The organism is Streptomyces sp. VRA16 Mangrove soil (assembly GCF_017377775.1).
Taxonomy (GTDB): Bacteria; Actinomycetota; Actinomycetes; order Streptomycetales; family Streptomycetaceae; genus Streptomyces.
Map to the genome: position 1 here is coordinate 1 of NZ_JAFVLN010000030.1, position 56,489 is coordinate 56,489.

Here is a 56,489-nt window from a genome sequence, read left to right on the forward strand (position 1 = left end):
GGGCGGGCGGGAGAAAAGGTGTGCGGGGCAGGCGTTCCAGGATCGCGGCGCGCAGCGCGCCGTCCAGCTCGCTCTTGCCGAGCGGCCCGGGGACGAGGTCGAGGATGCCGGTCCCCACGGGCCGCCAGGACTCCAGCAGTTCGGCGTAGGCGTCGGCGGCGCGCTGCACCAGGTGGTCGGTGAGCGGTCCTGGCGCGACGTGCCGGCGCGCGGTGTCCAGCGGGAACGAGGCGATGAGCAGCGCGGGCACGCCCAGGGCCTCGTCGCTCGGGGTGGGCGCGTGCAGCACGGGCGCGCTGCGCGGCCGCTGCGGGGCGCCTTCGGCGTCCACCGGGACGGCCCAGGTGACGGACCAGTGCGGGCGCAGGCGTTCCTCGACGGGCCGGTCGGCGAGGAGGTCGGCGGCCAGGGTGCCGTCGCGAGCGACGGTGCGCCAGCGCAGCTCGGCGGGCTCACGGGCGTCGTCCGCGATGACGGTGTACGGGTCGTCGTCCGACGGGCCGCGGCGGCGCAGGGTGCGGGTGCCGGCGTCGGTGGTGACGGTGACCTCGGCGAGGCCGGGCAGGGCGAGCAGCAGGGTGTCGTCGACCTCGTCGAGCAGCCGGGCCGCGAGCGCCTCGGCTGCGGCGTCCCGCAGCGGCAGGATGACCACGGTGTCGTACGTGTCGGGGGCCTGGCCCTCAGCTGCGAACGGGAGCCTCAGCAGCGGCACGTGGCCGTCGCGGCGGCGCAGTTCGTCGCCGAGGGCGGGGCTGTGCCGGGCCACGTCGGCGGCGGCGTCCCTGGCCTCGGCGAGCGACCAGCGCACGCCTCCGGTGCGCCCGACGACGGCGGGCTCGTCCGAGACGGCCAGCACGGCGGCGAACCCGACACCGAAACGGCCCACGGTGCCGCTGTGGTCACCGTCCCGCTTGGCGGACGCGCGCAGCGTGGAGAGCGACTCGACGCCGGTCGCGTCCAGCGGGGCGCCGGTGTTCGCGGCGGCCAGCACGCCGTCCTTCAGGGTGAGGGCGAGACGGCCCTCGGCCCCGGCGCGGGCGGCGGCGTCCGCGGCGTTCTGGGCGAGTTCGACGACCAGGCGGTCGCGGTAGCCGCCGAGGGCGAGGTCCTCCTCGGCGTTGGCGTCCTCCCGGAACCGGGCGGCGCTGCTCACCCAGGCGTCCAGCACACCCCGCCGCAGTCTGGCGGTGCCGAACGGGTCCATGCCCTCCGGTGCCGGCTTGCTGACGCTCACCCGTGTCTCCCTCTGCGGCGCTGAAATGTCCGGGCGCACGGTATCGCGGCTCGCGGGGGTGGCTCGTGGGGTGCGATGCCGGGTGCGGGTGGTGGGGGCTGATCGACACGGCCCCGCGCCCCTGAGATGCCGCACCGGAGGTGCGCATCTCAGGGGCGCGGGGAACTGCGCGACCAGCCACACACCACCCGCACCCGCCCGGCAAGGGCACCCGGCAGACGAAAGGGCGCTACGAGTGGCCGAGGTCCTCGGGGCCCTCCGGGGTGGCGCCGACCGAACCCGCGTCGGGCTCGGGGCGGAGCGGGAGAACGTCCACCACGGTCTCGTCGATCACCGGCGGAGCCGGCCGCGGCGGCTTCGGCATGACGGCCGCCTCGGAGTGCCCCCCGCACCCGTACGAGAGCGAGACGACCCGCCCGTCCGCAGGCGAGAACTCATTCGCGCAGACACCGAACGCCTGCCCGAGCGACCCGCCGATCGGGCAGAGGAACCCGCACGAGACGCACGTCGACGGCGCGGCCTGCGCCATCGGGGTCTTCGCGCCGAAGGACTCCTCCCACCGGTCGGCGGCGACATGGAGCCCGTACCGGGAGAGCACCCGCGCGCGCCGCATGCCGAGCTCCTCGGCGACGGACGTGATCGACCCGCGCGAGGGGGCGACCGGCAGCTCGGCGACGGGCCCCTCGGTGACCTCGGCGTCCTCGGCCTCGACCAGCTCGGCCATCTCCTCGGAGACCGGCGAGTTCGGCGGCGGCACGTCCTCGCCGGAGAAACCGGGCTCCAGGCGCAGATCGTCCGACTCGGTCGGCAGCAGGTCCCCAGGACCCATGTCGCCGGGGCGCAGCCGCTCGCTCCACGGCACCCACTCGGGGGCCAGCAGGGCGTCCGGGCCCGGCAGCAGCACGACCTCGTCGAGCGTGACGTACTTGGCGCGCGAGGCACGGGCGACGGTGACGGCCCAGCGCCAGCCGCGGTAGCCGAACTCCTTGCACTCGAAGAGATGCGTGAGGACGCGATCGCCCTCGACGACCGACTCGACGTGCTCGCCGACCACTCCGGGGGCCGCGGCCTCCTCGGCGGCGGCGCGGGCGATGTCGACCGCCTCGGCGCACAGACGGTCAGGGGTGCGGCTTCGCGTTGTCGCTGCGCTCACAGGTATCGCTTCTCTCCTACGCCGTCTCACGAGTGCGCCATCCGGTGAAGCGGGAGCGCGGACGGAGCGGACCTGAGGGCCGCGTCGACGTCCGCGCCCGACGTTCCGGGCGCACCTACGCCATCCATTCTGCGGGATGGCCGAGAGGCGCGCGGCCGAGAACAACCGCCGCGGGCGCGCTACGCACGCTACCTCGTTCCACGCCCTGCGCCCACACCGACGTACGAGCCGCACCGGTCGCCAAAGCCGACCCGCATGCCCATATCGGCACTAGTACGCCCGTTCACGGGGCACTATGGCTGGGTGGCTGCCGCAAGGTCGTCGTCCGGTGCGTCGGGGGCGACGCGCTACGAGTACAGCGGTTCGGGCCCGGTACGCGGGGCCGTCCGCAAGGTCGGGCGTGCCCTGCGGATGCCGTTCACGGGCACGGCGCGCGGAATCCGGAAGGCGACACACGCGCACGGCGCGGGCGAGTCGGGCCTCGGAAAACTCATCGAACTGCACGCGGTGAACGGCGCGGGCGACGTCATGATCACGGTCGCCCTCGCGTCGACGGTGTTCTTCTCGGTGCCGACGGACGAGGCGCGCGGCCGGGTGGCGCTGTATCTGGCGATCACGATGGCGCCGTTCACGGTCCTCGCCCCCGTCATCGGTCCGCTCCTGGACCGGCTGCCGCACGGGCGGCGGGCCGCGATGGCCGGATCCATGCTGGCGCGGGCGCTGCTCGCGCTGATCCTTTCGGGCGCCGTGGCCAGCGGCAGCCTGGAGCTGTATCCGGCGGCGCTCGGGGTGCTGGTCGCCTCGAAGGCGTACGGGGTCGTGCGCTCCGCGGTCGTGCCACGGCTGCTGCCGCCCCGCTTCTCCCTGGTGAAGGCCAATTCGCGGGTGACCCTCGCCGGGCTGCTCGCCACCGGCGCGGCGGCGCCGGTCGGGGCGGGGCTCCAGACGATCGGGCCGCGCTGGCCGCTGTACGGGGCGTTCGTGCTCTACGTGTCCGGGATGTTCCTGTCGTTCTCGATGCCGCACAAGGTCGACTCGGCGAAGGGCGAGAGCCGGGCGGTGCTCGCCGCCGACGAGGAGCATGTGCACGGCCCCGCCAAGCGCCAGGAGCGGCAGCGCAAGCCGGGGCTGCGGACCGTCGGCCCGGCCGTCACCCACGCGCTCGCGGCGAACGCCTCGCTGAAGTGCCTGTCCGGCTTCCTGATCTTCTTCCTGGCGTTCCTGCTGCGCGAGCATCCGATGACCGGGCAGAGCGCCGCGGTCTCGCTGGGCATCGTCGGCGTGGCGGCGGGGGCGGGGAACGCGCTGGGGACGGCTGTAGGGGCCTGGCTGAAGGCGCGGGCGCCCGAGATCATCATCGTGACCGTGGTGGCCGTGGTGCTCGGCGTGGCGGTCGTCTCGGCGGTGTTCTTCGGGGCGTTCATGACGGCATGCCTCGCGGCGGTCGCCGGGTTCGCGCAGGCGCTGGCGAAGCTGTCGCTGGACGCGACGATCCAGCGGGACGTGCCGGAGGCGGTGCGCACCTCGGCGTTCGCGCGCTCGGAGACGCTGCTCCAGGTGGCCTGGGTGCTGGGCGGCGCGATCGGGATCGCGCTGCCGCTGGTCGGATCGCTGGGCCTCTCCGTCGCGGCCGGGATCGTGGCGGTGGGCTGGCTCACCACGGTCCGCGGCCTCCTGGCCTCGGCCCGCCGCGGCCCGGCCCGGCCCCGGGTGGCCTAAGGCCGGTCCAGGGAGCCCCCCGGCGGAGGCTGGGGGAGGATCAGGCCGCATCCGGGTGGCCCGCGCCTTTCCTTGCCGGTGAGCGGGGTCCGGCGCGTCGAGCTGCGAGGCGCCGGAGGGCGTCACCGCACAGCGTTGGCCACCGACGACAACGCCGCAGGTCGGAGCGCCGGACCCCGCGCCCGCGACACGATCCGCCGGACAGGCCCTGAGCGTCCGCGCCCTCGGGCACGCCGACACACGCCCCACCCAGAGCGGCAGCGGAGCCGCCAGATAGCCTTCCGCCATGACCTCCCAGCGTTTCGCCGCGCGCCACCGCCGCGCCCTGGCCGCCGTCGGCGCCGTCGGCGCCGGACTGCTCGTCCTCTCCGCCTGCGACAAGCCGACCCCGCTGGCCACCGTCACGGTGGGCAGCAGCACGGTGAACTCCGAGGCCAGCTGCTACGACGACGGCAAGGCACTCAAGCCGTCGTCCCTCCAGGGCTGCCTGAAGGACAAGGACGCCAAGTCCATCAAGATCAGCGACCCGGACAGCAAGGTCCGCTTCGGCGTCGACCCCGAGGTCGCCGACCACAAGTGGACGATCCTGATGAACGGTCAGGCGCTCAGCGACGCCAGCGACAAGACGTACCGCGCGATCCCGGCGAGCGTCTTCTTCAACCAGCAGTACGGCGCCACCGGCAAGACCACCACCGTGACGGTCCTGGAAGGCAGCGGCTCCAAGGCGTACGGCCTGTGGACGTTCAAGCTGGAGAAGGACTTCTGACGGACACCACGGCCCGCGTCCTGATCGCCACCGCCGTCCCCGCCGAGCGGGACGCGGTGGCGCGCGGTCTGGGTGACGGGTACCCGGCGATCGACGTCATCGCCGCCGGTGTGGGACCCGCGGCCGCCGCGGCCAGGACCGCCACCGCACTGACCACCGCCACGCTGCAGGGCCGGCCGTACACGCTCGTCGTCTCGGCCGGCATCGCCGGCGGCTTCACCGCCCCGCCCGGCACGGTCCTGATCGCCGACGCGATCACCGCCGCGGACCTGGGCGCCGAGACCCCCGACGGCTTCGTCCCCGTCACCGAACTCGGCTTCGGCACCGTCACCCACCGTCCGCCGGCTTCCCTCGTACGAGACCTCGCCGCGGTCACCGGGGCCACCGTCGGCACCGTGCTCACCGTCTCCACGGTGACCGGCACCGCCGAGCGTGCCGCGCTGCTCGCCCAGGTGCACCCGGGCGCCGTCGCCGAGGCGATGGAGGGCTTCGGCGTCGCCGAGGCCGCCGCCGCGCACAGCGTGCCCGTGGCCGAGATACGGACGGTCTCCAACGCCGTCGGGCCCCGCGACCGCGCCGCCTGGCGCATCGGCGACGCGCTGGCCGCGCTCACCGACGCGTTCGGGAAGTCGGCGCCCGTACTGGAGAGTTGGAAGAAGACATGACCGAGACCGCTGTACGCATCGCCTACTCCCCCTGCCCGAACGACACCTTCGTCTTCGACGCCTGGGCCCACGGCCGCGTCCCCGGCGCCCCCGCGCTCGACGTGACGTTCGCCGACATCGACATCACCAACGGGATCGCGGAGCGCCGCGAGGACACGTACGACGTCCTGAAGGTGAGCTACGCGGTCCTGCCGTACGTCCTCGACGACTACGCCCTGCTGCCCTGCGGCGGCGCGCTGGGCCGGGGCTGCGGCCCCCTCGTCCTCACCCGCGAGCCGGGCGTCGACCTCTCCGACAAGCGCGTGGCCGTACCGAGCGAGACCTCCACCGCGTACCTGCTGTTCCGGCTGTGGGCGGCCGACACCGTCCCGGGCGGCGGGGTCGGCGAGATCGTCGTCATGCCGTTCCACGAGATCATGCCCGCCGTGCGCGACGGGAAGATCGACGCCGGGCTCGTCATCCACGAGGCCCGCTTCACGTACCAGAACTACGGCCTGCACAAGCTCGCCGACATGGGCGAGCACTGGGAGGCCACGACCGGTCTGCCGATCCCGCTCGGCGCGATCATCGCCCGCCGCGACCTGGGCGCCGAGAAGCTGCGCGGCTACGCGGACGCGGTGCGCACCTCGGTGCGGATGGCGTGGGACGAGCCGGAGGCCTCGCGCCCGTACGTGATGGAGCACGCGCAGGAGATGGACCCGGCCGTCGCCGACCAGCACATCGGCCTGTACGTCAACGAGTTCACCGCCGACCTCGGCGACGACGGCTACGCGGCGATCCGCGGGCTGCTCACCCGGGCCGCGGCGGAGGGCCTGGTCCCGGCGCTCGGCCCGGACGCGCTCGCGTTCCCGTGATTGACCCGGATTTCCGGCCCTGAAATGCACCACACGGCGGGTCTCTTCGCGCCGTAGATTCGAAGACGTACCGAGCGGACGTCACAGAAGAGGGTGCGGATCATGAGCAGAATCGCCGTCGCGGGGGCCACCGGAACGGTCGGCAGGAAGATCACCGCCCGGCTCGCGGCGGCCGGTCACACCGTGGTGCCGGTCTCCCGCGCCGCCGGGGTCGACCTGCACACCGGTGCCGGCCTGAAGGAGGCGCTCACCGGGGCGGACGCGGTGATCGACGCGGCGAACGCGTTCCCGTCCGATCCGGCCGCCGATGTCGTCGAGGTCGTCGCCGGGGCCACGCGGCTGCTGCTCGACACGGCGCGCGACCTGGGCGTCGGCCGGTTCCTGCTGGTGTCCATCTGCAACATCGAGGACCCGGTGTTCGACCGGCATCCGTACTACGTCGCCAAGCGGGAGCAGGAGAAGGCGGTGGCGGCGAGCGGGCTGCGCGGGACGGTGGTGAAGACGACGCAGTGGCACGAGTTCGCGACCAATCCGGCGGCCGTCGCCTTCGACGACTCCGAGGTGACCGTCGGGGACTGGCTGATTCAGCCGGTGGCCGCCGACACCGTGGCCGATGTCGTGGCCGAACTCGTCGTCGCCGACGCCGCGCCGGCGGTGGTCGAGCTGTCCGGCCCCGAAACGGTCCGGCTGCCCGAGCTGACCGCCCGGCTGCTCTCGGTACGGGGGGACCGGCGGCCGGTGAAGGCGGTCCCCGCGGCGATCCCGGAGCTGGCCTCGGGAGTCCAGCTGGCTCCCGCATCGGCGCGGATCGTGGGCCCGTCGATCGAGGAGTGGCTCGACACGCAGCGTGTCGGCTGACGGCCGGTGGGGGCCGGTCGCCCCCACGCAGCCGCAGAACTCAGACGTCGAGCTGATCCGCGACCGCGCGCAGCAGGCCCGCGATCTTCTTGCCCGCGGCCTTGTCGGGGTAGCGGCCGCGCTCCAGCATCGGCGTGATGTTCTCCAGAAGCGTCGTCAGGTCCTGGACGATCGACGCCAGTTCGTCCGGCTTGCGGCGCTGGGCCGCGGCCACGGACGGGGTCGGGTCGAGAATCGTGACCGAGAGCGCCTGGTCGCCGCGCTGGCCCGCGACCACCCCGAACTCGACCCGCTGGCCGGGCTTGAGGGAGTCGACGCCGGCGGGAAGTACGGAGGAGTGCACGAAGACGTCGCCGCCGTCGTCGCGGGAGAGGAAGCCGAAGCCCTTCTCGCTGTTGAACCACTTGACCTTGCCGGTAGGCACGTGAAGTCCTCGTCCTCGTACTAGAAAGAAAACGCTCTGGATAGCAGTACAGCGGGTCGATACCTCGATACCGACCCGCTGTCACCAAGACTATGGGGCACGGAGCCGGTGACAAGACGTCACCGAAGGGTTCGTGGATTGTCTCTCTGGGCTGGGAACTACCCTGGCGGGGTGCGTGACAAAACCCAAGCCAATTCCCGGGCGGCCGAGACCGGACCCGGTGACGGGCTCGTGAAAGCGGGCGGCATCGTCTTCGTCGTGGGGGCGATCGCCACCCTCGTCACGATGGCCCCGCTGTTCCTCCACACCGACCCGTTCCCGCCGGTCGCCTACGCGGTGTGCATGCTGATGGGCGTCGGCTTCCTGCTGGCCGCGGCGGGGGTGCTGCGCGGCATCGCGGTGCAGCGGGCGGCGGCCGCCGCGCAGGGGCGTCGGTGAGGGGCGGTGGCCGGGTGACGGGCGGGCGTCAGGCGCGCTCCTGCGCGACGTAGCCCGCCAGCCAGGCCGGGAACGCGGTGAGGTCGGACAGGATCACGTCCGCGCCCGCCGTGCGCAGTTCCGCCGCGTCGCACGGGCCCGTGGTGACCGCCACCGAGAGCGCCCCCGCGGTGCGTGCGCCGCGTACGTCGCCGGTGTGGTCGCCGACGTAGACGCTCGCGCCGTGCTCGCGCAGCGCCTCGCCCTTGCCCTCCGCCCACAGGTTGCCGACGACGGCGTCCGCGGCGATGCCCAGGTGCGCGAGGTGCAGCTTGGCGTTGGGCTCGTACTTCGCGGTGACGACGACCGCCCGGCCGCCCGCCGCGTGCACGGCGGCGATCGTCTCGTGGACGCCCGGCATCGGGAGCGTCCCCTCGATCGCGTATGTGGGATACATCTCACGGTAGAGCTCGCTCATGGCCGGAATCCGCTCGGCCGGGAACCAGTGCGCCATCTCCTGCTCCAGCGGCGGCCCCAGGCGCGTGACGACCAGGTCCGCGTCGATGTGCGCGCCGGTCTGCTCGGCGAGGGCCGCCCAGGTCGCCCGGATTCCGGGGCGGGAGTCGATCAGCGTCATGTCGAGGTCGAAGCCGACGACGGGGCCGGTGACGGAACCGGTGGGCGTGGGGTCGTTGAGGGCAGCCATGAGCGCCATTGTGCCCCGGGCATACGATGACACTTCACAACACATACTTAGCTAAGGCTTACCAAGCCCACGCCGCACTCCTGGGAGACCCTGCTCATGCCCGTCAGACCCGGTGCCGTGAGGGTCTTCGCGATCGTGGCGGCAGCCGTGGCCCTGGTGCTCGCGGTGCTGCTCAGCCTCGCGGTGGGGGCCCGCGCCATCGCCCCGTCCGCCGTTCTCGACGCCCTGCTGCACGGCGGGCACAGCGATGCCGCCGAGGTGGTCAGGGGGCTGCGCGTGCCGCGCACGGTCGTCGGCGTCATGGTCGGCGCGAGCCTCGCGCTGGCCGGAACCGTGCTCCAGGGCATCACCCGCAACCCCATCGCCGACCCCGGCATCCTCGGCATCAGCCAGGGCGCCTCGGTCGGCGTCGTGCTCGCCATCGCGTATCTGGGCATCCACACGCTCACCGGGTACGTCTGGTTCGCCTTCGCCGGGGCCGGGATCGCGGCCGTCGCCGTGTACGCGATCGCGGCGCGGGGGCGGGGTGGCGCGACGCCGGTGAAGCTGGCGCTCGGCGGCGCCGCGATCAACGCGCTGCTCGTCTCGGTGACGACGGCGGTCCTGACGACGAAGGCCTCGGCGCTCGACGAGTTCCGCTTCTGGCAGGTCGGCTCGCTCTCCGGCCGGGACGCGGACCTGGTCGGCCAGGTCTGGCCGTTCCTGCTGGTGGGCGTGGTGCTCGTGCTCTCCGTCGCCCGTGGTCTCGACGCGCTCGCGCTCGGCGAGGACGTGGCGAAGGGGCTCGGGCAGCGGGTGGCGACCGTACGCGTCGTGGGCGGGCTCGGCGCGACGATCCTCACCGGGGTCGGCGTCGCGGCCGCGGGCCCGATCGCGTTCATCGGCCTGGCCGTGCCGCACATCGCCCGCGCCGTGGTCGGCTCCGACCACCGCTGGCTGCTCCCGATGGCCGCGCTCGTCGGCCCCGTGATGCTCCTGGTGTCGGACACCCTGGGCCGCATCGTCTTCCCGCCGAGCGAGGTGCCCGCCGGAGTGATGACCGCACTGATCGGGGTGCCGTTCCTGGTGGCCCTGGTCCGCAGGAAGGCGGTGCCGGCGTGAGCGCGGCGACCAAAATACGTCCCGCCGGATACGCGGTCGTGCGGGCCGGGCGCGCACGGTTCCTGCTGCACCGGCGGGCGACCGTGGTGGCGGCGGTGTGCGCGGTGCTGCTCGCCGCCGGGTGTCTGGCCTATCTCTGCGTCGGGGAGACGTTCACCAGCCCCGTCGAGGTCGTCAAGGTGCTGACCGGGCAGCCGTCGCCGGACGAGCTGGTCGTGGGGACGCTGCGCGAGCCCCGGATGGTCGTGGGGCTGCTCGTGGGCGCCGCGTTCGGGGTCGCGGGCGCACTGATCCAGACCGTCGCCCGCAACCCCCTCGCGAGCCCCGACATCATCGGCATCAGCCAGGGCGCGAGCGCCGTGACGGTGGCGGCCATGACGTTCGGGCTCACCTCGTACGCGTATCTGCCGTACGTGTCCGTGGCGGGCGGCGTGCTCGCCGCCGCCCTCGTCTACGTCTTCGCCTGGCGCGGCGGGCTGCACGCCACCCGTTTCGTGCTGATCGGCATCGGCTTCGCGATCGCCCTGCGGTCCGTCACCACCCTGTTCATGACCAAGGGCGACTATCTCGTCGCCCAGCAGGCGCAGATCTGGATGACCGGCTCGCTCAACGGGCGCGGCTGGCCGGAGGCCCGCGTCCTGGCGCCGGCCCTGCTGATCCTCGTCCCCGCCGTCGCCTGGGCGGCGCGGGCCCAGCGCACCGTCTCCCTCGACGACGACACCGCGACCGCGCTCGGGGTGCGGCTCGGACGGGTGCGGCTCGGGCTCGTGGCGCTGGGCGTGATCCTCGCGTCGCTGGCCACCGGCGCCGCGGGCCCCGTCGACTTCGTGGCGCTGCTCGCGCCCCAGATCGCCCGGCGCGTGACCCGCACCGCCCAGATCCCGCTGGTCACATCGGCGCTGCTGGGCGCGCTGATCGTGGTCGTCGGCGACCTGCTCGCCCGGCGCCTGTTCTCCCCCACCGAACTGCCGGTGGGTGTGCTCACGGCCGCGGTCGGGGCGCCGTATCTGATCTGGCTGATCGTGCGCGGCCGGGGCGCCGCCCGCGCCGGCTCCACCCGTTCCGGAGGTACCGCATGAGCCGGCTCTCGGCCCGCGATCTGACGCTCGCCTACGACGACCGGGAAGTCGTGCACGGCCTCGACCTGGCCGTCCCCGACGGGCAGGTCACGGTCATCGTCGGCCCGAACGCATGCGGCAAGTCGACCACCCTGCGCGCGCTCGGCCGGCTCCTGAAGCCGGCCGGCGGCTCGGTCCTCCTCGACGGCAGGGCGCTCGCCGAACTGCCCACGAAGAAGATCGCCCAGCAGATCGGGCTGCTGCCGCAGACGCCGGTGGCGCCCGAGGCGATCACCGTCGCCGACCTGGTCTCGCGCGGCCGCCAGCCGCATCAGCACTGGTGGCAGCAGTGGTCGGACGCGGACGAGCGGGCCGTCACCGAGGCGATGGAGCGCACCGACGTCGCCGCCCTCGCGGACCGCAGCGTCGACGAGCTGTCCGGCGGGCAGCGGCAGCGGGTCTGGATCGCGATGGCACTGGCGCAGGAGACGGACATCCTGCTCCTGGACGAGCCGACGACGTACCTGGACATCGCGCACCAGGTCGAAGTCCTGGACCTGGTACGCCAGTTGAACCATGACAAGGGGCGTACGGTCGCTGTCGTGCTGCACGACCTGAACCAGGCCGCGCGGTACGCCGATCATCTGGTGGCGATGAAGGCGGGGCGGATCGTGGCCGAGGGCGAGCCCGCGAAGGTCGTGACGGCGGAGCTGGTGCGCGAGGTGTTCGGCCTGGAGTGCGTGGTGGTCTCCGACCCGGTCACGGGGTCGCCGTTGGTGGTGCCCGGAGCGCCGTGGCAGGCCGGGTCGTGAAGCGCCCGCGGGCCGGTGGTCCGTCCTCGCGCAGTTCCCCGCGCCCCTGAGACGCGCGCCTTCGGTGCGGCATCTCATCGGTGAAGGCGCGGCCAGCCACGACGCGAGCCGCACCTGGCGACGCACGAGCAACCGGGCAGACGCCCCACCGTCGCCCGCGCCACCCCCTCCCCCCACGACGAAAGCGAACCGCCCCGCACGACGACCGCCCGACGACCCGAAAGGCACCACAGTGAACGCCTCCCTCAAGCGCCGCGGCACCCTCATCACCGCCCTCGCCCTCGGCGCCGCGCTGACCCTGACGGCCTGCTCGTCCGACGACCCGGAGAAGGACAGCACCGGGTCGACCGCCGGAGGCGGTACGCACACCGTCGAGACCGCCATGGGCGACGTGAAGGTGAAGAACCACCCCCGGCGCGTCGTCGTCCTGGACACCGCCGAACTCGACTCCGCGATCACCCTCGGCGTGAAACCGGTCGGCGCCACCCGCGCCGGCGCCGAGGACGCCTTCCTCTCGTACCTGCCCACGGACCGGACCCGCGGCATCACCGAGGTCGGCGAGATCGCCAACCCCAGCCTGGAGAAGATCGCGGGCCTGAAGCCCGATCTGATCCTCAGCAGCAAGATCCGCGACGGTCAGCGCTATCGGCAGCTCAGCGCCATCGCCCCGACCGTGCTCACCGAGACGACCGGCTACCCCTGGAAACAGAACTTCCTCGTGCACGCCGACGCCCTCGGCAGGACGGCCGAGGCCCACCGGGTGATCAAGAAGTACGCGACGCACGTCGCCGCCGTCACGAAGGCGCTCGGCGGAAAGGCGAAGGCCGCGGACGTCGACGTCAACGTCGTCCGGTTCGTGGAGGGCGCCGACATCCGGATCTACGGCAGGAAGAACTACATCGGCACGCTCCTCGCCGACGTCGGCATCGGCCGGCCCGCGATCACCGACAAGGCCAAGGACGGGTTCTCGTACGACGTGAGCCCCGAGCAGATCGACAAGGCGGACGCGGACGTCATCTTCACGTCCACGTACGGCAACCCGAACAAGGCGAAGGTCACCGAGACCACCACGGGCGGCCTGTGGCGCAAGCTGAAGGCCGTCAAGGACGGCAAGGTCTTCCAGGTGGACGACGAACTGTGGATCCAGGGCATCGGCTACACCGCGGCGAACCAGATCCTCGCCGAGCTCCAGTCCGACCTCACCAGGTGACCGGGCAGGTCGGACCGGTCAGCCAGGTCGGGCAGGTCAGATCCGGGGGCGCTGCGAGCGCCACAGCAGATACAGCGCGGAGGCGATCGCGGCGCACCGCAGCACCCACGGCCAGGTCTCGTCGAACGCGCCGCTCATCCGCCCTTCGGCGATCGGCGCGCCCCACTTCCCCGCACTGCGCCCCCACAGCCAGACGATCCCGCCGGTGACGGCGAGGCCGGGCAGCCAGAAGACCGCGAACTTCTTCTGGAGGACGGTCAGGGTGCGGGAGAGGTAGACGACGGCCCAGCCGATCAGCAGCACCAGTACGTTGCCGAGGACCGCGCCGACGACCAGGGCCACGGCGGAGAGCAGCAGGAGCGGGTTGGTGAGGCCGCCGACGGGCGCGAGCCGGATCCGCCGCGCCCGCGGCCCTTCCTCGTCCGCGGCGTCGTCGGCCCCGGCCTCCTCCACCGCCTCCTCGGGCTCCACCGCGCGCTTGCGCAGGTCCGGGCCCTCGCGCCGGGCCGGTGGCGGCTTGAGTATGTCGGGGATCTCCACGCCGCCGACGAAGCCGGGCACGCTGTCCGTCTCGGCGAGCGACATGCCCGAGCCGCCCGTCCGCCACCAGTCGGCGCCGTCGTCGGAGGCGCCGAGCTCGTCGGTGCCCGCCAGGTGCGGCGGCGCGGGCGCGTCGTCGGGGACCTCGGGCGCGGCGGCACGGCGGGGCCGCGGCACGATGCGGCGCCGCCCGCCGGTGCGCTGCTCGGGCACCGGCCGGGTGAGCGGTTCCGCCGGGTCGGCGACACCGGCACCGGTGGCGCTGCCGACGATCCGCTCGGGCGTGCCGAGCCGGTCGAGGATGCGGCGCACGGCGGCCGGGCTGTCGACCGTCGCCTTGGCGCGGCGCCGGTCGATCTCCCCGCGCAACTCCGTGACCAGCCGCATCCGCGTCGCGGACGGCAGCTGGTGCTGGTGGGCCAGGTCCCCGACCCGGCTCAGATAGTCGAAGACGAGCTGATCACTCTCGATCCCCACGAAGTCCCCTCCGGGGCAGAACAGTTGACGACCCCGACGTTACAGCGCCGCTCAGGGGCGCGGGGCCGTGTCCCTGAGCGGCTCCGCCGCGGGGCGCGAGAAGCCTCCGCCGACGGAAGGCCGACGCCGGAACCGGACGCCGGAACCAAGGGGGCCCGGGGGCTCGGCCTCCGGTTTCGGGGCGGGAAGGGACGGAGGGGCGGCCCCAAGACCTCCAGCCCCACCCCACCGCCCGCTAACGTGGACAAGATGAGCCCCAACGAGCAGACACCGGCGGCCCCCCGCTCCCTCGCGGAAGCCCTGCGCACCCGGGACGACCTCTCCCTGTCCCGCCTCCTGCGCGCCCGCCCCGACCTGCTCGGCCCGGTGCCGAACGACCTCACACAGCTCGCCACCCGGGCCGGCACCCGCGCCTCGGTGATCCGCGCCCTGGACCGCCTGGACCGCTTCACGCAGCAGGTGGCGCAGGCCCTCGCGGTGGCCCCGGACCCGACGACGTACGCGGACCTGGAGGCCCTGCTCCCGGGCCCGGACACGGCCGCCGCGCTGCCGCACGCCGTGGCGACCCTGCGCGAGCAGGCGCTGGCCTGGGGCGGCGACGACCAGCTCCGCCTGGTGCGCACGGCCCGTGAACTGCTCGCCCCGCACCCCCAGCACCCGTCCCCCACCGGCCTGGGGCCGACCGTCGCCGAGGCCACCGCGGGAATGTCGCCGGGCCGCATCCAGGACATCGTGGCGGCGGCGGGCCTGCCGAGCACCCACGACCCGGTGTCGGCGGTGGCGGCGCTGACCGCGCTGTTCACGGACCAGCAGCGGATGTCGGCGCTGCTGGACGAGGCCCCGGCCGAGTCCGTCGAGGTACTGAACCGGCTGCTGTGGGGGCCGCCGTACGGGCAGGTCACCGCCCAGCCCGCCGCCCATCTGCGCTGGCTGCTCGACCGGGCGCTGCTCGTCCCCACGACCCCCGGCACCGTGGTGCTGCCCCGCGAGGCGGCGCTGCATCTGCGCGGCGGCCGCGCCCACCGCGCGCTGCAGCCGCTGGCGCCGGAGGTACGGGAGAAGGCAGTGCACCGTCCACAGGTTGTGGACGCGACGGCGGCGGCGCAGGCGTACACGGCGCTCGCGACGGTCGAGGAGCTGCTGAAGGACTGGGACGAGGGCGGCCCCGCGGTGCTGCGCGCGGGCGGCCTGAGCGTCCGCGACCTCAAGCGCACCGCGACCGCTCTCGACACGACGGAGCAGACCGCCGCGTTCTGGGTCGAACTCGCCTACGCGGCGGGCCTGTTGGCGTCGGACGGCGAGGCCGACGAACGGTACGCGGCGACGCCCGAGTACGACGAGTGGCTGGAGCGCCCCCCGGCGCGGCGCTGGACGCAGTTGGCGACGGCGTGGCTGGCGGCGACGCGCACGTCCGGTCTGGTGGGCGGCCGCGACGGCAAGGACCGGACGCTGTCGGCGCTCGGCCCGCACCTGGACCGTTCGGCGGCTCCCGAGGTACGTCACCGGGTGCTGGCCCTGCTGGCGGCGCTTCCGGAGGGCGCGTCCCCCGACCCGGAGACGGTCACGGCACGTCTCACCTGGGAACGGCCCGCGCCCGCCGCCCTCGACCTGCGCACCCGGCTCGCCGGGTGGACGCTGGCGGAGGCCGAGCTGATCGGCGTCACCGGGCGCGGGGCGCTGTCCGCGCAGGGCCGGGCGCTGCTGCCCCCGTCGGACGGGACGCCCCTCGAAGCCTCCGCGGCGGCGGCCCGCGCCGAGAAGCTGCTCGCCCCGCTCCTGCCCGAACCCCTCGACCACGTCCTGCTCCAGGCGGACCTGACGGCGGTGGCCCCGGGCCCGCTGGAGCGCCCGCTCGCGGAGTTCCTCGCGATCCTCGCGGACGTCGAGTCGAAGGGCGGCGCGACGGTGTACCGCTTCACGCCGGGCTCGGTCCGCCGCGCCCTTGACGCCGGCCGGACCGCCTCCGACCTGCACGACTTCCTGACCCGGCACTCCCGCACCCCGGTCCCCCAGCCCCTCGCCTACCTCATCGACGACGTCGCCCGCCGCCACGGCCACCTGCGCATCGGCGCCGCGTCCGCGTACGTCCGCTGCGACGACGACGCCGTGCTCGGCGAGATCCTCGCCGACAAGCGGGCGGCGGGCCTGCGCCTGCGCCGCCTGGCCCCCACGGTGCTGGCCGCCCAGGCCGACCCCGGCACGCTCCTGGAGGGCCTGCGCGCGATGGGCTTCGCCCCGGCCGCCGAGACCCCCGAGGGCGATGTCCTGATCACCCGCGCCCTCGCCCACCGCACCCCGCCGCGCACCGCCCCCGAGCCGGTCCCCGACGGCCCTCCGCTCCCCGGCGACACCCTGCTCGACGCCGCGATCCGGGCGATCCGCGCGGGCGACGCCGCGGCGACGACCCCGCGCAAGCAGGCCCCGACGGCCCAGAGCGGGGAACTCCCGCGCACCAGCTCCGCCGAGACCCTCGCCACGATGCAGGCCGCGGTCATGACGGGCGACACGCTGTGGATCGGCTACGTCAACGCGGAGGGCTCCGCCAGTCAGCGGGTCATCGCGCCGATCCGGGTCGAGGGTGGGTTCGTGACGGCGTACGACCACACGGCGGACGAGGTCCGCACGTATCCCCTGCACCGGGTCACGGGGGTGGCGGAGCTGGAACCCGACGCGGGCTGATCCCGGGAGCGTCTGCCGGGTGCGCCCCTGAGATGCGCACCTGCGGTGCGGCATCTCCCCGACGGGGAAGGCTGCGCGCAGCGCATGCCTTCAGGGGCGCGGGGAACTGCGCGAGAAGCCCCACCGGAGCCGCACCCGGCAACGAACCCCGCCCCAGCCGGCCGCACCCCCGGATCGCCCCGCGCCACACTCCGGCCCGGCGCGGACGCGCATACGGCACACTGGACGTTTGGCCGTACCGGCCTGACGGAAAGGGAGTCGCGCGTGAACGGTCCACTTATCGTCCAGAGCGACAAGACGCTGCTCCTGGAGGTCGACCACGAGCAGGCGGACGACTGCCGCCGGGCGATCGCCCCGTTCGCCGAGCTGGAGCGGGCCCCCGAGCACATCCACACCTACCGGGTGACACCGCTCGGCCTGTGGAACGCACGGGCGGCCGGCCACGACGCGGAGCAGGTCGTGGACGCGCTCGTGCAGTTCTCCCGCTACCCCGTACCGCACGCCCTGCTCGTCGACATCGCCGAGACGATGGACCGCTACGGACGGCTCACGCTCAGCAAGCACCCGACGCACGGGCTCGTGCTCACCACGACCGACCGGCCGGTCCTGGAGGAGATCCTGCGGTCCAAGCGCATCACGCCGCTGGTCGGGGCCCGGATCGACGCCGACACCGTCGCCGTGCACCCCTCGGAGCGCGGCCAGATCAAGCAGACGCTGCTGAAGCTGGGCTGGCCCGCCGAGGATCTCGCGGGCTACGTCGACGGCGAGGCGCACGCCATCGAGCTGGCCGAGGACGGCTGGTCGCTGCGCCCGTACCAGAAGCAGGCCGTCGAGGGCTTCTGGCACGGCGGCTCCGGTGTCGTCGTCCTGCCCTGTGGTGCCGGAAAGACGCTGGTCGGGGCCGGGGCCATGGCGCAGGCCAAGGCGACCACGCTCATCCTCGTCACGAACACCGTCTCCGCCCGCCAGTGGAAGCACGAGCTCGTGAAGCGGACCTCACTGACCGAGGACGAGATCGGCGAGTACAGCGGGACGAAGAAGGAGATCCGCCCGGTCACCATCGCCACGTACCAGGTGCTGACGACCAAGCGGAAGGGCGTCTACCCGCACCTGGAGCTGTTCGACTCCCGGGACTGGGGGCTCATCGTCTACGACGAGGTGCACCTGCTGCCCGCGCCGGTCTTCAAGTTCACCGCCGACCTTCAGGCGCGGCGCCGGCTCGGGCTGACCGCCACCCTCGTCCGCGAGGACGGCCGCGAGTCGGACGTGTTCTCGCTGATCGGGCCGAAGCGGTTCGACGCGCCGTGGAAGGAGATCGAGGCGCAGGGATACATCGCGCCCGCCGACTGCGTCGAGGTGCGGGTCAATCTGACGGACTCGGAGCGGCTCGCGTACGCCACCGCCGAGCAGGAGGAGAAGTACCGGTTCTGCGCGACCACCGCCACCAAGCGGAAGGTCACCGAGGCGCTGGTGAAGAAGCACGCGGGCGAGCAGACCCTCGTCATCGGGCAGTACATCGACCAGCTCGACGAGCTGGGTGCCCACCTGGACGCTCCCGTCATCAAGGGCGAGACGACGAACGCCGTGCGCGAGAAGCTCTTCGACGCGTTCCGGGAGGGCGAGATCTCGGTCCTCGTCGTGTCGAAGGTCGCGAACTTCTCGATCGACCTGCCGGAGGCGACCGTCGCCATCCAGGTGTCCGGCACGTTCGGGTCGCGGCAGGAGGAGGCGCAGCGGCTCGGCCGGGTGCTGCGTCCGAAGGCCGACGGGCACGAGGCCCGCTTCTACTCGGTCGTCGCGCGCGACACCATCGACCAGGACTTCGCGGCCCATCGCCAGCGCTTCCTGGCCGAGCAGGGCTACGCGTACCGGATCGTCGACGCGGACGAGCTGCTCGCGGGCGGCTGAGGCCGGAAGGGAGGGTGAGGCCCCGGGGGGAGTGGGGAAACACAGGGCCTCACCCGGCTCGGTGGACGTGCGGCCGGTCAGCCGGGCATGGTGATCATGAGCCCCCAGGCGGCCACCACCGGCAGCAGCGCCGCGAGGGCCACCCAGTGGCGCGCCGCGCGCCAGCGCAGGGTGCGCGGGAGCAGACAGGCCGCCAGGAGCAGGCCGAGACCGGCGGCGTAGCCGGGGTACAGGACGGCGTGCATCAGCGACTCGTGCCGCTTGACCGCCTCGTACGCGGCGCACTCCAGCTGCGCGCACCGCTCGACGGTCTGTACGGTCGTCAGCGCGCCGACGACCCAGGTGACCAGGCCCAGACCGGCGAAGGTCAGCACCGCGTGGCCCAGGGTGCGCAGCGCGTCCTCGTCGCGGTGCGGGTCGGGTTCCGTGGTCGCGTCGGAGATCAGCCACTGTCCCCCGTCGCCGTGCCGCATCGTCGCGTCCATGCCCTCAGTGAACCGCCGCCCCGGCCCGCGCCGCACCCGCGGGGGTACTCATCTCGCGCTGCTCCGGCCGAGTACGCGTACTCAGAGCGGCCCCCACGACGAGCAGCCCGAGCACCGGGTACGGCGCCGCCAACACCTGCTGCCACCAGGGCAGTCGGAGATCGAGGTCGCCCTGGTGCGGCAGCAGCCACATCGTGCGGGCCGTGAAGGCCAGCGTCACGAGCATCGTCGTACGGCGCCGGCCCGACGCCCACAGCAGGGCAAGACCCGGCACGCACCACACCCAGTGGTGGGACCAGCTGATCGGGGAGACGAGGAGGGCCGTGAGGGCGGTCAGCGCGATGCCCCGCGCCTGGGTACGGGCGTGAACGGCCGCGTACAGTCCGGCGATCGCGACCAGCGCGCAGGGGACCGCCCACCACAGGCCGGGGCCGGGCGTGTGCAGGACGCGGGCCACGAGGCCCTGGAGCGACTGGTTGTCGACGATCCACACCTTGCCGACGCGCCCGGTCTCGTAGAGCCGGCGGGTCCAGAAGTCCCAGCTGGCGTACGGGAGTTGAAGGGCGCCGATGACCACCGTGCCCGCACAGCCCGCCGTCGCGTACGCGGCCTCACGACGGCGGCCCGTCAGGAACAGGTACGCGATGAACACGGCGGGGGTGAGTTTCACGCCGGCCGCGACGCCGAGCGCCACGCTCCCGCCCCGGGCCGTCCCGGTCAGGCCCCAGAGGATCAGGCAGGCCAGCGCCAGATTGACCTGGCCGAACAGCAGGGTCTGGAAGACCGGTTCGAGCCAGAGGGCCGCCGCGGTGGCCGTGCACAGTCCGGCGCGGGTGCGGCGCAGGCCCGCGAGGCGGCAGGAGAGGTGGACCAGCAGCGCCGTGAGCGCGATGTTGCCGAGCAGGAACGCCGCCTTCACCACCGGCAGCGGCGCCAGCGCCGCCGGCACGAACAGCAGCGCCGCGAACGGCGGGTAGGTGGCGGGGAGTTGCCACTCGGTGACCGTGAACCCGTACAGGTCGCCGCCGCCCGCGAGGACCGCGGCGCCCTCGGCCCGGTAGACGAGGACGTCCGCCATCGGGAGCCCCTGCGCGACGGCGAGGGCGACGAGGGCGGACGCGGACAGAAGCAGCACGACGTACGGCACACAGCGCGAGGGGGCGGTCACAGTCCGTGGACTGTACCGCCCCCTCGGGGCCGCGAGGCGCTCACCACACCCGCTTACGACACCTGCGCCTTGAAGCGGCGAAGCCGCAGGCTGTTGCCGACCACGAAGACCGAGGAGAAGGCCATCGCGGCGCCCGCGATCATCGGGTTGAGCAGGCCCGCGGCGGCGAGCGGCAGCGCCGCCACGTTGTAGGCGAAGGCCCAGAAGAGGTTGGAGCGGATCGTGCCCAGGGTCTTGCGGGACAGGCGGATCGCGTCCACCGCGGCCCGCAGGTCGCCTCGTACGAGCGTCAGGTCGCCGGCCTCGATCGCCGCGTCCGTGCCGGTGCCCATGGCCAGACCGAGGTCGGCCTGGGCGAGGGCGGCCGCGTCGTTGACGCCGTCGCCGACCATGGCCACCGAACGGCCCTCGCCCTGAAGGCGCTTGACGACGTCGACCTTGTCCTGGGGCAGCACCTCGGCGATGACGTCCTCGGGGGCGATGCCCACCTCGGCGGCGACCGAGCGGGCCACGGCCTCGTTGTCACCGGTCAACAGGACCGGGCGCAGGCCCAGTTCACGCAGCCGGCGGATGGCCTCGGGGCTGGTCTCCTTCACCGCGTCGGCGACCTCCAGGACCGCGCGGGCCGCGCCGTCCCAGGCCACCGCTACGGCCGTACGGCCGGCCGCCTCCGCCGCCGCCTTGGCGCGGGCCAGCTCGACGGGCAGATGGATCTCCCACTCCTTGAGCAGCTGCTCGCGGCCGACCAGGACCGCGTGGCCCTCGACGACGCCCTGGACGCCGAGCCCGGCGATGTTCGCGAAGTCCTCGGGGGTGGGGAGCTTGCCGACCTCGGCCGTCGCGCCCGCGGCCACGGCCTGGGCGATGGGGTGCTCGGAGCTGTGCTCCAACGCGCCCGCGAGGCGCAGGACTTCGTCGGTCGCGGTGCCCTCGGCGACGTGCGTGGCGAGGAGCGTCATCTTGCCGGTGGTCACGGTGCCGGTCTTGTCGAGGACGATCGTGTCGACCTTGCGGGTCGTCTCCAGGACTTCCGGCCCCTTGATCAGGATGCCGAGCTGGGCGCCGCGGCCCGTGCCGACCATGAGCGCGGTGGGCGTGGCGAGGCCGAGGGCGCAGGGGCAGGCGATGATCAGGACGGCCACGGCAGCCGTGAAGGCGGCGGTCCACCCGGCGCCGTTGCCGAGCCAGAAGCCGAGGGTGGCGACGGCGAGCGCGATGACGACGGGGACGAAGACCGCGGAGATCTTGTCGGCGAGGCGCTGGGCGGCGGCCTTGCCGTTCTGGGCGTCCTCGACGAGCCGGGCCATCCGGGACAGCTGGGTGTCGGCGCCGACCCGGGTGGCCTCGACGACGAGCCGGCCGCCGACGTTGAGCGTGGCGCCGGTGACGGAGTCGCCGGACGCGACCTCGACGGGGACGGACTCACCGGTGAGCATGGAGGCGTCGACGGCGGAGGTGCCCTCGACGACGGTGCCGTCGGTGGCGATCTTCTCGCCGGGCCGCACCAGGAACCGGTCGCCGACCTTCAGGTCACCGACGGGGATGGTCATCTCGTGGCCGCCGTCATGGACGACGGTGACGTCCTTCGCGCCGAGTTCGAGCAGCGCCTTGAGCGCGGCGCCCGCCTTCCGCTTCGAGCGGGCCTCGAAGTACCGGCCCGCGAGGATGAACGCGGTGACGCCGGCGGCGGCCTCCAGGTAGATGTTCCCGGCGCCGTCGCTGCGCCCGATCGTCAGCTCGAAGGGGTGCGTCATGCCGGGCTCGCCGGCGGTGCCGAAGAAGAGGGCCCACAGCGACCAGAGGAACGCGGCCGAGGTGCCCAGCGAGATCAGCGTGTCCATCGTCGCGGCGCCGTGCCGCGCGTTCGTGAACGCCGCCTTGTGGAAGGGCCAGGCCGCGTAGACGACCACGGGCGCGGCAAGGGTCAGGGACAGCCACTGCCAGTACGCGAACTGGAGGGCCGGGATCATCGCCATCGCGACGACGGGCGCGGCGAGCAGCACGGCGGTGACCAGGCGCTGGCGCAGCGGCCGCAGCTCGTCGTCGGCCTCCTCGCCCTCGGGCGTCTCCGGCCGGGCGGGCGTGGGCTCCTGCGCCGTGTAACCGGTGGCCTCGACGGTGGCGATCAGGTCGGCGACCTCGACCCCGTCCGCGAACGAGACCTTCGCCTTCTCGGTGGCGTAGTTGACGGTCGCCTCGACGCCGTCCATCCGGTTCAGCTTCTTCTCGATCCGGGCGGCGCACGACGCGCAGGTCATGCCGCCGATGGCGAGTTCCACCTGTGCGGGCGGGGCGACGGTGTGCGCCGACATGATGCCTCCTTGGATCAAGGTACCCGGGGTGGGTACCCCGCGCTCTGATCCATTTATACCCCTGGGGGGTATCGAACGCAAGGGCGGCCCCCGGCTTTCCCGGGCTTGACTTAATACCCCCTGGGGGTATCTTCGTAGTCACGCGGTGCACCGCCGCACGCAACGAGATCCCGCTGAGGAGCCCGCCATGCACACCGGACTGAAGATCACCGCCTTCGCCGCCGCGGCGGCCGCCGCCTTCGGCACCGCGTACGGCGTGGGCAGCGCCGCGGACCCGGTCGTCGCCGGGAAGCAGCCGGCCGCGCACGGGGACGAGCACGGCGGCGGCCACGCCGAGGCGGCGACGGCCGCCGCCGATGTCACCCCCGGCGGCCTCCAGGTCTCCGAGCGCGGCTACACGCTGGCGCTGGAACGGGACCGCCTGCCCGGCCGCACCGGCGAACTGCGCTTCACCATCCGCAAGGACAGCACCGGCGCGCCTGTGACCTCGTACAAGAAGGAACACGGCAAGGAGCTGCACCTGATCGTCGCCTCGCGCGACCTGACCGCGTACCGGCATCTGCACCCGGTGCGGGCGGCCGACGGCACCTGGTCGACCCCGGTCTCGCTGCCCAAGTCGGGCGACTACCGCGTCTTCGCCGACTTCACGCCGCGCGGCGAGGACGAGGGACTGACGCTCGGCGCCGGGCTCGGCGTCGCGGGCACGTACCGGCCGCAGCCGCTGCCGGAGCACTCCACGAAGGCGAAGACCGAGGACGGGTACGAGGTCCGGGTGAACGGCGAGCTGACGGCGGGGAAGGCGAGCGAGCTGACCCTGAGCGTCAGCAGGGACGGGAAGCCCGTCACCGATCTGGAGCCGTACCTCGGCGCGTACGGGCATCTGGTCGCGCTGCGCTCGGGCGACCTCGCGTACCTTCACGTTCACCCGCACGACGGCAGGCCCGGTCCGGAGGTTTCGTTCACCGCGACCGCGCCCAGCACGGGGACGTACCGCCTCTTCCTCGATTTCAAGCACGACGGCGAGGTGCGGACGGCTGCGTTCACGGTGCACGCGGCGTAGGCTGGGCGGGACATTGGACTAGACCTGTCGCCGACGTTTCGGAGCCGGGTCGACGCGCGACAGGAGCCTCATGAGCAAGCGTGCAGTCCTGGAGGTGATCGCCCTCGACGCCGAGGACGCGATCGCCGCCCAGGCCGGGGGCGCGGACCGGCTCGAGCTGGTCACCGACATGGCCGCGGACGGTCTGACGCCGTCGGTGGAGACCTTCGCGGCGATCCGCTCGTCCGTGGACATCGGGCTGCGCGTGATGCTGCGGCTCGCCGACGGGTTCGAGGCCGGTGAGGTGTCGGCCCTGGTGGAGCGGGCGCGGACGTTGCGTGCCGCGGGCGCGGACGAGTTCGTGCTCGGCTTCCTGGACGAGCACGGCGGCCCCGACCTGTCGGCCGTCGAACGGCTCGTCGCCGAACTGGACGGCTGCCGCTGGACCTTCCACCGCGCCATCGACCGGGCCGCGGACCGCGACGCCCTGCGCAAGCAGCTCGCCGACCTGCCCGGCCTGGACACCTATCTGACCGCCGGCTCGGCCGACGGCGTCGACGCCGGCCTGGACGTCCTCGGCGCGGAGGCCGCCCGCGCGGCGGCGGGCGAGCCCGGCTACGAGCAGCAGATCCTGGTCGGCGGCGGCCTCCGCCTGGAGCACGTGGCCGGCCTGCGGGCCGCCGGGATCTCGGCGTTCCACATCGGCGGCGCGTCCCGGCCCTCCGGGTGGGAGGGTCCGGTGTCGGCCGACGCGGTGCGGGTGTGGCGCGAGGCGCTGGACGCGTAGGCGTCCCGCCGTTTCGGGGGGCGGGTTCGTTGCCGGGTGCGGGGGGTGGGCTGGTCGCGCCCCGCGGCCGAGCCGCATATCGATGGCGGAGCCGGATATCGATACAGCCCCGCGCCCCTGAGGCATGCGCTGCGCGCAGCTTCCCCGAGGGGCCCGGGGAACGGCGGGCCGCCCGCGCCGCCTAGGCGAACGTCCCCAGTTCCGCGGGCAGCGGTGCCCCGTGCAGCACGAGGAGCCCGGAGACCGCGCGGGTCAGCGCCACGTACAGCCGCCGGAGCCCGGTCCGCTCGTCGGGCTCCCCGTCCACCACGGCGGCCGGCTCGTCCAGGACCACGTAGTCGTACTCCAGGCCCTTCGCGAGCGACGCCGGCACCAGCGTGAGGCGCGCCTCGGCGGTGGTCTCCTCGCCGGGCGCGAGAAACGCGAGCCCGGCCTCCTCCAGCGCGGCGGCCAGCCCCGCGCAGCGCGCGTCGGCGGCGATGAGACCGATGGAGCCCTCGTTGCGCAGCGCCTGCGCGCAAGCGGCGACCACGTCCGCGGCCCCGCCGGGGGCCTGCCGCACCTCGAACGCCCCCGGGTTCTCACGCACCGACGCCACCGGCGTGAGGCCGGGCGCGATGTACGGCAGCAGGCGGGACGCGTACGTGATGACGTCGGTCGGCACACGGAAACCGGCGGTCAGCTCCTCGACCACCGCTTCCGGCTTGCCGAGATGGCTCAGCGCCTCGTCCCAGCTCTGCGTGGCCCACGGCGTCGTGCCCTGGGCGAGGTCGCCGAGGACGGTGACGGAGCCGGTGGTCGCGCGCCGCCCCACCGCCCGGTACTGCATCGGGGAGAGGTCCTGCGCCTCGTCGAGGACGACGTGGCCGAGCGAGTGCGTCCGCTCCACCAGGTCGGCGGCCTCGTCGATCAGCACCGCGTCCGCGGCGGACCACTTGGCGGTCTTCACACTGCGCGCCGGCTTCGCCCAGAGCAGCGTCTTCTGCTCGTCCTCGGTCAGCACCCCCTCGGCGTGCTCGGCGAGGAAGTCGGCGTCGGAGAGCAGCCGCAGCACCAGCTTCGCCGGTTCGACGGGCGGCCAGATCTCCTTCACGGCGGCCTTCACCGCGGCGTTGCGCGCCACCGCGTTCTGCACCCGGTCGTCCGGGGCCTCCCCCGCCCGCTCCATCTGGACGAGCACGGCGTGCGCGATGCGCTGCGGCAGGGCCTCGCGGGCGGCGCCGTAGCGCATGTCGCGGGCCATCAACTCACCGACGATCTCCTCCAGTTCGTACGAGGCCACGCGCCACCGGCGGGAACCGCGCACGACCACGATGCCCTCGGCCGGCGGCGTGATGTGCGAGCGCAGGGCGCGCCGCAGCACCTCGGCCATGCGGGCGTCGCCCTTCACGAGCGCGGTCGCGGCCTCGTCGGCGCCGCGCACCTCCACCGGGCCGCCGACGAGGTCGTCGACGGTCGCCTGCTTGACCTCCAGCTCGCCCAGCGCCGGGAGGACCTGCTCGATGTAGTGGAGGAAGGACTTGTTCGGCCCGATGACGAGGGTGCCGGTACGGGCGAGCCGCTCGCGGTGGGCGTAGAGGAGGTACGCGACACGGTGCAGGCCGACCGCGGTCTTTCCGGTGCCAGGGCCGCCCTGGACGCAGACGGATCCGGCGAGCCCGCTGCGCACGATCTCGTCCTGCTCGGGCTGGATGGTGGCAACGATGTCGCGCATCGGGCCGACGCGGGGCCGCTCGATCTCCTGCTGGAGCAGCTTGCTGGTCTGCTCCGCCTCGGCCGGGTCGGTCAGGTTCTCGTCCTCGTACGCGGTCAACTCGCCGCCGGTGTAACCGAACCGGCGGCGCAGCGCGACGTCCATCGGGTCCTTCTTCGAGGCCCGGTAGAACGGCTGGGAGACCGGCGCACGCCAGTCGATCACCATCGGGTCGCCCTCGGCGTCGTGCACATGGCGCCGCCCGATGTAGAACTGCTCGCCCTCGGCGCCCTCGGCCAGGTCGACGCCCGGAGCGTGCAGGTAGTCGAGCCGTCCGAAGAACAGCGGGGTGTGACTGAGGTCGGCGAGCGCCTTGATCCGCTCGTCGATCTGGCGCTGGAGCACCTCGGCGTTGACCCAGTTCGCGGTGACGTCGCGGATGTCCAGGGCCTGCGCGTCCTCGCGCATGGCGCGCAGGGCGGCGCGGGACGAGGCGAGGTGGGCGCGCTCACGGTCGAGCGGCGACGCTGGCTGGCTCACGGGTTCTGCCTCCGGGTACGCGGTACGGGTACGGCGAATCGTCACGGGCCGCCGGTTACCGACCGGTCGGCGGCGCTCCTGCGAGGGAGGCGGGCAAGACGGGCGAGTGTACGGTACGCGTCCGCCGGGTGCGAACGGATTTCGGGACGCGTCCGCCGGGTGCGGTCACGTCGCCGGGTGCGGCTCCGGTGGGGGCTTCTCGCGCCCCGCGGCGGAGCCGCACATCGACACAGCCCCACCGGCCGGAACCCGGCGACGGGACCGCGCCCGGCAGACGGGCGACCGCTCCCTAGGGGCCACGTCACCCCCAGGTCGTACGCCGATTCCGCCCGGGGGCCGATGTGCACGTAATGCCCGAATCGCATGCTGGAGACATGGCTACCGCAACCCTCACCCCGCACCCGGTCCCGACCCCCTCCGGCGCCACCGCGGCGTCCGGGGTCCGGCACTCCCACCCCCTCGGCACGGCGCTGCGCGCGGTCAGGGTCTTCGCGGGGGCGGCGTTCAGCGTCGTCGTCCTCGGGGAGACCGAGACACGGCGCTGACGCCGGTCCCCCGGCCCGCACTCAGCCGAACAGATTCAGCTCCGCCTCCGCGGCCCCGGCCAGTTCGTAGTCGGCCCCCGCCAGCGGGCGGCCCGCGTACAGGCGTACGAGGGTCGGGGCGTCCCCGATGTAGCGGGCGGGCGGCCCGTCCTGGGGCACGGCGCCCAGGAGCAGCGGCTCGTCCACGTCGTCCAGGTCCGCGCGCAGAGCGACATGGCCCTGGACGCGTGTGAGCCAGGCCAGCAGATCGAGGGCGGCCGGCAGTCCGGGCCCCGCGTACGCGCCGGGCTCGCCGAGCGCCTCGCGCACGTCGCCCGCGTGCACCCACTCGCCGAGCGCGACCGCGTCCAGCTTGCCGCGCGTCTTCGCGAGGGCGGCCCCCGCCTCCGTCATACCGCGTTCCAGCTCGTCGACGACCCGCTGGTGGGACCAGTCGGCGCGTTCGGCGATGTCGCGGTCGTTGGCCTCGGGGCTGAACACGCCGGGCTCGAACCGGCGCTCCACGACCCGGATCAGCGCGGACGAACAGTGGGCGAGCACCTCGCGCACGTTCCAGGCGGGACAGCCGGCCGTCGGGAGGGTGAAGTCGGCGTCGGGCCTCGACCTCAGCAGCGGGATGAGCGCGTCGCGTTCGGTGATCAGGAGGCGGCCGGGCAGCTCGGGGTCACGTGCCTTGTCTCGTACGACGTCTGCAGTCATGGCCACACGGTAGGGCGCCCGCCGCCCCCGAGGGGAGCAACGGGCGCCCTGCGCCGTGCAGTTGGGCCGCTACACACCGGCCCGCTCCCCGGCCCGCTCCGGCGCCGCGGCCTTCTCGCCCCGCATGACGGCGAGGGTCACCGCGCCGGCGACGGCCGCGATGCCGGCCGCCCCGAGGAAGGCGGCGGAGTAACCGTCGGTCAGTGCGGGCAGGTCACCGAGCCGGCCCGCGCCCTGCGAGGTGGCGAGGGCGGTGAGCGCGGCGAGACCGAGCGCGGAGCCCACCTGGTAGGTGGTGTTGACGATGCCGGAGGCCAGGCCCGCCTGCTCCCGCGGGGCGCCGGACATGGCGGCCATCATCGCCGGGATGTAGGCGAGGGACATGCCGAGCGCGGCGACCAGCGAGGCGGGCAGCACGTCCACCACGAACGAGCCGGTCGGCCCGACCGCCGACAGCCACAGCAGCCCGAGCGCGAGGACCAGGAGGCCGCCGCCGATCAGCGGCTTCGCCCCGAAGCGGGCGAGCAGCCGGGCGGTGACCGCCGTCATGAAGATCATCAGCAGCCCGGTCATGGGCAGCAGGGCGGCGCCGGACGCGAAGGCCCCGTAGCCGAGGACCTGCTGGAGGTAGAGGTTGAGGAAGTACCACATCGGGATCCAGGCGGCGCCGAGCAGCGCCATCGCCAGGTTGGCGGAGCCGAGCCGCGGCACACGCCACACGCCGAGCGGCATGAGCGGCGTACGGACCGTCTTCTGCACGACGAGGAACAGCAGCAACAGGGCCGCGGCGGCTACGAGTTGGAGGATGGTGGCGGTCGCGGTCCAGCCCGCCTCCGGGGCCCGGACGACCGCGTAGACGGCGAGCGCGAGGCCCGCGGTCACGGCGGCGGCGCCGAGGACGTCCACGGCGCCGCGGCGCGGGGCGACGGCGGGCAGCAGGCCGGTCGCGGCGAGGGTGGCCAGGCCGATCGGGAGGTAGATGACGAACACCCACGGCCAGCTCAGCCACTCGGTGAACACGCCGCCGAGGAAGACTCCGGCGGTGCCGCCCGCGGGGGCCGCGGCGCCGTAGAGCGCCATCGCCTTGCCGAGTTCCTTCGGGTCGTGCCCGAACAGCATCATCAGGAGCGTCATGGCGGCGGGCGCGATCAGGGCTCCGCCGACGCCCTGCACGGCGCGTCCGGCGACCTCGACCCAGGCGGTCTGCGCGGCCGCGGCGACGACGGACCCGGCGATCAGGACGCTCCAGCCGGCGACGAACACCTTGCGGGCGCCGAGCAGGTCGGAGAGGCGCCCGCCGAGCAGCAGCAGTCCGCCGAAGGCGATGACGTACGCGTTGAACACCCACTGCAGACCGCCCTGCGAGAAGCCCAGGTCCCGCTGCATCTCGGGGAGCGCGACCCCGATGATCGACGTGTCCATGATGACCATGAACTGCGCGGTGGCGAGCACGAGCAGGGCCCACCAGCGCCGTGGGTTGATCCCGTCCATGACTGTTCCCTCCCTGGACGCCAGATACCCCCCATGGGTATCCGGCGACCAGGAACGTAACATACCCCCAGGGGGTACACAACGGCTGGCGCGCTATGGTCGTCGCGTGACAGAGACGACGGACGACACGCAGCAGGAACGGGCACTGATCGGGCGCTGGCGCTCGACCCTCCTGCGCGCCCTGGACACGGACGGCTGCCTCATCGACCCGGACCGCTACGGCCGCGCCCTGCTGACGCGCTGGCGCGAACCGCAGCGGCGGTACCACACCACCGCGCACCTCACGGCGGTCCTCGACCACATCGACGTACTGACGGAGCACGCGGCGGACCCGGCGCTGGTGGAACTCGCGGCCTGGTTCCACGACGCCGTGTACCTGCCGGACCGCTCGACGAACGAGGAACGCTCGGCCCGTCTCGCGGAGCGCGCCCTCACCGAAGCCGGCCTCGCCCCCGGCCAGGTCACCGAGGTCGCCCGTCTGGTCCGGCTCACCGTCACCCACGACCCCGCCGACGGCGACACCAACGGCGAGGCCCTGTGCGACGCCGACCTCGCCGTCCTCGCGTCACCGCCGGAGGCCTACGCCGCGTACACGCGCGCCGTCCGCAAGGAGTACGCGTTCGTGCCCGACGAGGCGTTCCGGACGGGCCGGGCCGACGTGCTGCGTCAACTCCTCGATCTGCCAAGGCTGTTCAGGACCCCGCACGGGGCGAAGAACTGGGAGGCCGCGGCGCGCGAGAACCTCGCGACGGAGCTGGAGCTGCTGGCGGCGTAGCGGAACCCGGGAGAAACCGGGCGGGCGGGAATGCCACTCCCGTGCCCCCGGTTGACCCCTTACATGCCGCCACATCCCGCTCCGGACACCCGCACGCGCACCGCCATGCCCCTGGCCGTCTACATCCTGGGCCTGAGCGTCTTCGCGCTGGGTACGAGCGAGTTCATGCTCTCCGGGCTGCTGCCGGCCGTCGCCGACGACATGGACGTCACGATCCCGCAGGCCGGCCTGCTGATATCGGCGTTCGCGATCGGCATGGTGGTGGGCGCCCCGCTGCTCGCCGTCGCCACCCTGCGGCTGCCCCGCCGCACCACGCTCATCGCGCTGATCACGACCTTCGGCGTGGGCCAGATCGCGGGCGCGCTCGCCCCCTCTTACGCGGTCCTCTTCGCGTCCCGCGTCGTCTCGGCGCTCGCCTGCGCCGGTTTCTGGGCGGTCGGCGCGGCCGTCGCCATCGCGATGGTGCCCGTGAACCAGCGGGCCCGCGCCATGGCCGTCATGATCGGCGGCCTGTCGATCGCCAACGTGCTCGGCGTCCCGGCCGGCGCCTTCCTCGGTGACGGGCTCGGCTGGCGCGCCGCGTTCTGGGCGGTCGGCGCCGCCTCGGCGATCGCCCTCGTCGGCATCGTCACCCTGGTGCCGCGCATCCCGCTGCCCGCCGAACGCCCGCGCCTGAAGAGCGAGTTGGCGATCTACGGAGACAAGCAGGTGTGGCTGTCGATCGCGGTCACGGCGCTCGCCGCGGGCGGCGTCTTCTGCGCGTTCAGCTATCTCTCCCCGTTCCTGACGGACGTCGCGGGGCTCGACGAGAGCTGGGTCCCGGCCGTGCTCGCCCTGTTCGGTGTCGGCGCGCTGGCCGGCACGACGATCGGCGGCCGGATCGCGGACGCGCACCTCTTCGGGGTGCTGCTGACCGGCATCACCGCGTCGACGGTCTTCCTCACCGCGCTCGCCCTGCTCGGCCACGTCGAGTTCGCGGCGGTGGCCCTGGCGTTCCTGCTCGGCCTCTCCGCCTTCTACACGGCGCCCGCGCTCAACGCCCGGATGTTCAACGTGGCGGGCGCGGCCCCGACGCTGGCGGGCGCCACCACCACGGCCGCGTTCAACCTCGGCAACACCGGCGGGCCCTGGCTCGGCGGCACGGTCATCGACGCGGACCTCGGCTACCCGGCGACCGCCTGGGCGGGCGGCGCCATGACGGTCCTCGCCCTGGCCCTGACCGCGGTGTCCCTGCGCCTGCACCGGCGCGCCGCGGCCTCCAGGGTCGTCGCGCAGAGCGCGGCTACGCGGTCCGCCGGTGCTTCGGCCGCCGCAGCCCCGCGTCCGTGATCCGCCGTACGAGCTCCTTCGAGCCGATCTCCACGGCCCCGGCCCGCACCGCGTCCCCGTAACGGTGCGACGGGATGTCGTAGTGATCGCGCTCGAAGGCGCGCTCCGGCACCCCCAACCCCCGCGCGAACCGGTGCAGTTCGTCGAACGACACGTCGCTGACGAGGTGCGACCACATCCGGCCGTGGCCCGGCCAGTTCGGCGGGTCGATGTAGACGGTCAAGACGTCACCCGGCCACGGTGCCGAGCGATCCCACCGGCGCCACGACGACCCCGGCCTCCGAACACACCCAGTGCGGGTCGGGGCCCAGCTCCGGCTCGACGTCCAGCGCGTGCGGGCCCTCGTGGCCCGAGCCGGGACCGCAGACCGGGCAGAGCGGCCAGCGCCCGTACCGCTCCAGGATTCCGTCCTTCACGTCCTGCGCCACGAGCCCGGTGACGAACGCGGCGCCCTCCGGCCACTGCTCCACCCACCAGCGCCGCTGCGCTATCGACTCCTCCACGAGCGAGACCACGTCCGCCTCGGCGACGTCGACCGCCTTGAGATCGGCGAGAACCAGTGCGCGGGCCGCGTGCAGGGCCTGTTCGAGAGGGCTGATGGAGTCCATGCCCCCATTGTCCCGCGCCCCGCGCCTGTGACACAGGTCCCTGCCGTTCGACCCTTGACCCTCACCTCTCGCGAAAATATCTTTCATTACGTGAGCAATGACGTGAAGGAAAGTTTCGCCAGCGACGCGCCGCCCGCCCCGGCCGCCCTCGCGGCCAAGGTGCGCACCCTGGCCCCGTCGATGACGCGGTCCATGCAGCGGGTCGCCGAGGCCGTCGCCGGTGACCCGGCCGGCTGCGCCGCCCTGACCGTCACCGGCCTCGCCGAGCTCACCGGCACCAGCGAGGCGACGGTGGTCCGCACCGCCCGTCTCCTCGGCTACCCCGGCTACCGGGATCTGCGTCTGGCCCTCGCGGGCCTCGCCGCCCAGCAGCAGTCGGGCCGCGCGCCCGCCGTCACGGCGGACATCGCGGTCGACGACCCGATCGCCGACGTGGTCGCCAAGCTCGCCTACGACGAGCAGCAGACCCTCGCCGACACCGCCGCCGGGCTCGACACCGTGCAGCTCGGCGCTGCCGTCGGCGCCCTCGCCGCGGCCGGCCGGGTCGAGATCTACGGCATGGCGGCCTCCGGGCTCGTCGCGCAGGACCTCGCCCAGAAGCTGCTGCGCATCGGCCACATCGCGTACGCGCACTCGGACCCGCACCTCGCGGTGACCAACGCGGTCAGCCTGCGCTCGGGAGACGTGGCCGTCGCCATCACGCACTCCGGCACCACCGGTGACGTGATCGAGCCGCTGCGCGTCGCCTTCGAGCACGGCGCGACCACGATCGCGATCACCGGCCGCCCCGACGCGCCGGTGTCCCAGTACGCCGACCACATCCTCACGACCTCCATCGCCCGCGAGAGCGAGCTGCGCCCCGCCGCGATGTCCTCCCGGACCAGCCAGCTCCTGGTCGTGGACTGCCTGTTCGTGGGCGTCGCCCAGCGCACCTACGAGTCGGCGGCCCCCGCGCTCTCCGCGTCGTACGAGGCCCTGGCCCACCGCCATCGCGCCACGCCCCGGGGCGGTCGGTCGTGATCGCGGGTGCGGGCCCGGTGGGGGCTGGTCGCGCAGTTCCCCGCGCCCCTGAAGGCATGCGCTGCGCGCAGCCTTCCCCTGGGCGAGCGGAGCTCGCTTCAGCGGCGCGGGGAACTGCGCGACCAGCCACGACCGAACCCGCACCCGGCGACGAAACCGAACCCCGCAGAAGCCACCCGCACCCGGCCCACCCCCTCGCACAGAAAGCCCCCGAGACGACGATGTCCACCGACGCCCAGAACGCCGACGCCACGTACACCGAGCTCCGCGCCCAGCTGGCCACCCTCACCACCGAGGCGTTCCGGCCGGAGCTCGCCGAGATCGACCAGCTCCCCACCCTGGAGATCGCCAAGATCATGAACGGCGAGGACGCCTCCGTGCCGACCGCCGTCGCCGCCCAGCTCCCCCAGATCGCCGCCGCGATCGACGGCACTGCCGAGCGCATGGCCCGCGGCGGCCGCCTGATCTACGCGGGCGCCGGCACGGCGGGCCGCCTGGGCGTCCTGGACGCCTCCGAGTGTCCGCCCACCTTCAACACCGACCCGGGCGAGGTCGTCGGCCTGATCGCGGGCGGCCCGTCCGCGATGATCACCGCCGTCGAGGGCGCCGAGGACTCCAAGGAGCTCGCGGCCGAGGACCTGGACGCGCTGAACCTGACCGCCGACGACATCGTGGTCGGCATCTCCGCCTCGGGCCGCACCCCGTACGCGATCGGCGCCGTCGAGCACGCCAGGAACACCCGCGGCGCGCTCACCATCGGTCTGTCCTGCAACGCGAACAGCGCCCTCGCGGCCGCCGCGGAGCACGGCATCGAGGTCGTCGTCGGCCCCGAACTCCTCACCGGCTCCACCCGGCTGAAGGCCGGCACGGCCCAGAAGCTCGTCCTCAACATGCTGTCGACGATCACCATGATCCGGCTCGGCAAGACGTACGGAAACCTCATGGTCGACGTACGCGCGTCGAACGAGAAGCTGCGGGCCCGCTCGCGCCGCATCGTCTCCCTGGCCACGGGCGCCGACGACGCGACGATCGAGGCCGCGCTCGCCGCCACCGACGGCGAGGTCAAGAACGCGATCCTCGTCGTGCTCGGCGAGGTCGAAGGCCCCACGGCCGCCCGCCTCCTGACCGAGTCGAACGGCCACCTGCGCGCCGCCCTCGCGGCGGCCGCCACCTCCTGACCCGCTCCCCGTACGTCCCCAGCACCACCCGCACAGCAAGGCAGCACGCACCATGGCTGAGAACAAGAACCGCGATGTGGCGGCCTCCATCCTGCCGCTCGTCGGCGGCGCCGCGAACGTCACCTCCGTCGCCCACTGCATGACCAGGCTCCGACTCGGCCTCGCCGACCGGACCCTGGTCCAGGACGAGGCGCTCAAGGCGCTCCCCGACGTCATGGGCGTCGTCGAGGACGACACGTACCAGATCGTCCTCGGCCCGGGGAAGGTCGCCCGGGTGACCCCCGAGTTCGAGACGCTGGTCGAGGAGGGCAAGGCGGCCGCCGCCCCCGCCCCGGCCGCCGGATCCGGCGGCACCACCGCCGACGAACTGGCCGCCCAGGGCGCCGCGATGAAGGCGGCCCGGAAGGAGAAGAACAACACCCCGTTCAAGCTCTTCCTGCGCAAGATCGCCAACATCTTCGTACCGCTGATCCCGGCCCTGATCGGCTGCGGCATCGTCGCGGGCATCAACGGCCTGCTGATCAACCTGCACTGGCTGCCGTCCGTCACCCCGGCGCTCGCCGCGATCGCCTCCGGCTTCATGTCGCTGATCGCCGTGTTCGTCGGGTACAACGCGGCGAAGGAGTTCGGCGGCACCCCGATCCTGGGCGGCGCCGTCGCCTCGATCATCGTGTACGCGGGCGTCGCCAACATCTCGGTCTTCGGCGAGAAGCTCTCGCCCGGCCAGGGTGGCGTCCTCGGCGCGATGGGCGCGGCGATCCTCGCCGTGTACGTGGAGAAGTGGTGCCGCAAGTGGGTGCCGGAGTCCCTGGACGTCCTGGTCACCCCGACCCTCACGGTCCTCATCTCCGGCCTGGTCACGATCTTCGGCCTGATGTACGTCGCCGGTGAGATCTCCACCGGTATCGGCACGGCGGCCAACTGGCTGCTCGACAGCGCGGGCGTCTTCGCGGGCGCGATCCTCGGCGGCCTCTTCCTCCCGCTGGTCATGCTCGGCCTGCACCAGGCCCTGATCCCGATCCACACCACCCTCATCGAGCAGCAGGGCTACACGGTCCTGCTCCCGATCCTCGCCATGGCGGGCGCGGGCCAGGTCGGTTCGGCCATCGCCGTCTTCAAGCGGCTGCCGCGCAACACGTCGCTGCGCAGGACCATCAAGTCGGCGCTCCCCGCGGGCTTCCTGGGCGTGGGCGAACCGCTGATCTACGGTGTGTCGCTGCCCCTGGGCCGTCCGTTCATCACGGCGTGCATCGGCGGCGCGGCCGGCGGCGCGTTCATCGGCTTCTTCTCGATGATCGGCTACCAGGTCGGCTCGACGGCGATCGGCCCGTCCGGCTGGGCCCTGTTCCCGCTGCTCGACGGCAACCACAACATCGGCGTCGACATCGCGATCTACGCGGGCGGTCTGCTGGTCGGCTACCTCGTCGGCTACCTGGCCACGTACTACTTCGGCTTCACGAAGGACATGCTGGAGGAGCTGAACGCGGACGTCGACGCGGGCGAGTCCCCCGCGGCCCACGCGGAGGCCACCCCGGCCGCCGCCCCGGCCCCGGCCTCCGGCGCGCCCGACCCGAAGGAACCGGCCAAGGTCTGACCCCTCGGCCCTCCCCGAACCCCGGGGCCCCACGGACGCTTCCCCCGAGCTCCGCGGGGCCCCGGCCCATGCACGCCCCCGGTCGCCCGCCCCGGGCCGCCGTTCGCCAGGGCGCCGGAGGTTACCTCTATAACCAGTAACCTGCTAGCGTGCCCCGCATGGTGGACAAGCACACCGACCCCTACGCGTTCCGCTGGTTAGGCGGCCGCCTCTCGGTCGACTTCACGGCGACGCTGGGTCAACGCGGCCTGGGCGACGCCGAGTTCGACCGGCTGCGCTCCCCGGACGACCTGTCCCGCTGGTGCACGGAGGCGGGCCTGTGCGAGGCACCCGCCCCCGCCGCCACCCCGCGTGTCCTCACCCACGCCCACGAACTGCGCGAAGCGCTGCACACCGCCTTCACCGCGCCGACCGCGGCCGGTCTGGACACCATCAGCACCTGGTCGTCACGGTCCCTGCCGGGCCCGCGCCTGACCCTCACCGAGCGGGGCCGGCCCGCCCTGGTCCGCCCCGAGATCCACACGATCGCCGACCTGCTGCCGCTGATCGCCCGCGACGGCGTCGACCTGCTGACCGGCCCGTACGCGCGCCGCATCCGCGAGTGCGCCTCCTCCGACTGCACGCTCCTGTTCGTGGACGAGAGCCGGCCGGGCCGTCGCCGCTGGTGCTCGATGGACACGTGCGGGGCGCGCTCGAAGATGGCGGGTTACCGGGCCCGCAGAACGCAGCGCGCCTGACCAGGGCTACGAGAGCGTGGACGCGGGCGACGGGGCCCGCTCGGGCAGCGGTGCGAAGGAGCCCACGGAGCACGTGCGGACGCATCGGGCCCCGCCCCGGTACACCGGGCTCAGCATGCCCAGGGCCGCCGTCCGCTCGCCCGACGTGCTCACCGCGGACGGCCCCTGCGGCCCGGGTCCTGCCGCCTGCGCCGCGGGTGCGCCGAGCACGGTCGCCACGACAGCCGCCGTCAGTACGGGCCCGAGTACGTTCGTCATGTCCCGACAACGACCGACCGGCCGTACTGGACATGCGGCGTCCGTGGAGTTCGCGCATTCTGGCCCCATGGCTGACAGCACGTTCTCGAAGATTTCCTGGACCGAGTTCCGCCCCAACCGGAGCCGACTGACCGCCGGTGCGGCCCTCACGGGCGTCGGCATGCTGGTCGCCACCGCGGGCGTCGGCGTCCTCGTCTACGAACTGGCCCGCGCGGGCCGCTCCTGGACCGGCAGCTGGGAGGTGCCGCCCACCGAGCTGGCCCACCGCGCCCTGCGCCACGCCCAGACGGCGACGCAGAGCGCGGCGCGGGCGGGCCGTGACGCGTGGTCGAGCTACGAGGAAGGCGTCTCCTGACGGAGCTTCGCCCCCGAGTCGAAGCCGGGGATCACCGGCAGCACGTGCTCGGCGACGTCCAGGAGCACGGTCCGGTCCGGGTAGCCGCCGCCGTTGCGCCACACCACCAGCTCCCATGAGCCGCCGCGGTTCTTCGCGTCGAACGCCACGCTGAGCGCCTCGGCGGGCTTGCCCTGCGTGCTCTGGGCGTCCGAGCCGTCGAGCCGGAAGCGGATGCCCATGGTCTCGGTCGAGTAGAAGACCGCGGGGCGGCGCAGCACCTTCTGGAGGTGGGCGTCGCGGCCGATGAACGCCGCGGTCTCCTCGTCCACCGGGAATCGGTCGTAGGACGCGGACAGCTCCACGGTGTACGTCTCGAACTCGATCCGGGCCGACGGGTAGGCGATCTTGTTCTTGCCCGTCCCGACGGACCCGCCGTTGCCGTACGCGCTCTTGGGCAGCTCGCCCGGTGTACCGAGCCAGGACGCCAGCTCGGACTGGTTGAGCGCCCGGCACAGCTGCGACCCGGAGACCCGTCCGGCCGCCCGGTCGCTCTTCGTCGGCACGCCACCCGAACAGGTGGCGGCCTTCTGCTCGCGGTCCCGTTCCGACGCCGGGCTGTCGGAGATCGCCCAGAACCCCACGGCCAGCGCTCCCACCAGCGCCACGGCCGATATGGCCTGCCCCCACGCGTTCACCGGTCTGTCCGTCATGTCCCCCACGTCCCCCGCCTTGCGTGTTGATCAAGAGATACGCGGACATTAGCGCCTGACCAGGGGCGGGGGGAACTGCCTGAAAACGCCCGAGGGCGGTACCCCGCGATGGGGTACCGCCCTCGGAATCGGACCTGGTCCGAGCCTGGATCAGGCTCAGAAGTCCATGTCACCGCCCGGCATGCCGCCCGGAGCGGCCGCGGCGGCCTTCTCCGGCTTGTCGGCGATGACGGCCTCGGTGGTGAGGAACAGCGCGGCGATCGACGCGGCGTTCTGCAGCGCGGAGCGCGTCACCTTGGCCGGGTCGAGGATGCCCTCGGCAATCATGTCGACGTACTCGCCCGTGGCGGCGTTCAGACCGTGGCCGACGGCCAGGTTCCGAACCTTCTCCACGACGACGCCACCCTCGAGACCACCGTTGACGGCGATCTGCTTGAGCGGGGCCTCCAGGGCGAGCTTCACGGCGTTGGCGCCGGTCGCCTCGTCACCCTCGAGCTCCAGCTTCTCGAAGACCGCGGAGGCCTGCAGCAGGGCGACGCCACCACCGGCGACGATGCCCTCCTCGACGGCCGCCTTCGCGTTGCGAACGGCGTCCTCGATGCGGTGCTTGCGCTCCTTGAGCTCGACCTCGGTCGCGGCACCGGCCTTGATGACCGCAACACCGCCGGCGAGCTTCGCCAGGCGCTCCTGCAGCTTCTCGCGGTCGTAGTCGCTGTCCGAGTTCTCGATCTCGGCACGGATCTGGTTGACGCGACCCTGGACCTGGTCGCTCTCGCCCGAGCCGTCGACGATCGTCGTCTCGTCCTTGGTGATGACGACCTTGCGGGCGCGGCCGAGCAGGTCGAGACCGGCGTTCTCCAGCTTGAGGCCGACCTCCTCGGAGATGACGGTGCCACCGGTGAGGATGGCGATGTCGCCGAGCATGGCCTTGCGGCGGTCACCGAAGCCCGGGGCCTTGACGGCGACGGACTTGAAGGTGCCACGGATCTTGTTGACGACCAGGGTCGACAGGGCCTCGCCCTCGACGTCCTCGGCGATGATCAGCAGCGGCTTGCCCGACTGCATGACCTTCTCCAGCAGCGGAAGGAGGTCCTTCACGTTGCCGATCTTCGAGTTGACGATGAGGATGTACGGGTCCTCCAGCGAGGCCTCCATACGCTCCATGTCGGTGGCGAAGTACGCCGAGATGTAGCCCTTGTCGAAGCGCATACCCTCGGTGAGCTCCAGCTCCAGACCGAAGGTCTGGGACTCCTCGACGGTGATGACGCCTTCCTTGCCGACCTTGTCCATGGCCTCGGCGATGAGCTCGCCGATCTGGGTGTCGGCGGCGGAGATGGAGGCCGTCGAAGCGATCTGCTCCTTGGTCTCGACCTCCTTGGCCTGCTCAAGAAGCGCACCGGAGACGGCCTCGACGGCCTTCTCGATACCGCGCTTGAGGGCCATCGGGTTGGCGCCGGCGGCTACGTTGCGAAGGCCTTCGCGAACGAGCGCCTGGGCCAGGACGGTCGCGGTCGTCGTGCCGTCACCGGCGACGTCGTCCGTCTTCTTCGCGACCTCCTTGACCAGCTCGGCGCCGATCTTCTCGTACGGGTCCTCGAGCTCGATCTCCTTGGCGATGGACACACCATCGTTGGTGATCGTGGGGGCGCCCCACTTCTTCTCGAGGACGACGTTGCGACCCTTGGGGCCCAGGGTCACCTTGACGGCGTCGGCGAGCTGGTTCATGCCGCGCTCGAGGCCGCGCCGTGCCTCCTCGTCGAACGCGATGATCTTGGCCATGTGAAGTGGTCCTCCCGGACGGGGTGGAAACGCAAACGGACCGTGTTGGTGCCCGCGACGGACGGCCCTTGAGCCTTGTGGTTCCTTGCCCCACCTGGCTCCCGGACCTCACCGACCCGATCCAAGCTTTAAAGAGGTACTGCCTGTCACTCTCACTGGGAGAGTGCTAAGCCCAATGATTAGCACTCGCCCCCTGCGAGTGCAAGGCCGTCCGGTGAAGGCGCAGGTGAGAAGCGCGAAGGGTCCGTCCCCGGCGAACCGGGGGACGGACCCTTCGTGGACGTACGAAGCTTGCGTACTGCAGTCAGTCGCGCGCTCAGCCGGCGGCCAGACGAACCATGTCCGCCTGCGGCCCCTTCTGGCCCTGCGAGATCTCGAATTCCACTCGCTGACCCTCTTCAAGGGTGCGGTAGCCGTCCATCTGAATCGCGCTGTAGTGGACGAAAACATCCGCACCACCGTCGACCGCGATGAAGCCGTACCCCTTCTCCGCGTTGAACCACTTGACGGTGCCCTGAGCCATGCCTAACTCCCCTATTACTGGCCCTTGCACAGGACCGCACTTCGCGGACCCGGGTCAGACCTCACCCCCCATTGGTTGGGGGTGTGCGCCGGAACGCGTCGACCGCGGCTGAATGTATCTGCCCAACTGCCGTCTGCAACAGGTCAGTCGGACGAGAATTCTGGGCATGCGCGATCGGGGAAAACGGGCCAACTGGACGGATCTCAGGGCAAGTCGGGCCGCACAAATGCCATAAAGGGCCTGAAAGGGCGGGGCACTTTGGCTGCTTCTTGTCGGGCTGCGGGCGAGAACTCATATGCGCCCGTCATGCGCCACGTTCGGAGCCGAACCAGCTTCCCCAACTGTACCGCGCTCAACCATGCAGAATTGCCCCCTCCGTTTCTCTCACGGAGGGGGCAATTCGGAATGCGGAGCGTGTCAGCAGCCGCCCGCGACGGCCGGAATGATCGAGACGCCGGCGCCGTCCGGCGTCGCCGTCTCCAGGCCCTGCTCGAAGCGGACGTCGTCGTCGTTCACGTAGACGTTCACGAAGCGGCGCAGCTTGCCCTGGTCGTCGAGGACGCGAGCGGCGATCCCGGTGTGGTTCTTCTCCAGGTCGGTGATGACCTCAAAGAGCGTGGCGCCCTCGGCGGGCACCTCGGCCTGACCGCCGGTGTAGGTGCGCAGGATGGTGGGGATGCGGACGGTGACGCTCATGGTGGTGACTCCCGGTGCTTCAGGTTCGGTGGGCTCAGTGGGCGAGGCCGGCGTCGCGGAACGCGTCCAGGCTCGGCCGGATGGTCGCGGTCGCCTGAGAGGAATCGGCGACGGCGTCCAGGGTCTTGAGACCATCGCCGGTGTTGAGGACGACCGTCGTCAGGGACGGGTCGATCAGGCCCGCCTCGATGAGCTTCTTGGTGACGCCGAGGGTCACGCCGCCCGCCGTCTCCGCGAAGATGCCCTCCGTCTGCGCGAGCAGCTTGATCGCGTCGACGACCTGCTCGTCATTGACGTCCTCCACGGCGCCGCCGGTGCGGCGGGCGATGTCGAGGACGTACGGGCCGTCGGCCGGGTTCCCGATCGCGAGCGACTTGGCGATGGTGTTCGGCTTCTGGGGACGGACGACGTCGTGGCCGCCCTTGTAGGCGACGGAGACCGGGGAGCAGCCCTCGGCCTGGGCGCCGAAGAGCTTGTACGGCTTGTCCTCGACCAGACCGAGCTTGATCAGCTCCTGCAGACCCTTGTCGATCTTGGTGAACTGGGAGCCGGACGCGATCGGGATGACCAGCTGGTCGGGCAGCTGCCAGCCGAGCTGCTCGCAGATCTCGTACGCGAGCGTCTTGGAGCCCTCGCCGTAGTACGGGCGCAGGTTCACGTTCACAAAGCCCCAGCCCTCGCCCAGCGGGTCGCCGATGAGCTCGGAGCAGAAGCGGTTCACGTCGTCGTAGTTGCCCTCGATGGCGACGAGGTCACCGCCGTAGACACCGGCCATGACGACCTTGCCCTGCTCCAGGTCGTGCGGGATGAACACGCAGGAGCGGAAGCCGGCGCGGGCGGCGGCGGCGCCGACGGCGCCCGCCAGGTTGCCGGTGGAGGAGCAGGACAGGGTGGTGAAGCCGAAGGCGCGTGCGGCCTCGATGGCCTGCGCGACGACACGGTCCTTGAAGGAGTGCGTCGGGTTGCCGGAGTCGTCCTTGACGAACAACTTGCCCTGCTCGACGCCGAGTTCACGGGCGAGATTGTCGGCCTTGACGAGCTTGGTCCAGCCCGGGTTCAGGTTCGGCTTCTCGGCGACGTCGGCCGGGACCGGCAGGAGGGGGGCGTAGCGCCAGATGTTGGCCGGGCCCGCCTCGATCTGCTTGCGGAGTGCCTCAGGGTCGCCGACGGGAAGGTCGTACGCGACTTCCAGAGGCCCGAAACACTCGACGCAGGCGAAGATCGGACCGAGCTCGAACTTCGCGCCGCACTCGCGGCAGGAGAGGCCGGAGGCCGGGCCGAGGTCGACGGAGCCCGTGGTGGCGGGGGTGGCGGGGGTTTCGGTGGCGACAGTCTGTACAGCCATGAGAGGCGAGGCCCTTTCTCCTCATCTTCCTCGCGACGCACTTCGCCGCGAGACGGATTTGGCACCTTCCCTAGCCGGGAGCCTCGCTGGCGCACTGCGGTGTGCGGACGAGACCGGCTGGAGGGTTGCCGGGGCTTCAACGGGCCGTTTCCCTCTGCCCCTCTGGATGAGCGGTATTCGGTTGTGTCCTGCGATTGTTGCCGTGCGGTAAGACGCGGCACGGGCGACGGGGACCCCGACATGCGATGGTCACCGACCCTGTTCAAGACTGTAACTGAAGGGGTGGACCCTTGAGATAGTCGTCCGAACCGCGAGATGGATCACACCCCCTGTCCCCGTCGTGAGGAGCCGCAGACCGTGCTGGAAGAAGTCGAGCGCTGGCTGAGCAGGCGCTCCTGGTCCGTGAGCGACCGCCCCCTCCACCAGCTGATCGCCGCGAAACGCGCGAGCGGCCAGAGCGTCAGCGTCGTACTGCCCGCGCTCAACGAGGAGGCGACGGTCGGGGAGATCGTCTCGGTCATCCGGCGCGAGCTGATGACGGACGCGATGCCGCTGGTCGACGAGGTCGTGGTCGTCGACTCGGGCTCCACGGACCGCACCTCCGAGGTCGCGCTGGCCGCCGGGGCGCGCGTCGAGCACCGGGACACGATCCTGCCGCGGATCGCGGCACGCCCCGGTAAGGGTGAAGTGCTGTGGCGTTCCCTGCTCGTCACTTCCGGTGACATCGTGTGCTTCGTCGACGCCGATCTGAAGGAGTTCTCGGCGGACTTCGTCTCGGGCATCGTGGGACCGCTGCTGACCGATCCGGACGTCGATTTCGTGAAGGCGATGTACGACCGCCCGCTCGGCGAGGCGGCCGGTCAGGGCGGCCGGGTCACCGAGCTGATGGCCCGGCCGATACTCAATCTCCACTGGCCCCAACTGGCGGGATTCGTGCAGCCGTTGGGCGGGGAGTACGCGGCCCGCAGGTCCCTGCTCGAACAGCTCCCGTTCCCCGTCGGGTACGGGGTGGAGCTCGGGCTGCTGGTGGACGCGCTGCACACCGTGGGCCTGGACGCGCTCTCCCAGGTCGACGTGGGCGTGCGCAAGCACCGCCACCAGGACGGCCAGGCGCTCGGCCGGATGGCGGCGGCGATCTACCGCACGGCCCAGCTGCGCCTCGCCCGCGGGCACCTCATCAGGCCGGTGCTCACCCAGTTCGAGCGCGGCGACGACGGCTTCGAACCGCGGGTGCACTCGGTGGACACGGAGGAACGTCCCCCGATGACCGAAATCAGTGAGTATGCGGAGCGTCGCGTGGCGTAATCGACGGATGATCATGCCGTCTGCCTAAGTTGCCCTTTATGTGGCTTAGACATGCAAAGGGCGCCGGCAGGAAGGGGCTCGCGGCGTGCGCCGTGGCGGCCGCCCTCACCGGTTCGCTGGTCGGGGCCGCCGCGCCGCCGGCCGCAGCGGACGTGGTCTCCCCGTTCGCGAAGCGCTACGACGAGTCGATCTACGGCGACTTCAAGACCATCGGCAACACGGTCATGGGCTGTCCGACCACCCCCGCCGACCTGGCCGCGCGCTGCGCCGTCGCCGCGAACGGCGAGGGCAAGGACAACAACAACACGTTCGTGATGCAGCGCATCAACACCGCGGGCACCACGGCCGGCTACGGCTCCAGCACCGGGCAGGTCACCGTCCCGCCGGGCGCGAAGGTCGCGTACGCGCGGCTCTTCTTCGGCGGCAACGACGGCACGTACCGCGGGCCGAGCGGCGCCCGGCTCGCGCGCTGCGACATCTCCGGCGCCGACGTGGACCCCTCGCCGGGCGACCCGCTGGACGCGGTGCCCGCGGTCGGGGTGGCCGGGGCGGCGCCCAGCAAGGTCACTCCGGCGAACCTGGTGCGGGACCCGGCCACCACCAGCGGCCCGCACTACTACACCGGCGAGGCCGACGTCACCGGCCTGTTCAGCGGTGTCACCGGCACCGGTACGACGATCCCGGTCGCGGTCGGCGACATCTGGGCGCCCACCGGCAAGGGCTGCGTGGCGGGCTGGTCGCTGACCGTCGTCTACAAGTACGACGCCCCGAACGACACGTACGCGCCGGACCGCCGCAACGTGTACCTCTACGGCGGCCACGTCCTGCAGCGCTCCACGTCTCCTGCCACCACGGTCGACGTCTCCGGCTTCTACCGCTCGGCCGGCACCCCGCACGCGAGCGTCACGGCGTACGAGGGCGACTGGAACACGCCCGGCGACCGGTTCGCCGTCGGCGGCCAGAACATCACCGAGGCGCACACCGGCAACACCAACAACTTCTTCATCTCCGAGGACGACGGCGCCCTCGACCCGAAGATGCGCAACAACCTGAGCATCGACGCCAAGGAGTTCGACGTCTCGGGCGGCTCCACCCGGGCGGCCCTCAAGGCCGAGCCGATCCCGGTCGGCGCCACCTCCACCACACTGAGCTTCAGCACGAAGGGCGACACCTACGTCCCCTCGGCCCTGGCGCTGTCCGTCCCGGTGCCCGACCTGGAGATCACCAAGACGGCGAGCCCGGCGACGGTGCGGCCCGGTGACACGCTCACGTACACGGTGAAGGCGAAGAACATCAGCCGGCTGCCGTACCCGAACGCCAAGTTCACCGACGACCTCGCCGAGAACCTCGACGACGCGACGTACAACAACGACGCCACGGCGAGCGTCGGCACGGTCTCCTACACCGCGCCGAAGATCAGCTACACCGGTGACATCCCGGCCGGGCGGACCGCGACGGTCACGTACTCGGTGAAGGTCAACGACCCGGTCAGCGGCGACGGCAGGCTCACCAACAACATCGTCGCCGAGACCCCGCGCACCAACTGCGCGGACGGTTCGGCCGACCCGTCCTGCGGCATCACGCCGACGATCGAGAAGCCCGTGCCGCCGACGCCGGTCCGGCTGCCGGTCACCGACGTGGTGCCGCCGTCGCACTTCCCGCCGGGCGGGGAGGCACCGTTCCTCGTCGTCATCCGCAACCCCGGTGACACCCCGGCGCGGGTCAGGGTGCCCACCATGGGCGGCATCCGCGCGGTGACGGTCCCGGCGCACGGCAAGGTCACGGTGAAGGTGCCCGTGCGGGTGCCGGACACCCCCGGCCGGAGGGCCACGTACCGGCTGGTGATCCCCGGCACGGTCTGCGCCGCGGGCAGCACCGACCCCGTGTGCACCCTGGCCTTCACCGTCGACCGGGTACAGGCCCGCCCGACGCCGCCGCAGTCCTCGCCGGGCGGTGACGAGCTGGCCGAGACCGGATCCGACTCGCTCACGCTGCTGTACGGCGGGCTCACCCTGGCGCTGTGCGGACTCGGCACCCTGGTCCTCGCGGCGGTCCGCGGCCGCCGGGACTGATCCCTCCCCGAGGGCGTTGTATACGGCCGGGCTCCCGCTGGAGCCCGGCCGTACGTTTGAGCGTTTCCGGGGCGGGCTAGTTTCGCCGTATGGCTTCCACGCATGGTGCTGCTGAGGTTCTCGTCGCGTCCAACCGCGGTCCGGTCTCGTACGTGGCCGCGGACTCCCCCGACGGATCCGGGATCGAGGCGAGGCGGGGCGGCGGCGGTCTGGTCTCCGCGCTGAGCGTCGTCGAGGACAAGCTGTGGGTGTGCGCGGCGCTCGGCGACGGGGACCGCGAGGCGGTGCGGCGCGGGATCACCGAGCCCGGCGTACGGATGCTGGCCATCGACCCCGAGGTGTACGCGGACGCGTACAACGGCATCGCGAACTCGGTGCTGTGGTTCGTGCACCACATGCTGTACCAGACGCCCCTGGAGCCGTCGTTCGGCCCGGAGTTCCGGCGGCAGTGGGCGTCCTACGAGGCGTACAACCGGGCCTTCGCCGAGGCGCTGGCGCAGGAGGCGGCGCCGGGCGCGACGGTCGTGGTGCAGGACTACCACCTGGCGCTGGTCCCCGGGATGCTCCGCGAGCTCCGTGACGACCTGCGCATCGGGCACTTCTCGCACACGCCCTGGGCGCCCGTCGACTACTTCCGGATGCTGCCCGACGACATCGCCGAGCAGCTGCTGCGCGGCATGCTCGGCGCGGACCGGCTCGCCTTTCTGACCCGGCGCTGGGCGGACACCTTCACCGAGTGCTGCACGCGGATCCTCGGAGGCACGTCCGGCACCCGGATCGGGGTGCACGGGCTCGGCGCCGACGCGGACTTCCTGCGCGAGCGCTCGCACCGCGCGGACGTCGAGGACCGTCTGGCGGCGCTGCGCGAGCAGATCGGCGAGGACCGCAAGGTGATCGTCCGGGTGGACCGCACCGAGCTGTCGAAGAACATCGTGCGCGGCCTGCGCGCGTACGAGCTGCTGCTGGAGACGCGGCCCGAGTGGCACGAGAAGGTCGTGCACGTCGCGTTCGCGTACCCGTCGCGGCAGGACCTGGCCGTGTACCGCGACTACACGGAAGAGGTCTCACGGGTCGCCGAGGCCATCAACTCCCGCTTCGGCACGCCGGGCTGGACGCCGGTGGTGCTGCACGTGAAGGACGACTTCGCGCGCTCGCTCGCGGCGTACCGGCTCGCCGACGTGGCCCTGGTCAACCCCATCCGCGACGGCATGAACCTGGTCGCCAAGGAGGTCCCGGTCGTCTCCGACGAGGGCTGCGCGCTGGTCCTGTCCCGGGAGGCGGGGGCGCACGAGGAACTCGGCGAGGACGCGGTGTCCGTCAACCCGTACGACATCTCCGGTACGTGCGCGGCCCTGGCCGCCGCGCTCACCATGCCGGACGAGGAACGCGCCGAACGCACCAAGCGCCTGGCGGCGGCGGCCACCGCGTTGCCGCCCGGCGCGTGGTTCCTGGAGCAGCTGGAGGCACTGCGCGACTGAGGGCGCCGGGCCAGTGGGGCTTCTCGCGCCCGGTAACGCATCAGGCACCCGGCAGACGCGCTGCCAGCTCTCGCAGCAGCCCCACCACACCCTCCGGACCGTCGAGCACCAGGTCCGCCCGCTCCGCCAGCTCGGCGATCACCGTGTCCGCCGCCACCAGCACCCCGGGCACCCCGTCCGACCGCAGCTTCTCCACCGCCGCGAACGCCGGCAGGTCCCCGAGGTCGTCGCCCGCGTAGAGGACGGACTCGGCGCCCACCTCACGTACGTACTCCGTGAGCGCCACCCCCTTGTCGACGCCCGGCGGGCGCAGCTCCAGGACCATGCGGCCGGGCTCGACGATGAGGCCGTGCCGGGCCGCGAGGTCGGTGAGGGGTGCGCGCAGCGCCTCGAAGGCGCCCTGCGGATCGGGCGCCCGGCGCGTGTGCACCGCGACGGCGCGGCCCTTCTCCTCGACGTACGTGTCGTGCCACTGGCCCAGAGCGGCGAGGACGCCGGGGAGCTCGGAGCGGACGGAGGCGACGCCGGGGTGCGGGGCGGGGGCGTGCACGGTGCCGGTGACGGCGTCCCAGCGTTCGGCGCCGTAGTGGCCGAGGACGACGAGGTGCTCCAGGCCGGGGACGCCCGCGAAGTCGCCGTGCCGGACGGCCACCCCCGCGGGGCGGCCGGTGATGACGGCCACGGAGGCGACCCGCGGCGCGAGCGCGGCGAGGGCCGGGGCCGCGTCGGGGTGCGCGCGGGCCTGTTCGGGGTCGGGGACGATCGGGGCCAGGGTCCCGTCGAAATCAAGAGCGATGACGCTCCGCTCGGGGCGGGCGATGATCGCGGCCAGTCCGTCCCGGCCGGCGGCAGTCCGTAGGGCGTCCATACGGTCGACCCTAGCCGCGACCCGGGCCCGGCCTCCACGAATCGGCCACGTCAGCGCTGGGCCCGCTTGTCCTCCCGCACCCGCCGCAGCCGGTTCACCGTGACCGGGGCCGCCTCAAGGGCCCGGGGATCGTCGATCAGCGCGTTCAGGAGCTGGAAATAGCGCACCGGCGCCATGTCCAGCTCCTCGCGGATGGCCCGCTCCTTGGCGCCCGGCGACGCGAAGCCGCGCCCCTCGAACGCGAGCACGGCCCTCTCCCGTTCGCCCAGAGACTCCATGTCGGCCACGCTACTCGGCGGATTCCGCGGCCGCCGCCTCGTTCTGGATCCGGCCGAGCACCGCGGCCGGGCTGCTGTTCGGGGCGACGGCGGAGCCGATCTCCTTCTTGATGTCGGCGCTGACGCTCGGCCACGACGTGTTGCCGACGGGGTACAGCTCGGAGTTCGAGAGCTGGTCGAGGAACGGCCAGAGCTTCTTGTCCTCCTTGGCCGCCGCCATGGTGTCCGAGGCGCTGTTGGTGACCGGCAGCAGGTCGTACTCGCGGGAGAAGTCCAGGACGTTCTTCTCGCTGTAGACGTAGTTCAGGAACGTGCCGATCTCCTTGGCGTGGCCGTTCTGCTTGAACGCCATCATCCAGTCGGCGACGCCCATCGTGGACTTCGCGGGCCCGTCGGGACCCGGCAGCTGCACGGTGCCGTAGTCGATGCCCTTGCCCGCGGCCATCTGCATGAGCGTGGGGTGGCCGTTGAGCATGCCGACCTCGCCCTTGGCGAAGGCCGCGAAGGCCTGCGCGCGGTTGAGCTTGCCGGGGGGCGTCGGGCCGGTCAGGCCCTTGCCGACCAGGTCGTCCTTGAGGAAGTCGAACGTGTCGACGTTCCGCTGGGAGTCGATGGCGTACGAGCCGACGTCGTCGGTGTAGGCGGCGCCGCCGCTCAGCATCCAGATCATGGTCTCGGCCTGCGCCTCCTCGGTGCCGAGCGGCAGCGCGTACGGGTACCGCACCCCGTGCGCCTTGAGCGCCTTGGCGTCGGCCGCCAGCTCGGCCCAGGTGGTGGGCGGCGTGATCCCGGCGTCCTTGAAGAGCTTCTTGTTGTAGAAGAGCAGGCGCGTGGAGGAGGCGAACGGCATGCCGTACTGGACGTCGTCGACCTTGCCCGCGTCGGCGAGCTGGGGCAGGAAGTCGGCCTGGGTGGGCACGTCGAGCAGGTTGCCGACCGGGTAGAGCTTGTCGGCCGCGGCGTAGTCGGAGTAGGCGCCGATCTGCGCCATGTCGGGGGCGTGGCCGCCGTCGACCAGCTGCTTGACCTTGGCGTCGACGACCTTCCAGTTGTAGACGTCGACCTCGACCTTGATGCCCGGGTGCTCCTGCTCGAAGGCGGCGCCGAGCGCGTCCCAGTACTTCTGCGAGCTGTTGGCCGCGGAGTCGCCGTAGTCGGCGGCGACGAGCTTGAGGGTGACGTCGCCGGAGCCGCCCGAGCACGCGGTGAGCGCTCCCGCCATGCCCAGGACGGCCGTAGCCGCTATCAGACCGGTGATGTGCCGCTGCACCGTGTTGCCCCACCCTCGTACTCGGACCCCATGACCGGATCCCCTTGGTCGACTAGTCGAACACAAGGTCTACACCACCCAGCTCGCGCTTCGACAACAGGGCTGGTCAAGGGGGTAACTCCGGCTCCGGGCAACAAGATCCCCGTAAGTGGACTAGACCTGTTGTGGGTGTACGCGCGAGACTGTCCCCCGTGAGACATGTCATCGCCCTGGACGTGGGCGGCACCGGTATGAAGGCCGCCCTGGTCGGGGCGGACGGCACGCTGCTGCATCAGGCGCGCCGGGCGACCCGGCGCGAGCGCGGCCCCGACGCCGTCGTGGAGACCATCCTCGGCTTCGCCGCCGAGCTGCGCGCCCACGGGGAGAAGCACTTCGGCGAGCCCGCCGTGGCCGCCGGCGTCGCCGTCCCCGGCGTCGTCGACGAGCAGGCCGGCATCGCCCTGTTCGCCGCCAACCTCGGCTGGCGCGACGTGCCCATGCGGGCGCTGCTCAGCGAGCGGCTCGGCGGCATCCCCGTCGCCCTCGGGCACGACGTGCGCACCGGCGGGCTCGGCGAGGGCCGGCTCGGCGCGGGCAAGGACGCCGACCGCTTCCTGTTCATGCCGCTGGGCACCGGGATCGCGGGCGCCATCGGCATCGAGGGCCGGATCGAGCCCGGGGCGCACGGCTCGGCGGGCGAGATCGGCCATGTGGTGGTGCGGCCCGGCGGGACCCCGTGCGGCTGCGGGCAGCGCGGCTGCCTGGAGCGGTACGCGTCCGCGAGCGCCGTCACCCTGGCCTGGCAGGAGGCGAGCAAAGACCCCTCGGCCACCGCCGCGGACTGCGCGAAGGCCGTCGACGCGGGCGACAAGAAGGCCGCCAAGGTCTGGCAGGACGCCGTGGACGCGCTCGCCGACGGCCTCGTCCTCGCGCTCACTCTGCTGGACCCGCGCACCCTGATCATCGGTGGCGGACTGGCCGAGGCCGGGGAAACCTTGTTCACACCGCTGCGTGCGGCCGTCGCCGACCGCGTGACCTTCCAGTCGCAGCCCACGATCGTCCCGGCCGTCCTCGGGGACACCGCCGGGTGCCTGGGCGCGGGACTGCTCGCCTGGGACCTGCTCGACCGTCCGGAAAACGACCACACATCCACTGTCAGCTCGGAGGAAACCGCCTGATGGCCACAGCAAAGGTGCTCGCCGGTGCCCGGGTGGTACTGCCCACCGGGACCGTCACCGACGGCCGCGTCATCGTCGACGGCACGCGCATCGCGGGCGCCGCCCCCGACAGCGCCGAGACCGTCGACCTGACCGGCCACTGGGTGGTGCCCGGCTTCGTCGACATGCACAACCACGGCGGCGGCGGCGCGTCCTTCACCTCCGGCACCGTCGACGACATCCTCAAGGGCATCCACACCCACCGGCTGCACGGCACGACGACGATCGTCCCCTCCTTCGTCACCGGCGAGATGGACTTCCTCACCCAGCGCGCGGGCCTGCTCTCCGAGCTGGCCGAGCAGGGCGAGATCGCGGGCATCCACTTCGAGGGCCCGTTCATCTCCCCGTGCCGCAAGGGCGCCCACGACGAGACGCTGCTGCGCGACCCCGACCCGGCCGACGTGCGCAAGCTGATCGACGCGGCCCGCGGCCGCGCCAAGATGGTCACGCTCGCCACCGAGCTGCCCGGCGGCATCGACTCGGTGCGGCTGCTCGCCGAGCACGGCGTGATCGCCGCGATCGGCCACACCGACGCCACGTACGAGCAGACGGTCGAGGCGATCGACGCGGGCGCCACCGTGGCCACCCACCTCTTCAACGCGATGCCGGGCCTCGGCCACCGCGCCCCCGGCCCGATCGCCGCGCTCCTGGAGGACGAGCGGATCACGGTCGAGCTGATCAACGACGGCACGCACCTGCACCCGGCCGCCCTCGAACTCGCCTTCCACCACAAGGGCGCCGGGTTGGTCGCGTTCATCACGGACGCGATGGACGCCGCCGGGTTCGGCGACGGCCGCTACATGCTCGGCCCCATGGAGGTCGAGGTGAAGGACTCCGTGGCGCGCCTCGTGGAGGGCGGCTCCATCGCGGGCTCGACGCTCACCCTGGACCGCGCGTTCAAGCGGGCCGTCACCGTCGACCAACTGCCGGTGGAGGACGTCGTACGGGCCATCTCCGCCAACCCGGCGCGGCTTCTCGGCGTCTACGACACGGTCGGCTCCCTGGAGCCCGGCAAGGACGCCGACCTCGTGGTCCTGGACGAGGAGTTCGAGCTCAAGGGTGTGATGCGCAAGGGCGAGTGGCTGATCCGGCCGTAACCCCGCACAACTCACCCCTGCGACAAGGCGGTTGACCCGAGGTCTGGGCCAACCGCCTTGACTTTGGCATGATCGACCCCCGTAGGTGAACGTACGCAAGGGGGGCGAGGTCAGTGATCCTCACGGTCACGCTGAACACCGCACTCGACATCACGTACCGGGTGCGAGCGCTGCGCCCGCACTCCTCGCACCGGGTCAGCGAGGTCACCGAGCGCCCCGGCGGCAAGGGGCTCAACGTGGCCCGGGTGCTCGCCGCGCTCGGCCACGAGGTGACCGTGACGGGCTTCGCGGGCGGCGCGACCGGCCGCACCCTCCAGGACCAACTCCTGGGCTCCGAGCGGATTTCCGATGCCCTGGTCCCCGTCAGCGGTTCGACCCGCCGCACAGTCGCCGTCGTGGACGCCACGACGGGCGACACGACGCAGCTGAACGAGCCGGGCCCGGAGATCTCCGCCACCGAGTGGTCGGCGTTCCAGGAGGCGTACGAGCATCTGCTCGGCTCCGCCTCCGCGGTGGCCCTGTGCGGCAGCCTGCCGCCGGGCGTCCCGGTCGGCGCCTACGCCACGCTGGTCCGCACGGCCCGCGCGGCCCGGGTCCCGGTCCTCCTGGACACCAGCGGCGAGCCGCTGCGCCGCGGTATCGCCGCCCGCCCCGACATGGTCAAGCCGAACGCGGACGAGCTGGCCGAACTCACCGGCTCCCACGAGCCGTTGCAGGCCATGAAGGACACCCGCAGACGCGGCGCGCACGCCGTCGTCGCCTCCCTCGGCGCCGAGGGCCTGTGCGCCCTCACCCCCGACGGCGCCTGGCGCGCCCCGGCCCCCGACCGCCTCACCGGCAACCCCACGGGCGCCGGCGACTCGGCGGTGGCGGGCCTGCTCTCCGGCCACGTCGAACACCTGCCGTGGCCCCAGCGCCTCGCCCGCGCGGTGGCCCTGTCCGCGGCGACGGTGGTGGCACCGGTGGCCGGGGAGTTCGACCGGAAGACGTACGAGGAGATGGTGGCGAGGGTGGCGGTGGCGCCGCAGGGTGCGGCCGCCTGAGGACTCGTACGGGCAGTTTCGGGACCTGGGCGGATTAGCCGGACGACGGCCGCGGAATGAGCAGTTCCATCGTCCTTGTCCCCCTCACGGGAGCAACTGTGCACATCCACCGTCTCGCACTGGCCGGCGCCACCCTGATCGCCGCCCTGCCGCTCGTCCTGCCGTCCCCGCCCGCCACGGCGTCCGCACCCCCGGCCGCTGCCGCGGGCAGATGTTCGCCCGGATTCATCTGCACCTGGGAGAAGCCGCACTTCCGCGGCCTGGCGAACTCGGTGCCCTCCAGGCCCGGCTGCTACGAGGGGCACGCGGCCCGCTCGGTGTCGAACCAGAGCGGCCACCGCATCACGCTCTACAGCGACACCGGCTGCTACGGCAGCAAGACCGACCTCAAGACCGGCCACTACTCCGACAACACACCCTGGAAGGTGTGGAGCGTGGCCGTCTGGGGTCCGTGACCGCGGCTACTGAAGCCAGAGCTGGTCGATGTTGGCGTTGCACTGGTTGCCGTCGGCACACTCCAGCTCGATGACGTTGGTGCCCTTGGTCAGGGTGACCGGGGCCCACGTCGACTGCCAGCCCTTCTCCCAGTCGCCCTTGGGGGACGAGGTGAAGTTCTTCATGCCCAAAGGCTGAGCGTTGGCCTTGGAGTTGACGTTGAGCGTGGCGTTGGCCTCTACACCCGGGATGCCGTAGCGCACGTACAGGCGGTAGGCGCCGCCCTTCGGCATGCTCACGTTCCACGTGACCTTCGCGCCGACCTTGTTGAACCCGGCGACGTACTCCCCGCCGGCCGCCTTGGCGCCCTTGATGTCGGCAGCGGTGACCGGACCGCCGGACAGCGTCAGCCCCTTCGCGTCCGTCTTCGGCAGCTCCCCCACGTCGGCGGAGGACGACGTGGACGGGGACGTGCTCTCACTGGGCCGAGCGGACTGGGACGACGGCTGACCGCCCGCCGTGTCGCCCTTGGCGTCGTCGTCCGAGCCGTTGCTGAGCATGGCGACACTGATGCCGATCACCACGGCCGCGACGACGGCGACCGCGCCGATCAGGAGGGCCTTGGTGTTGGGGCCGCCGGAGCCGCGGCCACCGCTGCCGCGGGCCGCGGCGCGGCCGGTCGGCTGGGTGGGGGCGCCGCCGGGCATCGTCTCGGGAGCCTGGTAGTGCGCGTTCGGCTGGTGGTACGCCTGCGTGGGCTGGGTCTGCTGCGGCGGCACCTGCTGCTGACCGTACTGGCGCTCGCCCACGGCGCGGACCTGGTTGTACGACCGGGGATTCGGGTAGCCGTAGCCGCCGCCCCCGCCGCTCGGCGGGGTCGCCCCGGCCGCCTGCCCGTCGGCGTACAGATAACCGAACGGATCGTCGTCCTCGGGCGTGGTGCTCGCGCCGTTGTTGCCGGGCGCCATCCCTGATCACTCCCTACGCGTTGCTTACCTGGGCGAGCGTACCCGCTGCGAGTGACCCCAAGGAGTGGCCTTGACCTCACAAGGGGATGAGAATTCCCGGAGCCCTGGGCTCAGCCGGCTCGCCTGTGCTGCTTGGCACGTGATCTTTTCTCCACGTACATCCGCTGGTCGGCGGATTGCAGCACTTCCTCGGCCGTCATCCCGCAGTGCGCCCAGCCGATGCCGAAGCTGGCGCCCACCCGGACCGCGCGCCCGTCCACCCGGATCGGGGGAATGATCGCGTTCCGCAGGCGGACCGCGAGGTCCTGTGCGTCGGCCCGGCCGAGGCCGTCGGCGAGCACCACGAACTCGTCGCCGCCGAGCCGCGCGACCGTGTCCCCGTCGCGGACCCCGCTGGTCAGACGGCGGGCCACCTCGATGAGGACGGCGTCGCCCGCGTTGTGCCCGAACCGGTCGTTGATCGACTTGAAGCCGTCGAGGTCGCAGAAGAGGACGGCGAGGCCCTTGGTGCCGTCGTCGGTCGTCTCGTCGCCGCCCGGCGCGACCACGTGGACGTGGTGGTCGAAGCCGTCGTAGAGGCCCGAGGGGTGTCCGCTCTGGTGCAGGGCGGCCGCGCCGTAGTCGAACCCGTGCCCGTTCGTGTCCAGGCCCGTGCCGAGGCCGCCGACGTGGTCGCCGTAGGCCGCGTCGAGGGTGTCGACGGCGCTGGGCAGCTGCTCCTGCGGGCGGCGACAGAGCCGGGCGGACAGGCGCGAGCGCAGCTCCGCCGAGTTCGGCAGGCCGGTCAGGGAGTCGTGCGAGGCGCGGTGCGCGAGATGCAGCTCACGGCGCTTGCGCTCCTCGATGTCCTCGACGTGGGTGAGCAGGAAGCGCGGCCCGTCGGCGGCGTCGGCCACCACGGAGTTGCGCAGCGAGACCCATACGTACGTGCCGTCGCGCCGCCCGAGCCGCAGCTCGGCCCGGCCGCCCTCCGCGGAGGTGCGCAGCAGCGTGCCGATGTCCTCGGGGTGGACCAGGTCGGAGAAGGAGTAGCGGCGCATCGCGGACGCGGGCCGGCCCAGCAGGCGGCACAGCGCGTCGTTGGTGCGCAGGATCCGGCCGTGCTGGTCGCCGCCGAGCTCGGCGATGGCCATGCCGGAGGGCGCGTACTCGAAGGCCTGCCGGAAGCTCTCCTCGCTCGCGCGCAGCGCCTGCTGCTCGCGCTCCAGGCGGACGAGGGCGCGCTGCATGTTGGCCCGCAGGCGGGCGTTGGAGATGGCGATGGCGGCCTGGAAGGCGTACATCTGCAGGGCCTCGCGGCCCCAGGCGCCGGGTATCCGGCCGTTGCGCGGGCGGTCGACGGACAGCACGCCGATCAGCTCGCCGCCGGCCGCTCCGGTCGCGTACATCGGGGCGAAGAGACGGTCCGAGGGGTGCCATTCGTCCTCGAAGCGGGGCGGCGGTCCGTCGGTGAACCACTGCGGCACGTCGTCCTCGTCGAGGATCCAGCCCTCGGTGTGGGGTATGAAGCGCAGCTCGCCCCAGTGCTCCCCCATGGAGAGCCGGCGCTCCCAGGCGGCGCGGGAGCCGACCCGGCCGGTGATGAGGGCCTCGGCGGCGGAGTTTCCGGAGAAGGCGGCGACGACGAGGTCTCCGTCGGGGCGTACGAGGTTGACGCACGCCAGCTCGTAACCGAGCCCGGTGACGACCCCGTCGGCGACGGTCTGCAAGGTGTCGGCCAGGCTGCGAGCCGCGTTCATGTCCGCCATCACGTGGTGCAGCTGACGCAGGGTCGCAAGACGGACGTAGGGCTCCGACTCGGTCTCCATGCTCAGTTCTCCCCGAGACCTCGACAGCACTCCAGAATTCTGATCGGCTCTTTCTCCGCGCACGTGCAGCAGCACGTTCATTTCGCAGTGTCGACCGCCACTGAATCACAGCGCGCTGCCCACTCGGTACACAGGGTCAACAAAAAAGGGCTCCTGTGACTCAAGTCACAGCAGAAGATGAAGAGTTGGCAGGCATCCCTGGGGGCATCCTGTGTGATTGCTGAACGCGGTAACCGGGTCGGGGCGGGTCGAAACCCGCCAGATGCGGTCATTTTCTCCTGAAGGCACCGGGGGTACGCCGGGGGTCCTAGGACCCGTCTCGGCCGTCGGCCCGATGTGGCGCCCCGGGCGACGGGATTAGCGTCGTGGACGTGTTGAAGACTCCCCCTGCCGCTCCCACCCCTCCCCTCACCCCCGCACCGCGCTCCCCCGGGCATGCTGA

General features: G+C 72.5%; 54 protein-coding genes and 1 riboswitch (1 of these 55 running past the window's edge). Of the genes, 30 read left to right on the forward strand and 24 right to left on the reverse strand.

The features are described 5' to 3' along the window. On the reverse strand, nt 1–1,204 hold a 1,204-nt coding region (locus J3486_RS42370; protein WP_374194840.1), incomplete at its 3' end, for a sacsin N-terminal ATP-binding-like domain-containing protein. 259 nt (nt 1,205–1,463) lie between these two features. Continuing rightward, nucleotides 1,464–2,387, reverse strand: coding sequence for a DUF3027 domain-containing protein (locus tag J3486_RS42375; RefSeq protein ID WP_207829670.1), 924 nt, complete (start codon nt 2,385–2,387; stop codon nt 1,464–1,466). Between the two features lie 303 nt (nt 2,388–2,690). Here J3486_RS42375 and J3486_RS42380 point away from each other — a divergent pair, with 303 nt between their 5' ends. The 5 genes from J3486_RS42380 (at nt 2,691) to J3486_RS42400 (ending at nt 7,249) form a co-directional block, all read left to right on the forward strand. Next, the gene (locus J3486_RS42380; RefSeq protein ID WP_207829672.1) at nt 2,691–4,106 is read left to right on the forward strand and encodes an MFS transporter; all 1,416 of its coding nucleotides are present in this window, start codon (nt 2,691–2,693) and stop codon (nt 4,104–4,106) included. A gap of 286 nt (nt 4,107–4,392) precedes the next feature. Then, nucleotides 4,393–4,872 carry a DUF2771 domain-containing protein gene (locus J3486_RS42385; protein ID WP_207829674.1) on the forward strand — a complete coding sequence of 160 codons (480 nt, stop codon included), beginning with the start codon at nt 4,393–4,395 and terminating at the stop codon, nt 4,870–4,872. Continuing rightward, nucleotides 4,842–5,537 carry a futalosine hydrolase gene (locus tag J3486_RS42390; RefSeq protein ID WP_207829676.1) on the forward strand — a complete coding sequence of 232 codons (696 nt, stop codon included), beginning with the start codon at nt 4,842–4,844 and terminating at the stop codon, nt 5,535–5,537. The genes J3486_RS42385 and J3486_RS42390 overlap by 31 nt, the downstream gene beginning before the upstream one ends. Beyond that, entirely contained in the window at nt 5,534–6,391 is an 858-nt protein-coding gene (locus J3486_RS42395) for a 1,4-dihydroxy-6-naphthoate synthase (RefSeq protein WP_207829679.1), read from the forward strand. The genes J3486_RS42390 and J3486_RS42395 overlap by 4 nt, the downstream gene beginning before the upstream one ends. A gap of 102 nt (nt 6,392–6,493) precedes the next feature. Next, nucleotides 6,494–7,249 carry an SDR family oxidoreductase gene (locus J3486_RS42400; protein ID WP_207829681.1) on the forward strand — a complete coding sequence of 252 codons (756 nt, stop codon included), beginning with the start codon at nt 6,494–6,496 and terminating at the stop codon, nt 7,247–7,249. Nucleotides 7,250–7,289: 40 nt separating this feature from the next. On the opposite strand, the gene J3486_RS45080 is transcribed toward J3486_RS42400, so the two are convergent. Beyond that, nucleotides 7,290–7,673 carry a cold-shock protein gene (locus J3486_RS45080; protein ID WP_207829683.1) on the reverse strand — a complete coding sequence of 128 codons (384 nt, stop codon included), beginning with the start codon at nt 7,671–7,673 and terminating at the stop codon, nt 7,290–7,292. A gap of 171 nt (nt 7,674–7,844) precedes the next feature. On the opposite strand from J3486_RS45080, the gene J3486_RS42410 reads away from it, so the two are divergent. Further along, a complete protein-coding gene (locus tag J3486_RS42410) occupies nt 7,845–8,111 on the forward strand; it encodes a hypothetical protein (protein WP_207829685.1) in 267 nt (88 codons plus the stop codon). Nucleotides 8,112–8,139: 28 nt separating this feature from the next. Here J3486_RS42410 and J3486_RS42415 read toward each other — a convergent pair whose 3' ends face one another. Then, nucleotides 8,140–8,805, reverse strand: a complete 666-nt coding sequence (locus tag J3486_RS42415) for an HAD family hydrolase (protein ID WP_207829695.1) — start codon at nt 8,803–8,805, stop codon at nt 8,140–8,142. A gap of 87 nt (nt 8,806–8,892) precedes the next feature. Between J3486_RS42415 and J3486_RS42420 the strand changes: the two genes are divergently transcribed. From J3486_RS42420 to J3486_RS42435, 4 genes are all read left to right on the forward strand, one after another. Further along, nucleotides 8,893–9,897 (forward strand): iron ABC transporter permease, encoded by a 1,005-nt coding sequence (locus J3486_RS42420; RefSeq protein WP_207829697.1) that lies wholly within the window; start codon nt 8,893–8,895, stop codon nt 9,895–9,897. Then, complete coding sequence (locus tag J3486_RS42425) at nt 9,894–10,976, forward strand: iron chelate uptake ABC transporter family permease subunit (protein ID WP_207829699.1); 1,083 nt, start codon at nt 9,894–9,896, stop codon at nt 10,974–10,976. The genes J3486_RS42420 and J3486_RS42425 overlap by 4 nt, the downstream gene beginning before the upstream one ends. Next, a complete protein-coding gene (locus J3486_RS42430) occupies nt 10,973–11,767 on the forward strand; it encodes an ABC transporter ATP-binding protein (protein ID WP_207829701.1) in 795 nt (264 codons plus the stop codon). The genes J3486_RS42425 and J3486_RS42430 overlap by 4 nt, the downstream gene beginning before the upstream one ends. Nucleotides 11,768–11,999: 232 nt before the next feature. Next, nucleotides 12,000–12,977 carry an ABC transporter substrate-binding protein gene (locus tag J3486_RS42435; RefSeq protein WP_207829703.1) on the forward strand — a complete coding sequence of 326 codons (978 nt, stop codon included), beginning with the start codon at nt 12,000–12,002 and terminating at the stop codon, nt 12,975–12,977. Nucleotides 12,978–13,013: 36 nt separating this feature from the next. Here J3486_RS42435 and J3486_RS42440 read toward each other — a convergent pair whose 3' ends face one another. Then, nucleotides 13,014–13,994, reverse strand: a complete 981-nt coding sequence (locus J3486_RS42440; RefSeq protein ID WP_207829706.1) for a hypothetical protein — start codon at nt 13,992–13,994, stop codon at nt 13,014–13,016. Nucleotides 13,995–14,243: 249 nt separating this feature from the next. On the opposite strand from J3486_RS42440, the gene J3486_RS42445 reads away from it, so the two are divergent. Together J3486_RS42445 and J3486_RS42450 are read left to right on the forward strand one after the other, a co-directional pair. Then, nucleotides 14,244–16,673, forward strand: coding sequence for a helicase-associated domain-containing protein (locus tag J3486_RS42445; RefSeq protein ID WP_207829710.1), 2,430 nt, complete (start codon nt 14,244–14,246; stop codon nt 16,671–16,673). A gap of 264 nt (nt 16,674–16,937) precedes the next feature. Continuing rightward, nucleotides 16,938–18,581, forward strand: coding sequence for a DNA repair helicase XPB (locus J3486_RS42450; protein WP_207829712.1), 1,644 nt, complete (start codon nt 16,938–16,940; stop codon nt 18,579–18,581). A 77-nt stretch (nt 18,582–18,658) separates the two neighbouring features. Here J3486_RS42450 and J3486_RS42455 read toward each other — a convergent pair whose 3' ends face one another. The 3 genes from J3486_RS42455 to J3486_RS42465 form a co-directional block, all read right to left on the reverse strand. After that, the gene (locus J3486_RS42455) at nt 18,659–19,066 is read right to left on the reverse strand and encodes a hypothetical protein (RefSeq protein ID WP_207829714.1); all 408 of its coding nucleotides are present in this window, start codon (nt 19,064–19,066) and stop codon (nt 18,659–18,661) included. A 4-nt stretch (nt 19,067–19,070) separates the two neighbouring features. Further along, nucleotides 19,071–20,201, reverse strand: a complete 1,131-nt coding sequence (locus J3486_RS42460) for a glycosyltransferase 87 family protein (RefSeq protein ID WP_374194841.1) — start codon at nt 20,199–20,201, stop codon at nt 19,071–19,073. Between the two features lie 86 nt (nt 20,202–20,287). Further along, nucleotides 20,288–22,546 (reverse strand): cation-translocating P-type ATPase, encoded by a 2,259-nt coding sequence (locus J3486_RS42465; protein ID WP_207829716.1) that lies wholly within the window; start codon nt 22,544–22,546, stop codon nt 20,288–20,290. Nucleotides 22,547–22,733: 187 nt separating this feature from the next. On the opposite strand from J3486_RS42465, the gene J3486_RS42470 reads away from it, so the two are divergent. Continuing rightward, a complete protein-coding gene (locus tag J3486_RS42470) occupies nt 22,734–23,606 on the forward strand; it encodes a hypothetical protein (protein ID WP_207829725.1) in 873 nt (290 codons plus the stop codon). Nucleotides 23,607–23,676: 70 nt separating this feature from the next. Beyond that, entirely contained in the window at nt 23,677–24,372 is a 696-nt protein-coding gene (locus J3486_RS42475; protein ID WP_207829727.1) for a copper homeostasis protein CutC, read from the forward strand. 181 nt (nt 24,373–24,553) lie between these two features. On the opposite strand, the gene J3486_RS42480 is transcribed toward J3486_RS42475, so the two are convergent. Further along, nucleotides 24,554–26,533 carry an AAA family ATPase gene (locus J3486_RS42480; protein WP_229379534.1) on the reverse strand — a complete coding sequence of 660 codons (1,980 nt, stop codon included), beginning with the start codon at nt 26,531–26,533 and terminating at the stop codon, nt 24,554–24,556. 446 nt (nt 26,534–26,979) lie between these two features. Between J3486_RS42480 and J3486_RS42485 the strand changes: the two genes are divergently transcribed. After that, nucleotides 26,980–27,150, forward strand: coding sequence for a hypothetical protein (locus tag J3486_RS42485; protein WP_207829729.1), 171 nt, complete (start codon nt 26,980–26,982; stop codon nt 27,148–27,150). 21 nt (nt 27,151–27,171) lie between these two features. On the opposite strand, the gene J3486_RS42490 is transcribed toward J3486_RS42485, so the two are convergent. Together J3486_RS42490 and J3486_RS42495 are read right to left on the reverse strand one after the other, a co-directional pair. Continuing rightward, nucleotides 27,172–27,849 carry a maleylpyruvate isomerase family mycothiol-dependent enzyme gene (locus tag J3486_RS42490; RefSeq protein ID WP_207829739.1) on the reverse strand — a complete coding sequence of 226 codons (678 nt, stop codon included), beginning with the start codon at nt 27,847–27,849 and terminating at the stop codon, nt 27,172–27,174. Nucleotides 27,850–27,918: 69 nt separating this feature from the next. After that, nucleotides 27,919–29,340, reverse strand: coding sequence for an MFS transporter (locus J3486_RS42495; protein ID WP_207829756.1), 1,422 nt, complete (start codon nt 29,338–29,340; stop codon nt 27,919–27,921). A gap of 106 nt (nt 29,341–29,446) precedes the next feature. Here J3486_RS42495 and J3486_RS42500 point away from each other — a divergent pair, with 106 nt between their 5' ends. Together J3486_RS42500 and J3486_RS42505 are read left to right on the forward strand one after the other, a co-directional pair. Next, the gene (locus J3486_RS42500) at nt 29,447–30,115 is read left to right on the forward strand and encodes a hypothetical protein (RefSeq protein WP_207829758.1); all 669 of its coding nucleotides are present in this window, start codon (nt 29,447–29,449) and stop codon (nt 30,113–30,115) included. A gap of 105 nt (nt 30,116–30,220) precedes the next feature. Then, the gene (locus J3486_RS42505; protein WP_207829761.1) at nt 30,221–31,444 is read left to right on the forward strand and encodes a Cmx/CmrA family chloramphenicol efflux MFS transporter; all 1,224 of its coding nucleotides are present in this window, start codon (nt 30,221–30,223) and stop codon (nt 31,442–31,444) included. On the opposite strand, the gene J3486_RS42510 is transcribed toward J3486_RS42505, so the two are convergent. Both J3486_RS42510 and J3486_RS42515 read right to left on the reverse strand, forming a co-directional pair. Beyond that, nucleotides 31,398–31,667, reverse strand: a complete 270-nt coding sequence (locus J3486_RS42510; RefSeq protein WP_207829763.1) for a DUF4031 domain-containing protein — start codon at nt 31,665–31,667, stop codon at nt 31,398–31,400. The genes J3486_RS42505 and J3486_RS42510 overlap by 47 nt on opposite strands. Nucleotides 31,668–31,671: 4 nt before the next feature. Next, the gene (locus J3486_RS42515) at nt 31,672–32,052 is read right to left on the reverse strand and encodes a hypothetical protein (RefSeq protein ID WP_207829765.1); all 381 of its coding nucleotides are present in this window, start codon (nt 32,050–32,052) and stop codon (nt 31,672–31,674) included. A 90-nt stretch (nt 32,053–32,142) separates the two neighbouring features. On the opposite strand from J3486_RS42515, the gene J3486_RS42520 reads away from it, so the two are divergent. The 4 genes from J3486_RS42520 to J3486_RS42535 all read left to right on the forward strand — a co-directional run bounded on the left by J3486_RS42520 (nt 32,143) and on the right by J3486_RS42535 (nt 36,581). Next, nucleotides 32,143–33,072: a MurR/RpiR family transcriptional regulator gene (locus J3486_RS42520; protein WP_207829766.1), complete on the forward strand. Its 930-nt coding sequence runs from the start codon at nt 32,143–32,145 to the stop codon at nt 33,070–33,072. Between the two features lie 221 nt (nt 33,073–33,293). After that, nucleotides 33,294–34,250 carry an N-acetylmuramic acid 6-phosphate etherase gene (gene murQ / locus J3486_RS42525; protein WP_207829786.1) on the forward strand — a complete coding sequence of 319 codons (957 nt, stop codon included), beginning with the start codon at nt 33,294–33,296 and terminating at the stop codon, nt 34,248–34,250. Between the two features lie 52 nt (nt 34,251–34,302). Beyond that, nucleotides 34,303–35,844, forward strand: coding sequence for a PTS transporter subunit EIIC (locus J3486_RS42530; RefSeq protein ID WP_207829789.1), 1,542 nt, complete (start codon nt 34,303–34,305; stop codon nt 35,842–35,844). Between the two features lie 158 nt (nt 35,845–36,002). Then, nucleotides 36,003–36,581 carry an ABATE domain-containing protein gene (locus tag J3486_RS42535; protein WP_207829792.1) on the forward strand — a complete coding sequence of 193 codons (579 nt, stop codon included), beginning with the start codon at nt 36,003–36,005 and terminating at the stop codon, nt 36,579–36,581. A 6-nt stretch (nt 36,582–36,587) separates the two neighbouring features. On the opposite strand, the gene J3486_RS42540 is transcribed toward J3486_RS42535, so the two are convergent. Then, a complete protein-coding gene (locus J3486_RS42540) occupies nt 36,588–36,839 on the reverse strand; it encodes a hypothetical protein (protein ID WP_207829803.1) in 252 nt (83 codons plus the stop codon). Between the two features lie 67 nt (nt 36,840–36,906). Here J3486_RS42540 and J3486_RS42545 point away from each other — a divergent pair, with 67 nt between their 5' ends. Further along, nucleotides 36,907–37,194 (forward strand): hypothetical protein, encoded by a 288-nt coding sequence (locus J3486_RS42545; RefSeq protein WP_207829805.1) that lies wholly within the window; start codon nt 36,907–36,909, stop codon nt 37,192–37,194. On the opposite strand, the gene J3486_RS42550 is transcribed toward J3486_RS42545, so the two are convergent. From J3486_RS42550 to thrC, 5 genes are all read right to left on the reverse strand, one after another. Next, entirely contained in the window at nt 37,173–37,886 is a 714-nt protein-coding gene (locus J3486_RS42550) for a DUF6215 domain-containing protein (RefSeq protein ID WP_207829807.1), read from the reverse strand. The two genes, J3486_RS42545 and J3486_RS42550, sit on opposite strands and share 22 nt — an antisense overlap. 156 nt (nt 37,887–38,042) lie before the next feature. Beyond that, nucleotides 38,043–39,665, reverse strand: a complete 1,623-nt coding sequence (groL, locus tag J3486_RS42555) for a chaperonin GroEL (RefSeq protein WP_207829821.1) — start codon at nt 39,663–39,665, stop codon at nt 38,043–38,045. A 316-nt stretch (nt 39,666–39,981) separates the two neighbouring features. Beyond that, nucleotides 39,982–40,188, reverse strand: a complete 207-nt coding sequence (locus tag J3486_RS42560; protein ID WP_005486335.1) for a cold-shock protein — start codon at nt 40,186–40,188, stop codon at nt 39,982–39,984. Nucleotides 40,189–40,605: 417 nt separating this feature from the next. Further along, a complete protein-coding gene (locus J3486_RS42565; protein ID WP_207829823.1) occupies nt 40,606–40,884 on the reverse strand; it encodes a MoaD/ThiS family protein in 279 nt (92 codons plus the stop codon). Between the two features lie 34 nt (nt 40,885–40,918). Beyond that, nucleotides 40,919–42,229, reverse strand: coding sequence for a threonine synthase (gene thrC / locus J3486_RS42570; protein WP_207829825.1), 1,311 nt, complete (start codon nt 42,227–42,229; stop codon nt 40,919–40,921). A gap of 18 nt (nt 42,230–42,247) precedes the next feature. Continuing rightward, a riboswitch (SAM riboswitch) is annotated at nt 42,248–42,402 on the reverse strand. Nucleotides 42,403–42,586: 184 nt separating this feature from the next. Between thrC and J3486_RS42575 the strand changes: the two genes are divergently transcribed. From J3486_RS42575 to J3486_RS42585, 3 genes are all read left to right on the forward strand, one after another. Then, on the forward strand, nt 42,587–43,534 hold the full coding sequence (locus tag J3486_RS42575) for a glucosyl-3-phosphoglycerate synthase (RefSeq protein WP_207829827.1): 948 nt from the start codon (nt 42,587–42,589) through the stop codon (nt 43,532–43,534). A 38-nt stretch (nt 43,535–43,572) separates the two neighbouring features. Then, the gene (locus J3486_RS42580; protein ID WP_207829829.1) at nt 43,573–45,606 is read left to right on the forward strand and encodes a DUF11 domain-containing protein; all 2,034 of its coding nucleotides are present in this window, start codon (nt 43,573–43,575) and stop codon (nt 45,604–45,606) included. An 89-nt stretch (nt 45,607–45,695) separates the two neighbouring features. Beyond that, nucleotides 45,696–47,084: a trehalose-6-phosphate synthase gene (locus J3486_RS42585; RefSeq protein WP_207829831.1), complete on the forward strand. Its 1,389-nt coding sequence runs from the start codon at nt 45,696–45,698 to the stop codon at nt 47,082–47,084. A 40-nt stretch (nt 47,085–47,124) separates the two neighbouring features. Here J3486_RS42585 and otsB read toward each other — a convergent pair whose 3' ends face one another. From otsB to J3486_RS42600, 3 genes are read right to left on the reverse strand one after another with little or no spacing between them, the layout of a single operon-like run. Continuing rightward, a complete protein-coding gene (gene otsB / locus J3486_RS42590) occupies nt 47,125–47,952 on the reverse strand; it encodes a trehalose-phosphatase (protein WP_207829842.1) in 828 nt (275 codons plus the stop codon). 50 nt (nt 47,953–48,002) lie between these two features. Then, nucleotides 48,003–48,230, reverse strand: coding sequence for a DUF3263 domain-containing protein (locus J3486_RS42595; RefSeq protein ID WP_207829846.1), 228 nt, complete (start codon nt 48,228–48,230; stop codon nt 48,003–48,005). A 10-nt stretch (nt 48,231–48,240) separates the two neighbouring features. Next, entirely contained in the window at nt 48,241–49,452 is a 1,212-nt protein-coding gene (locus J3486_RS42600) for an extracellular solute-binding protein (protein ID WP_207829956.1), read from the reverse strand. 239 nt (nt 49,453–49,691) lie between these two features. On the opposite strand from J3486_RS42600, the gene J3486_RS42605 reads away from it, so the two are divergent. The 4 genes from J3486_RS42605 to J3486_RS42620 all read left to right on the forward strand — a co-directional run bounded on the left by J3486_RS42605 (nt 49,692) and on the right by J3486_RS42620 (nt 53,291). Next, a complete protein-coding gene (locus J3486_RS42605) occupies nt 49,692–50,657 on the forward strand; it encodes an ROK family protein (RefSeq protein WP_207829849.1) in 966 nt (321 codons plus the stop codon). After that, nucleotides 50,657–51,793, forward strand: coding sequence for an N-acetylglucosamine-6-phosphate deacetylase (gene nagA / locus J3486_RS42610; RefSeq protein WP_207829859.1), 1,137 nt, complete (start codon nt 50,657–50,659; stop codon nt 51,791–51,793). Before J3486_RS42605 ends, nagA begins: the two co-directional genes overlap by 1 nt. Before the next feature lie 113 nt (nt 51,794–51,906). After that, nucleotides 51,907–52,836: a 1-phosphofructokinase family hexose kinase gene (locus J3486_RS42615; protein WP_207829861.1), complete on the forward strand. Its 930-nt coding sequence runs from the start codon at nt 51,907–51,909 to the stop codon at nt 52,834–52,836. Nucleotides 52,837–52,934: 98 nt separating this feature from the next. Then, entirely contained in the window at nt 52,935–53,291 is a 357-nt protein-coding gene (locus J3486_RS42620; RefSeq protein ID WP_207829867.1) for a peptidase inhibitor family I36 protein, read from the forward strand. Between the two features lie 6 nt (nt 53,292–53,297). Here J3486_RS42620 and J3486_RS42625 read toward each other — a convergent pair whose 3' ends face one another. Together J3486_RS42625 and cdgB are read right to left on the reverse strand one after the other, a co-directional pair. Next, on the reverse strand, nt 53,298–54,239 hold the full coding sequence (locus J3486_RS42625) for a carbohydrate-binding protein (RefSeq protein ID WP_207829870.1): 942 nt from the start codon (nt 54,237–54,239) through the stop codon (nt 53,298–53,300). 110 nt (nt 54,240–54,349) lie between these two features. Beyond that, entirely contained in the window at nt 54,350–56,047 is a 1,698-nt protein-coding gene (cdgB, locus tag J3486_RS42630; RefSeq protein WP_207829880.1) for a diguanylate cyclase CdgB, read from the reverse strand. A 371-nt stretch (nt 56,048–56,418) separates the two neighbouring features. Between cdgB and J3486_RS42635 the strand changes: the two genes are divergently transcribed. Next, nucleotides 56,419–56,489, forward strand: partial view of a flavin reductase family protein gene (locus J3486_RS42635; protein WP_374194838.1) — the start only. Its footprint extends 523 nt past the window's final position; the window shows 71 of its 594 coding nt (coding positions 1–71); it begins with the start codon at nt 56,419–56,421; the stop codon falls past the right edge of the window.

Bases quoted from the DNA above. Each gene is read 5' to 3' on its own strand.
- J3486_RS42385 (WP_207829674.1), top strand. From the start codon at position 4,393: ATGACCTCCCAGCGTTTCGCCGCGCGCCACCGCCGCGCCCTGGCCGCC.
- J3486_RS42395 (WP_207829679.1), top strand. From the start codon at position 5,534: ATGACCGAGACCGCTGTACGCATCGCCTACTCCCCCTGCCCGAACGAC.
- J3486_RS42400 (WP_207829681.1), top strand. From the start codon at position 6,494: ATGAGCAGAATCGCCGTCGCGGGGGCCACCGGAACGGTCGGCAGGAAG.
- J3486_RS42415 (WP_207829695.1), bottom strand. From the start codon at position 8,805: ATGGCGCTCATGGCTGCCCTCAACGACCCCACGCCCACCGGTTCCGTC.
- J3486_RS42420 (WP_207829697.1), top strand. From the start codon at position 8,893: ATGCCCGTCAGACCCGGTGCCGTGAGGGTCTTCGCGATCGTGGCGGCA.
- J3486_RS42430 (WP_207829701.1), top strand. From the start codon at position 10,973: ATGAGCCGGCTCTCGGCCCGCGATCTGACGCTCGCCTACGACGACCGG.
- J3486_RS42445 (WP_207829710.1), top strand. From the start codon at position 14,244: ATGAGCCCCAACGAGCAGACACCGGCGGCCCCCCGCTCCCTCGCGGAA.
- J3486_RS42455 (WP_207829714.1), bottom strand. From the start codon at position 19,066: ATGGACGCGACGATGCGGCACGGCGACGGGGGACAGTGGCTGATCTCC.
- J3486_RS42465 (WP_207829716.1), bottom strand. From the start codon at position 22,546: ATGTCGGCGCACACCGTCGCCCCGCCCGCACAGGTGGAACTCGCCATC.
- J3486_RS42470 (WP_207829725.1), top strand. From the start codon at position 22,734: ATGCACACCGGACTGAAGATCACCGCCTTCGCCGCCGCGGCGGCCGCC.
- J3486_RS42475 (WP_207829727.1), top strand. From the start codon at position 23,677: ATGAGCAAGCGTGCAGTCCTGGAGGTGATCGCCCTCGACGCCGAGGAC.
- J3486_RS42480 (WP_229379534.1), bottom strand. From the start codon at position 26,533: ATGCGCGAGGACGCGCAGGCCCTGGACATCCGCGACGTCACCGCGAAC.
- J3486_RS42485 (WP_207829729.1), top strand. From the start codon at position 26,980: ATGGCTACCGCAACCCTCACCCCGCACCCGGTCCCGACCCCCTCCGGC.
- J3486_RS42490 (WP_207829739.1), bottom strand. From the start codon at position 27,849: ATGACTGCAGACGTCGTACGAGACAAGGCACGTGACCCCGAGCTGCCC.
- J3486_RS42495 (WP_207829756.1), bottom strand. From the start codon at position 29,340: ATGGACGGGATCAACCCACGGCGCTGGTGGGCCCTGCTCGTGCTCGCC.
- J3486_RS42505 (WP_207829761.1), top strand. From the start codon at position 30,221: ATGCCCCTGGCCGTCTACATCCTGGGCCTGAGCGTCTTCGCGCTGGGT.
- J3486_RS42515 (WP_207829765.1), bottom strand. From the start codon at position 32,052: ATGGACTCCATCAGCCCTCTCGAACAGGCCCTGCACGCGGCCCGCGCA.
- murQ (WP_207829786.1), top strand. From the start codon at position 33,294: ATGTCCACCGACGCCCAGAACGCCGACGCCACGTACACCGAGCTCCGC.
- J3486_RS42530 (WP_207829789.1), top strand. From the start codon at position 34,303: ATGGCTGAGAACAAGAACCGCGATGTGGCGGCCTCCATCCTGCCGCTC.
- J3486_RS42535 (WP_207829792.1), top strand. From the start codon at position 36,003: ATGGTGGACAAGCACACCGACCCCTACGCGTTCCGCTGGTTAGGCGGC.
- J3486_RS42540 (WP_207829803.1), bottom strand. From the start codon at position 36,839: ATGACGAACGTACTCGGGCCCGTACTGACGGCGGCTGTCGTGGCGACC.
- J3486_RS42545 (WP_207829805.1), top strand. From the start codon at position 36,907: ATGGCTGACAGCACGTTCTCGAAGATTTCCTGGACCGAGTTCCGCCCC.
- J3486_RS42550 (WP_207829807.1), bottom strand. From the start codon at position 37,886: ATGACGGACAGACCGGTGAACGCGTGGGGGCAGGCCATATCGGCCGTG.
- groL (WP_207829821.1), bottom strand. From the start codon at position 39,665: ATGGCCAAGATCATCGCGTTCGACGAGGAGGCACGGCGCGGCCTCGAG.
- J3486_RS42560 (WP_005486335.1), bottom strand. From the start codon at position 40,188: ATGGCTCAGGGCACCGTCAAGTGGTTCAACGCGGAGAAGGGGTACGGC.
- J3486_RS42565 (WP_207829823.1), bottom strand. From the start codon at position 40,884: ATGAGCGTCACCGTCCGCATCCCCACCATCCTGCGCACCTACACCGGC.
- thrC (WP_207829825.1), bottom strand. From the start codon at position 42,229: ATGGCTGTACAGACTGTCGCCACCGAAACCCCCGCCACCCCCGCCACC.
- J3486_RS42580 (WP_207829829.1), top strand. From the start codon at position 43,573: ATGTGGCTTAGACATGCAAAGGGCGCCGGCAGGAAGGGGCTCGCGGCG.
- J3486_RS42585 (WP_207829831.1), top strand. From the start codon at position 45,696: ATGGCTTCCACGCATGGTGCTGCTGAGGTTCTCGTCGCGTCCAACCGC.
- otsB (WP_207829842.1), bottom strand. From the start codon at position 47,952: ATGGACGCCCTACGGACTGCCGCCGGCCGGGACGGACTGGCCGCGATC.
- J3486_RS42595 (WP_207829846.1), bottom strand. From the start codon at position 48,230: ATGGAGTCTCTGGGCGAACGGGAGAGGGCCGTGCTCGCGTTCGAGGGG.
- J3486_RS42600 (WP_207829956.1), bottom strand. From the start codon at position 49,452: ATGGCGGGAGCGCTCACCGCGTGCTCGGGCGGCTCCGGCGACGTCACC.
- nagA (WP_207829859.1), top strand. From the start codon at position 50,657: ATGGCCACAGCAAAGGTGCTCGCCGGTGCCCGGGTGGTACTGCCCACC.
- J3486_RS42625 (WP_207829870.1), bottom strand. From the start codon at position 54,239: ATGGCGCCCGGCAACAACGGCGCGAGCACCACGCCCGAGGACGACGAT.
- cdgB (WP_207829880.1), bottom strand. From the start codon at position 56,047: ATGGAGACCGAGTCGGAGCCCTACGTCCGTCTTGCGACCCTGCGTCAG.